The organism is Cereibacter sediminicola, assembly GCF_007668225.1.
Taxonomy (GTDB): Bacteria; Pseudomonadota; Alphaproteobacteria; order Rhodobacterales; family Rhodobacteraceae; genus Cereibacter_A; species Cereibacter_A azotoformans.
In genome coordinates this window covers 1-43,922 of sequence record NZ_VDEK01000031.1, presented here as the reverse complement: position 1 = coordinate 43,922, position 43,922 = coordinate 1, and the positions used below count along the sequence as shown (strand labels likewise).

General features: G+C 70.8%; 38 protein-coding genes, 1 pseudogene and 1 riboswitch. Of the genes and pseudogenes, 12 read left to right on the top strand and 27 right to left on the bottom strand.

The window, feature by feature from the left end:
* From FG154_RS16620 to FG154_RS16525, 20 genes and pseudogenes are all read right to left on the bottom strand, one after another.
* Positions 1-917 (bottom strand): annotated as a pseudogene (locus tag FG154_RS16620) (hypothetical protein); the annotation flags it as partial.
* Between the two features lie 41 nt (positions 918-958).
* On the bottom strand, positions 959-2,077 hold the full coding sequence (locus FG154_RS16615; RefSeq protein ID WP_145110319.1) for a hypothetical protein: 1,119 nt from the start codon (positions 2,075-2,077) through the stop codon (positions 959-961).
* Between the two features lie 4 nt (positions 2,078-2,081).
* Positions 2,082-4,685, bottom strand: a complete 2,604-nt coding sequence (locus tag FG154_RS21745; protein ID WP_145110316.1) for a collagen-like triple helix repeat-containing protein — start codon at positions 4,683-4,685, stop codon at positions 2,082-2,084.
* Positions 4,679-6,745, bottom strand: a complete 2,067-nt coding sequence (locus FG154_RS16605) for a phage tail protein (RefSeq protein ID WP_246100359.1) — start codon at positions 6,743-6,745, stop codon at positions 4,679-4,681. Before FG154_RS16605 ends, FG154_RS21745 begins: the two co-directional genes overlap by 7 nt.
* Positions 6,738-9,128, bottom strand: coding sequence for a putative baseplate assembly protein (locus tag FG154_RS16600; RefSeq protein WP_145110309.1), 2,391 nt, complete (start codon positions 9,126-9,128; stop codon positions 6,738-6,740). The genes FG154_RS16605 and FG154_RS16600 overlap by 8 nt, the downstream gene beginning before the upstream one ends.
* A gap of 4 nt (positions 9,129-9,132) precedes the next feature.
* Positions 9,133-9,531, bottom strand: a complete 399-nt coding sequence (locus FG154_RS16595) for a GPW/gp25 family protein (RefSeq protein WP_011911207.1) — start codon at positions 9,529-9,531, stop codon at positions 9,133-9,135.
* Between the two features lie 103 nt (positions 9,532-9,634).
* On the bottom strand, positions 9,635-10,030 hold the full coding sequence (locus FG154_RS16590) for a PAAR-like domain-containing protein (protein ID WP_011911206.1): 396 nt from the start codon (positions 10,028-10,030) through the stop codon (positions 9,635-9,637).
* 1 nt (position 10,031) lies between these two features.
* Positions 10,032-10,970 carry a hypothetical protein gene (locus FG154_RS16585; RefSeq protein WP_145110306.1) on the bottom strand — a complete coding sequence of 313 codons (939 nt, stop codon included), beginning with the start codon at positions 10,968-10,970 and terminating at the stop codon, positions 10,032-10,034.
* Positions 10,971-11,076: 106 nt separating this feature from the next.
* Entirely contained in the window at positions 11,077-11,550 is a 474-nt protein-coding gene (locus FG154_RS16580; protein ID WP_011911204.1) for a phage baseplate assembly protein V, read from the bottom strand.
* Entirely contained in the window at positions 11,543-12,724 is a 1,182-nt protein-coding gene (locus tag FG154_RS16575; protein ID WP_145110303.1) for a phage late control D family protein, read from the bottom strand. The genes FG154_RS16580 and FG154_RS16575 overlap by 8 nt, the downstream gene beginning before the upstream one ends.
* Positions 12,721-13,413 (bottom strand): CIS tube protein, encoded by a 693-nt coding sequence (locus tag FG154_RS16570; RefSeq protein ID WP_145110300.1) that lies wholly within the window; start codon positions 13,411-13,413, stop codon positions 12,721-12,723. The genes FG154_RS16575 and FG154_RS16570 overlap by 4 nt, the downstream gene beginning before the upstream one ends.
* A gap of 3 nt (positions 13,414-13,416) precedes the next feature.
* The gene (locus FG154_RS16565) at positions 13,417-13,596 is read right to left on the bottom strand and encodes a hypothetical protein (RefSeq protein WP_044249875.1); all 180 of its coding nucleotides are present in this window, start codon (positions 13,594-13,596) and stop codon (positions 13,417-13,419) included.
* Positions 13,597-13,605: 9 nt separating this feature from the next.
* Entirely contained in the window at positions 13,606-14,124 is a 519-nt protein-coding gene (locus FG154_RS16560) for a phage tail protein (RefSeq protein WP_011911201.1), read from the bottom strand.
* 64 nt (positions 14,125-14,188) lie between these two features.
* Positions 14,189-16,393 carry a phage tail sheath C-terminal domain-containing protein gene (locus FG154_RS16555; protein ID WP_145110298.1) on the bottom strand — a complete coding sequence of 735 codons (2,205 nt, stop codon included), beginning with the start codon at positions 16,391-16,393 and terminating at the stop codon, positions 14,189-14,191.
* Between the two features lie 68 nt (positions 16,394-16,461).
* A complete protein-coding gene (locus FG154_RS16550) occupies positions 16,462-16,887 on the bottom strand; it encodes a phage tail protein (RefSeq protein WP_011911199.1) in 426 nt (141 codons plus the stop codon).
* Between the two features lie 35 nt (positions 16,888-16,922).
* Positions 16,923-19,388, bottom strand: coding sequence for a phage tail sheath family protein (locus FG154_RS16545; protein WP_145110295.1), 2,466 nt, complete (start codon positions 19,386-19,388; stop codon positions 16,923-16,925).
* A gap of 14 nt (positions 19,389-19,402) precedes the next feature.
* Positions 19,403-20,068, bottom strand: coding sequence for a hypothetical protein (locus FG154_RS16540; RefSeq protein ID WP_145110292.1), 666 nt, complete (start codon positions 20,066-20,068; stop codon positions 19,403-19,405).
* Complete coding sequence (locus tag FG154_RS16535) at positions 20,065-20,670, bottom strand: Pvc16 family protein (protein WP_145110289.1); 606 nt, start codon at positions 20,668-20,670, stop codon at positions 20,065-20,067. Before FG154_RS16535 ends, FG154_RS16540 begins: the two co-directional genes overlap by 4 nt.
* A 149-nt stretch (positions 20,671-20,819) precedes the next feature.
* Positions 20,820-21,578, bottom strand: a complete 759-nt coding sequence (locus FG154_RS21740; protein WP_282097402.1) for an acyltransferase — start codon at positions 21,576-21,578, stop codon at positions 20,820-20,822.
* Positions 21,579-21,778: 200 nt separating this feature from the next.
* On the bottom strand, positions 21,779-23,497 hold the full coding sequence (locus tag FG154_RS16525; protein ID WP_108222115.1) for a cation:proton antiporter: 1,719 nt from the start codon (positions 23,495-23,497) through the stop codon (positions 21,779-21,781).
* A gap of 167 nt (positions 23,498-23,664) precedes the next feature.
* Here FG154_RS16525 and FG154_RS16520 point away from each other — a divergent pair, with 167 nt between their 5' ends.
* The 3 genes from FG154_RS16520 (at position 23,665) to FG154_RS16510 (ending at position 26,984) form a co-directional block, all read left to right on the top strand.
* Entirely contained in the window at positions 23,665-24,534 is an 870-nt protein-coding gene (locus tag FG154_RS16520) for a universal stress protein (RefSeq protein ID WP_145110286.1), read from the top strand.
* A 108-nt stretch (positions 24,535-24,642) separates the two neighbouring features.
* A riboswitch (cobalamin riboswitch) is annotated at positions 24,643-24,849 on the top strand.
* A 64-nt stretch (positions 24,850-24,913) separates the two neighbouring features.
* Positions 24,914-25,591, top strand: a complete 678-nt coding sequence (locus tag FG154_RS16515) for an energy-coupling factor ABC transporter permease (RefSeq protein ID WP_145110283.1) — start codon at positions 24,914-24,916, stop codon at positions 25,589-25,591.
* Between the two features lie 67 nt (positions 25,592-25,658).
* Positions 25,659-26,984: a cobyrinic acid a,c-diamide synthase CobB gene (locus FG154_RS16510; protein WP_145110280.1), complete on the top strand. Its 1,326-nt coding sequence runs from the start codon at positions 25,659-25,661 to the stop codon at positions 26,982-26,984.
* Positions 26,985-27,017: 33 nt separating this feature from the next.
* On the opposite strand, the gene FG154_RS16505 is transcribed toward FG154_RS16510, so the two are convergent.
* From FG154_RS16505 to FG154_RS16495, 3 genes are read right to left on the bottom strand one after another with little or no spacing between them, the layout of a single operon-like run.
* The gene (locus FG154_RS16505; RefSeq protein ID WP_145110277.1) at positions 27,018-27,794 is read right to left on the bottom strand and encodes a MetQ/NlpA family ABC transporter substrate-binding protein; all 777 of its coding nucleotides are present in this window, start codon (positions 27,792-27,794) and stop codon (positions 27,018-27,020) included.
* A 29-nt stretch (positions 27,795-27,823) separates the two neighbouring features.
* A complete protein-coding gene (locus FG154_RS16500) occupies positions 27,824-28,498 on the bottom strand; it encodes a methionine ABC transporter permease (RefSeq protein ID WP_011911188.1) in 675 nt (224 codons plus the stop codon).
* Positions 28,488-29,549 carry a methionine ABC transporter ATP-binding protein gene (locus tag FG154_RS16495; protein ID WP_145110275.1) on the bottom strand — a complete coding sequence of 354 codons (1,062 nt, stop codon included), beginning with the start codon at positions 29,547-29,549 and terminating at the stop codon, positions 28,488-28,490. The genes FG154_RS16500 and FG154_RS16495 overlap by 11 nt, the downstream gene beginning before the upstream one ends.
* Positions 29,550-29,847: 298 nt before the next feature.
* Between FG154_RS16495 and FG154_RS16490 the strand changes: the two genes are divergently transcribed.
* Both FG154_RS16490 and FG154_RS16485 read left to right on the top strand, forming a co-directional pair.
* Positions 29,848-30,987, top strand: a complete 1,140-nt coding sequence (locus FG154_RS16490) for a trans-sulfuration enzyme family protein (RefSeq protein ID WP_145110273.1) — start codon at positions 29,848-29,850, stop codon at positions 30,985-30,987.
* A gap of 257 nt (positions 30,988-31,244) precedes the next feature.
* Positions 31,245-31,451 carry a cold-shock protein gene (locus FG154_RS16485; protein ID WP_011911185.1) on the top strand — a complete coding sequence of 69 codons (207 nt, stop codon included), beginning with the start codon at positions 31,245-31,247 and terminating at the stop codon, positions 31,449-31,451.
* A gap of 200 nt (positions 31,452-31,651) precedes the next feature.
* On the opposite strand, the gene FG154_RS16480 is transcribed toward FG154_RS16485, so the two are convergent.
* Positions 31,652-32,470 (bottom strand): prevent-host-death protein, encoded by an 819-nt coding sequence (locus tag FG154_RS16480; protein ID WP_246100357.1) that lies wholly within the window; start codon positions 32,468-32,470, stop codon positions 31,652-31,654.
* Positions 32,471-32,580: 110 nt separating this feature from the next.
* On the opposite strand from FG154_RS16480, the gene FG154_RS16475 reads away from it, so the two are divergent.
* Genes FG154_RS16475 through FG154_RS16465 form a run of 3 tightly spaced genes read left to right on the top strand, consistent with a single transcriptional unit; the run spans position 32,581 to position 34,831 of the window.
* A complete protein-coding gene (locus FG154_RS16475) occupies positions 32,581-32,880 on the top strand; it encodes a Cys/Met metabolism pyridoxal-phosphate-dependent enzyme (RefSeq protein WP_117345295.1) in 300 nt (99 codons plus the stop codon).
* Positions 32,877-33,545: a response regulator transcription factor gene (locus FG154_RS16470; protein ID WP_011911182.1), complete on the top strand. Its 669-nt coding sequence runs from the start codon at positions 32,877-32,879 to the stop codon at positions 33,543-33,545. The genes FG154_RS16475 and FG154_RS16470 overlap by 4 nt, the downstream gene beginning before the upstream one ends.
* Complete coding sequence (locus FG154_RS16465) at positions 33,542-34,831, top strand: sensor histidine kinase (protein ID WP_044249873.1); 1,290 nt, start codon at positions 33,542-33,544, stop codon at positions 34,829-34,831. Before FG154_RS16470 ends, FG154_RS16465 begins: the two co-directional genes overlap by 4 nt.
* Before the next feature lie 40 nt (positions 34,832-34,871).
* Here FG154_RS16465 and FG154_RS16460 read toward each other — a convergent pair whose 3' ends face one another.
* Together FG154_RS16460 and FG154_RS16455 are read right to left on the bottom strand one after the other, a co-directional pair.
* Entirely contained in the window at positions 34,872-35,570 is a 699-nt protein-coding gene (locus FG154_RS16460; protein ID WP_246100355.1) for a uroporphyrinogen-III synthase, read from the bottom strand.
* A 322-nt stretch (positions 35,571-35,892) separates the two neighbouring features.
* Positions 35,893-36,603: a DnaA N-terminal domain-containing protein gene (locus tag FG154_RS16455; protein ID WP_101342011.1), complete on the bottom strand. Its 711-nt coding sequence runs from the start codon at positions 36,601-36,603 to the stop codon at positions 35,893-35,895.
* A gap of 361 nt (positions 36,604-36,964) precedes the next feature.
* Here FG154_RS16455 and FG154_RS16450 point away from each other — a divergent pair, with 361 nt between their 5' ends.
* Complete coding sequence (locus tag FG154_RS16450) at positions 36,965-38,272, top strand: AAA family ATPase (protein ID WP_011911178.1); 1,308 nt, start codon at positions 36,965-36,967, stop codon at positions 38,270-38,272.
* Complete coding sequence (locus tag FG154_RS16445; RefSeq protein ID WP_145110267.1) at positions 38,272-39,324, top strand: ParB N-terminal domain-containing protein; 1,053 nt, start codon at positions 38,272-38,274, stop codon at positions 39,322-39,324. The genes FG154_RS16450 and FG154_RS16445 overlap by 1 nt, the downstream gene beginning before the upstream one ends.
* A gap of 281 nt (positions 39,325-39,605) precedes the next feature.
* On the opposite strand, the gene FG154_RS16440 is transcribed toward FG154_RS16445, so the two are convergent.
* A complete protein-coding gene (locus FG154_RS16440; RefSeq protein WP_101342009.1) occupies positions 39,606-40,487 on the bottom strand; it encodes a recombinase family protein in 882 nt (293 codons plus the stop codon).
* Positions 40,488-41,486: 999 nt separating this feature from the next.
* On the opposite strand from FG154_RS16440, the gene FG154_RS16435 reads away from it, so the two are divergent.
* Together FG154_RS16435 and FG154_RS21895 are read left to right on the top strand one after the other, a co-directional pair.
* The gene (locus tag FG154_RS16435; protein WP_101342006.1) at positions 41,487-42,959 is read left to right on the top strand and encodes an ATP-binding protein; all 1,473 of its coding nucleotides are present in this window, start codon (positions 41,487-41,489) and stop codon (positions 42,957-42,959) included.
* Between the two features lie 437 nt (positions 42,960-43,396).
* Positions 43,397-43,846 (top strand): transposase family protein, encoded by a 450-nt coding sequence (locus FG154_RS21895; RefSeq protein WP_145110265.1) that lies wholly within the window; start codon positions 43,397-43,399, stop codon positions 43,844-43,846.
* Positions 43,847-43,922: the final 76 nt, after the last annotated feature.

The following is a 43,922-nucleotide window of genomic DNA, read 5'->3' as shown; positions in this document are numbered from 1 at the left end:
AGCAGGCGCCGCGTCGTCGGCCCGGCCGCCGCGCAGGCCACGGCCGCCGCCAGTGCCGCCGCCTCGGCGTCCGGGCCGGTGGGCGCCTCGGCCCGCGCCTCGCCCGCGGGGCGCGCGGCGCGCTCCTGCAAGGTCAGCACCGCCGCCACCGCCAGAAGCAGCGCCTGCGGGGCTGGTTCGCGCCCGCCCCGAGCCAGCAGGCGCAGGGTCACGCGCAGCGCCTCGGCCGCGATCAGGGCGGCGGAGCGGCGGGCGGGCGGCGGCAGGCCCGCCTCCTGCAAGAGCCGCAGGGCAGCCTCCAGCGGCGGGGCTTCGGCCGCCGCCTGCAGCAGAAGCGCGCGCGCAAGGGCGGCCTGCGCCTCCACCGGCCAGCGCGCCACGGGATCGGCGGGATCGCCGCGCGCGGCCGGGGCCACCGCCAACCGGGCCAGCACCTCGGGACGGGCGAGGATCAGCTCGGCCGCGGCGCGTTCGGCCGGAAGATGCTCCAGCGCCGCGAAATCGGGAAAGGCCCAGCCCTCGCCCCGCCCGAGGCCCGCGCGGAAGAGAATGTAGGCCGCCATGTGGCTGGCATGGTCCGGCCAGTGCCGCACCTCGCGCGCGCCGCCCGCCAGCGCCGCCTTCAGCGCACCCACGATCCGCTCGGCCAGCAGTCGGGCAAAGGCCGCCTCATCGAGCCCGTCGCCGAGATCGAGCCGGACGCGCAGGCGCCGCAGCCGCACCACGCCCTCCTGCGCCGAGATCACGGGCGCCGCCGCGCGCGCGAGCGCCGCCGGAAGATCCTCGCGCACGGCCCGATCGAGCCGCGCGCCCGTGGCCACGGCCACCGCCGGACCGGCGACGGCGGTGCAGCGGGTCGCGACGCGCCCGAGGACGAGGCGGTCCGCCCCCGTCATGGCCAGCCCCTTCGCCGCCATGCGCCGGGCCTGCGAGGGATGATGCGGCGCGGGCGCATGGCTCAGAACCCCGGACCGCGGGCGAAGACGGCCAGATCGGCCAACTCGGCCTTCATCTCGGTGATCTGCGTGACGGACCGGCCGAGCGTGGCGGCCAGCTGTGCCTCGTCGGCCTCGAGGAAGGCCGCGGGCGTGGCGATGCCTTCCGCCGCGAGCTTGTCGCGGATCGAGACATCGGTCACGAGGTCCGGGATGCGCAGCCGTTCGGGCGGCAGCACCTCGGCCAGACGGAAGCCGTTGGCCACCAGCACGCCGCGGAAGTCGTCGAACGGGCGGTCGAACACCGGCGGCCTGCGGTCGGGCGGCTCGACCACCACCTCGCCCGGCTCGGCGGGCGGCTCGGCGGGGCGCGGCCCTGTCAGCGGGCAGATGCAGGCCTGCAACCAGTCCTGAACCACCGACAGCGGCAGCACGGCGCGGCGGTCCTGCGGCTGGAAGCGGGAGCCCTCGGCCCCGGCGAGGATGCGCCCCAGCACCAGCAGGTTGTCCTCGGGCGGCGGTTCGGCCGGCATCGGCAGCATCTCGGGCGGAGCCGCGCAGAAGAAGGGCGCCAGCGCGTCGCAGGCCGCCGACGGCACCGCGAACGAGGGCGGAAGCGCGCACAGCAGCTCGATCGAGACCACGTCGCAGGCCCGGCTGGGCCGCAGCCGGTTCGCCGGATGGCCGCAGCCGTCCGCCACGCCGGGCCGCAGGCTGCCCTCCTCCTCGGCCGGGCGGGCCACCAGCCACGCGGTCACCGTCTCCAGATCGGCCGCGCCCGCCCGCCTGCGACGCTCGTCGGGATCGACCACCTCGCAGGACAGGGGCCCCGGCCCGCAGCAGCCCCAGACCCGGCCGGTGATGTCGGGCACCGTCAGCGCCTCGGTCAGGTAGATCTCGTCGCCCGTCCGGGTGATGCCATAGCCGGCGGACAGGGTCAGGCTGTCGTCCCGGCCGATCACCGGGATGAGGCCCGCCACCACGCCCCAGCCGTGCAGAAGCCGCCGCATCCGCGCCAGTTCCCGGTCGTGCGACCGGCGGTCCAGCGTCAGATCCTCGGCCCGTATCACCTGCCGGTCGAAGTAGAGCGGCGTCACGACCCCGTTCTTCGCCTCGGCCAGCGCCTGCGCCTTGCGCTCCACGGTGCTACCTCTCCTCCCTGACATGGAACCAGCTTCGGAACGTGCCTCCCCCGCCCGCGGCGCCGGTGGGCAGGCGCCCGCCGATGAAGGCGCCCGAGACGGCGATGCCGTCGGGGTCCGTCACGAAATCGGCGTGAAAGACGACGCGGAAGGGCAGCCGCTCATCAAGGCGCAGGTCGAAGTGCGTGTTGTCATCGGCCCGCAGGCAGAAGCCCTCGGCCTCCTCGGCCTCGTCGAGCACATCCCAGCCCTCGAGCAGGTCGCCCGCGATCTGCAGGTTCTCGATCGGATGGGCGATCATGCGCGGCCGCGCCCAGTGGATGAGGCCGTGATCGTCCTCCACCGGGATCTCGAGTTCCGCCACAACCGAGGGCCCGGCCTTCGTCTGGCCCGTGAAGGCGGGCCACAGCACCTTGCCCTTGAAGGCGATGGCGAGCCCCGGCCCCTTCACCTGCTCGCTCAGGCCGCCCAGCCCGCCGGGGAAGGGCTCGGCGTGCCTCCAGCTCAGCGCGACGATGGGAATGCCGGGCAGAAGCCCCGCCCCGTCCGCGCCGTCCCGGCCATCCTGGCCGCGGGGCCCCCGCTCGCCCCGGTCGCCCGTGTCGCCTTTGGGGCCGGCCTCTCCCCTTTCGCCCGGTTCGCCCCGGGGGCCCTTGCTGCCGGGCGCGCCGGGATCGCCGCGGGGCCCCGGCGGGCCTTCGGCGACACCCTGTTCCAGGATGCAGTCGATCACCTGCCGCAGCGTCGCCGCCGAGGGCACGAGCGGCCGGTGGGTCAGGTTGTCGAGGAACAGCTCGCCCTCACGCGCCTCGGCCCGGTCGTGGATCACCGGCAGGTCCGCGTCCGGCCCCGGCCAGCGGTAGCCCGCGACATGCCCCAGCACGACCCGGTGGGCGCCCTCGCCACAAAAGCGGCAGCCCTCCAGCGCCTGAAGGAAATGCGCCCCGCAATCCTCCTCGGCGATGTCGATCACGGCCACCACCCCGCGCTCGGGCAGGGTCTCGGGCTGGTCGGCGGCCGCGGCGTAGATGCGCGTGCCGTTCGCGTTCATCGCAAGGTTGAGGCCGATCCCCTCGATGCGGAACGCGTCGGGCGACAGGCCCAGCGTCGGCGGATCGCCCGCATCCTGCGACTTCACCGGATCGAGCGGAACGGTGGTGAGACGCGTCACGCCCTCGGCATCGGCCAAGAGCAGGTAGGCCCGCATCTCGGTCGGCGCGAGGGCCATGTCGAGGGCCCGGCCCGCCATCCGCACGCCGCGCCCGCTTTTCTGCACACTCGCCCCGGCGTCGATCAGCCGGTACCGCTCGAGCAGGAAGGTCTCCTCCTCCTCCTGCGAGGCGGTGTAGAGAAAGCCGTCGTCAAAGCTCCAGTTCAGCAGGACCAGCCGGGCGCCCGGCGCGGGGGCGTAGCCGCTGGCTTGCGCCGCCTCGGGCGTCAGCGCGCCCTGACGGAAAAGCGCGGTGTCGATCAGGTAAAGCTGACCGGCCGCACCGCCCTCGGGCGTGGCGATGGCGAGGAAGCGCCCGTCGCGCGTGATCTCGATCATCGAGGCGCCGCGGGCGGCCGCATCCTCCGGCCCGCCGAACCCATGCCCGAAGGCGAGGCTCGGCTGCCCGTCCAGAGGCCCCGTCTCGCCGGTCTCGAGATAGGCCTCGATCACCTCGCGGCTGTAGGAGACGAGGCGGCTGTCCGCGCCGTTCACGTCCAGCACATAGAGCGTCCCCGAGGTGGGCGACACCGCCAGCCGCGCCGCCGCCCCCGCGGTCGGGATCACGCGCACGGGCTCGACCGGCGTTCCCAGCGCCCCGGCCCGCCAGATCCCCACGCCGTTCGCGGCCCCGCCGTCAAAGCCGCCACCGGCGACGAACAAAAGCCGCGCCTCGCGCGCCGAGGCGGTGTCCGAGATGCTGGCCGAGCCGCCGATCAGCGCCTCGAGGTCGTGGGTGTTGCCGTCATGGGCCAGAAGCCGCGCCCCGAGCGCGTCCTGAACGCCCAGCTGCACCAGCGACTCGCCCTCGTTCACATGCACGGCCCGAGGCACCGCCCCGGCGAAGGAAAAGCTGTGAACCCAATCGAGCCGGGGCGCCTCGACCGGCTCGTGCCGGGCCAGATCCTCGGGGCGCCCGGCATAAAGGACGAAACGGTAGCCCTCGGCCACATGGGCGAAGGCGCCCTCGCCCTCGCAGCCGGGCAGGATGACCGGGGCCTTCTCCTCGCCGCAGTCCTGCCGCTCGATGGCGATGAAGAGATGCGCGCTGCCGTCGAGCTGCTCCTGCAGGGCAAGGTCCGCCCGCAGCAGATCCGCGATCCGCACCAGCCCCCGCTTCGGCACCACGATCTCCTGCCCGCAGCAGTCCAGCGCCAGCCCCGGCTCGACCACGACAAAGTCGCGCCGGCAGGTCTCGGACGGGTGCTGGACCAGCTTCAGCCCGCAGACCGTTCCGGCCCCGTGCAGCAGCGCGTTGTGCATCTGGCGATGGCCGCGGTGGTAGTCCTGCTCGGTGATGAAGTCGCGGGCGAAGAGCGGCTTGCCGTCGTAGTAGTTGGTGCGGATCGGTTGATGCAGGCCGCAGGGCAGGCAGGATTTCTTGCTGGCATCTAGCATGGGAGGGCTCCTTCGCCGGGGTCGGCGCTCAAGAGATGCGGAAGGTGCAGCGCGTCCGCGGGCCGCCGCGGCGCGGTGGTGAGGCTGGCCCCCAGCCGGCCGGCCCCCAGCGGCAACCCGGTCGGGCCAAGGATCATGTCCACCCCCAACGTGGACCGGCTGCCGATCGCAACTCCCGGCTCGAACAGCCGCAGCGCGAAACGCGCATGGGCGGGAACCGAGGCCGCCACGAGGCGCTCGATCGTCGCCAGATCCTCGGGCGTGGCCGCAAGATGGGCGGGCAGGACGATGGTGAAGCGGTGCGCGGGCGCGGCCGGATCAAGGGGCGCGCCGCCGATCGTCGGCCCGTCCGGCTGGCCGAGATGCTGGGCCACCGGCGGCAGGCGGAAATGCTCGATCACCTGCGGCAGGGGCTCGGCCAGCCCCGTGTGCCATTGCAGGATGCGCTTGAGGCCCGCGATCGTGCCGCGCTGGCGGAAATGCCCGATCGCCTGCGCGATCATCGCGCGCCGGGTCGCCTCGGGCCAGGAGGCCAGGAACTCCAGGTCGAACCAGGCGCCGAGCCAGGACAGGAAGCCCTCCGGCACCACCCGCGGGTCGAGGATCTCCTCCATGCTGCGATGACGGGCGGCGATCTCGGCGAAGACCGTGTCGAAATAGCCCAGGAACCGATCGAGGAACCGCGCGCTTTCGGGGTCTTCGTGGAAGGGCGCGGGCAGGTGGCGCAACGAGCTGCGCCGCGGCCCGTGGATGTCGATGACCCGGACAAGGGGCGAGGCGCGGCCGTCGCCCGACAGCTCGACCCTCAGCCACAGGAAGCGTCCGGGGCCGCTCTGGACCAGCCCCTCGGGCAGGGCGCCGCGCCCGAGGACCAGCGGGCGTGACCAGCGGTCCTCGGGCACCAGCGCCAGCCGATCGAAGGGGATCGCCGCATCCGCCGTCAGCGTCGCGAAGACGAGCCGCGTGTTCACCGGCAGATCGAGGTCGAAGGTGATGCGGTCCCAGGCAAAGCCGGTGCGCCCGCTGTCGAGCGCCAGCGTCGTGAAGCCGCCCGCGCGCGGCACCTCGATCCGCCGCGGCAGGGCGATCAGCGGCCGCCGGCTCGGCCCGTGCCGCCCCGTGGCGTCGGGCGCAAGGCCCCGGAACAGGATCGGCGCGTGCCCCGGCCACCCCGGATCGGCCCAGGCCAGACCCTCGGCCGTCCGCCGAAGCGGCGGCAGCGCCAGATCGAGCGCATCCTCGGCGACCGTCACGCCCCGTCCCCGCGCGTCGTACGAGACCATGCGGCCGCCGTCGATGGCGTGGATGACGGCGGGCGGCGGCGGGATCGCGGCGCAGCCGTCGCCCGCGCATCCGCCGCCTGAAGGCGCGCGCGCGGCCGCCAGCGCGGTGGGCTTGCGCAGCGGGATGCGCGGAAAGGTCGGATCCTCCCGCAGCGCGCCGTCATGGCGGCGCAGGTGTCCCGGATCCGTCAGCGCCACATAGAGCCGGCCGGCCGCGTCATAGGCGATGGCCTCGGGGCGGCCCCCCTCCAGCACGGCCGCATGGCGCAGCGCCGCAAGCGGCAGGGCCAGCACCAGAAGCCGCCGCGCGCCGCGGTCGAGGATCGCAAGGTCGCCCGACGGGGCAAGCGCCACGTCCACCGGCTCGACCAGCGCGAACGGATCACGCGGCGGGCCCTCCTCGGCCGGATCGCAGGGCGACGGCGCGGGCAGCGGCCGCGCGGGCCAGAGCGGCTCGAAGGGCCCGACCTCGGCCGGGTCGGCCCCGGCCTGCGCCGTCAGGATCACGCGGCGCACCGGATCGGCCAGATACATCCGCCCGTCGCTCGAGATCGCGAGGCCCTTCGGCAGCGTCCGCCCCCCGAAGGTGCCGAAAGGCTCGGCCAGCGGGATCGCGCTGCGTCCGGCGATGGCCAGCGCCAGCGGGCGGTCGGCGTGGGGAATGCCCGGCCGGCTCTCGGGCGGGCCGAGAGGCCAGCCCAGCCGCGCCGACAGCCGCAGGAACGGCGGCGCGGTGTCCTGGACGCGCGGCGACGCCGGGGGGCCAACATCAGTCATGGGCGGCCACCAGATCCACCGCATCGCGGCCGAGGGACGGCAGATGGCCCTCGGGGACGGGCACGACGTCGCCCGAAGGCGCGGGCTGCCCCTCAAGCGCGATCGCCAGATGCGAGGCGCGCCGCACGCCGGCCACCCCCAGCATCCGCGCATAGAGATCCCCCAGCGCAATGTCGGCCCCGAAGGTCCAGCCGGTGCCCGCCTCGCCCCCCGTAAAGGGGCTGAAGAACCCGACCAGCGCCGCCGCCACCGCCTCGGTCACCTGCGCCAGATCACGGTCGCGCGCGACCGTCAGCCGCGCCGACAGGCGCGCGACGCGCACATAGTCCGGGCCGGAGATGTGCAGCTCGGTCGTGATCAGCCGGCGCGGCTCCAGCCAGCGGCAGATGGCGCGCTTCTGGTCCTCGCTCGGCTGCGGCATCGCCTGCGCCAGCCGCGGCACGACAACCAGCGTCACCGCCCCGTCCTTCTCGACCAGACCCGCCGCGCCGACCGCCCGGCGCGGCAGGGCGTGGGCGCTGTGCAGCGCGACGCCGGGAGTGCGCATGGCCAGATCGGCAAAATCGGCCGCGCTCACCGCGCGGTCGCGCATCCGCAGATCATGGGGCGCGCGCAGCTTCACCTCGTCCAGCGGCTCGGCGTCCGATCCGTCGTGGGCCGCGCGCAGGTTCGTCACGCCCTTCACGTCGCGCAGCCCACCCTTGAGCTTCGTGACCAGCCCGGCGCCCGCATTGCCCGCGCGGCCCCCGCCCACCCGGTAGCGCACCGCCGTCACGGCCGCCCCCGCCACGGGGATGCGCCCGCGCCGCCCGTCGCCCAGCCGGATCGTCCCCGTCGCGGGATCGAGCAGATAGTGCGGCGACTCAGGCCCCGAGAGGTGGAAATCCTCCACCCGCTGCCACCCCGGCGCCTGCCCCTGCTCGGCGATCTCGAGGTCGAGGTCCGGCGCCCCGCTCGCCGGGTCGATCAGCACCGGCCCCTTCGGCAGGCGGAACTCCTGCGCGGGGCGGCCGTTCGAGCGGCCCAGCCGGTCGTCGAGCCGCGTCGCCGCCTGCGTCGCGGGCACCGTGTTCAGGTGAAAGCCGCGCAAGGCCACCGGGGGCGCGGCCTCGCCCGGCGGGCGCAGGAGCGCCCTCAGCCAGTAGAGCGGCAGGTAGCCCCGGTCGTTGCGCGGAAGGGCCGCGCGATAGCCTTCGTTCACCTTGATCCAGTCGGCCAGCGTCAGCCGCGAGGGATCGAGCGCGAAGCCACCCGGCCCGGCCTCCTCGATCAGGTCGGCCACCGCGCCCGGATCTTCGCCGCAGGCCGCCACCTCGTCCAGCTCGGCCTCGGTCGCGCCCATCTTCGTCCAGTGGTCGGCCAGCCCCTCGAGGATCTCGAGCGGCCCCTCGCGCAGCTGCTCGACCAGATCGCCCCGGTCGCGCGGCGGGCGGACGGCGCCGAAGCTGCTCCAGAACCCGGCCGAGAGCTTCATCGGATCGAGCGGCGTGACGGCGGCGGGCATCTCGAACACCAGATGCCCCGAGCCCGACAGCGCCGCGGTGCCATCCTCGGTCAGGGCCAGCCGGGTCCAGCCCGCGCTGGCCTCCGGGTCCGAGAACGGGTCCGGTTCGTCGCCCGTCCCGGTGAAGACGTGCCAGACCAGATGATCGAGAGGCACCCCGGCCGCGCCGGGCGGCGGGCAGGCGGTGCCGATCGGCCCCTCGACAATCCCCGCGCCGTCGCCCGCACCGGGATCGCCCACCCCCACCGCATCGACAAAAAGATCGAGCGGCCCCGCGGGAAAACGGTCCTCGGAATAGTCGTCGGACTTGTCCTCGCGCCCCGGCCGCAGCCGCAGCCCGAGATGGAGCGCGACCGGACCCTCCTGCCGCCCGAACGGATCGAAGCTGTAGGCCCAGCTCGTCACGCCCTTCTCGAACCGGGTCACCAGATCGCGGCTGTGCCCGCCCGAGGGCGCGGGCCGGGCCACCACCAGCGCCCCCACCGCGGCATCGAGCGCCGCCAGCGTGCGGTCGGTCTCGAACACCAGATCCGAGGGCACCTCGAGGTCTTCCACCCCCACCCGCGTCAGCCGCGGGATCGACACGCCCACCCGCACCGGGTCCTTGAGGGTAAAGGTCAGCTCGGTGCGGGCCGGCCGCGCGGGCTCGGGGCGGATGCCCAGCAGGTCGAGGAACCGGAGGTAGTTCAGCTCGGGCACCCGGTTCAGTTCGTAGAGGATCGTCTCGGTCATCCAGGCGTGCAGCTGCACCAGCGCCATGCCCGGATCGCTGTCGTTGAAGTTCGTCCATTCCGGCGTGTAGCGCGGCAGGCGCGCCCGCGCCTCGTCGAGCAGATCCTTGAAGGTGCGGCTGTCCAGCGGGGGCGAGGGAAGCGGCATCGGCTTACTCCATGCCTTCCAGAAGATAGAACGGATAGACGATGTTCTGCGCCGCGTTGTTGGCGCGCAGCCGGTAATCGACCGACAGCAGCAGCGTGTTGGCGGTGTCGGGCGGCGAGGCGGCCGAGACGGCGAGGACGTCGATCCGCGGCTCCCATCGGATCAGCGCCTGCCGCACCTCGTCCATGATCGCGGCGCGGGTCGCGGGATTGTTGGGCGCGAAGACATGGTCGTGGATGCCGCAGCCGAAGGTGGGGCGCATGATGCGCGACCGCCGCGGCGTGGAGAGGATGATCCAGATCGCCTCGCGGATCGACTCGGGGCCCGCCGACCAGTCGAGCCCGCCCTGCGCGGTGACGCGGATGGGAAACCGCCAGCCCTGTCCCAGAAAGGCATCGCTCATGGCCCGGCCTCCTTCGGCGGGGCCCCCGGCGCGCCGGGCGGGGCTGCGCTCCGGCGCCGCGGGGGGCCAAGGCTCGATCCGTTGCGGGGCACGGCGCGCATCGTCAGTCCCCCACCAGCACCGAGGGCAGGCCGGCCAGCACCACCCCCTGCGCGTTGTCGTTGTTCTGCGCCGTCCGGTCGAGCTGGCGGACGATGCCCTTGCCGTTGGCCTTCACGCTGCGCGAACAGCTCGTGAAGGTGCAGGCCTGGTTGAACGTCCCCGAGGTGGTGCCGCCGCCCGTCCCCGCCTCGCCCCCCGACGAGGTGGGGATGCGGCTGTCTTCCAGGATCACGGGCTTGCCGCCGGCCATGACATCGGCCGAGGCGCCCTGGGCATCGGCCAGCTGGGCGATGTTCGGATAGGGGATCGGCACGAGCGCGCCGCTCGGCGTCGGCGTGTTGAGGATGTCGGGGAAGGCCATGCAGGTGCCCTCGGTGCGCGCGACGGGTTTGCCCATGTCACTCCTCCTCCCGGATCTGGACGCTGCGATAGCGGTCCGGGGGCTCGGTCCCGGCGGCCCAGCGAAGCCGCCACAGGATCTCGGCGCGGTGGGCCGCGGGATCGACGATCAGCGTGTCCGCCCGCATCACCCCCAGCGGCACCTTGCGCCAGCGCGGCGGCCGGTCGGGGCCGTGGCCGCACCAGACCCGCAGCCGCACCCTCGGCACGAGGTCGGGCAGGCGCAGCGCGTAGGGCGTGCCGGTGGTGGCATTGTCCTGAAAGATCTCGACCCGCCCGCCCGCGGGAAGCGCCGCGCCGGTGCCACTGTCGTCGAACATCCCGCCGCCGCGACGGTGGAACGGGGCAAAGGCCGCGAGGTCCCCCGCCAGCGCGCGCCGCGCGTCGCTGCCGCGGGGCTCGAAGCCGAAGAGGTTCCGCGCGCTGTCGCCATCCGCGTCCGCGGGCGGGGTGGCGCGGCCGAGCCAGAGCGTCTCGTCCACCGTCACCGCGCCCCGCCGCGAGGCGCCGATGAACCCCAGCACCACGATGTCGGCCCGCGCCTTCTCCAGCGCCGTATCCGCCTCGCGGGCGACGCGGAACTCGAGCCGCTTGTCGGGGTCGGTGGCGATGTCCTCGGTCTCGAACGTCTGGCCCGCGACATCCAGCACCTGCACGGCCGGAGGGGTCTCGCCCGGCCGCGGATCCAGCCGCAGCGCCCCGGCCGGCACCTCGGCCTGATCGACGGGCGGCGCCAGATCGGTGGCGGTGAACAGCAGGGTGCCCTGATCCGCCATCAGGATCGCGCGCCGCGCGGGATCGGCCGAGGGCACCATCCGCCGCGCCCCGGCCCCGTCGGGCACGAGGTCGTAGGCCGCCTTCATCACCACCGCCAGTCCCGGCGCCCCCGCCAGCACCGCGGCCGAGAAGATCGCGGGATCAGGGGTTTCAACGATCATGGCGCGCCTCCCCACCGGGCGGGCGGGCCCGCGGACCCGTTGGCCGGGTGGGGCCCTGCCGGGGGGCGGGTGCCGCGGGCCTTGGCGCGGGGGACGGGCTGTCGCATCAGTTCAACTCCACCGTGGCGCCCTTGATGGCGGTCTTGCCCGAGGCCTCGAGCGTCAGGTCGCCCTTGCTGCGGATGGTGATCCCGTCCGAGGTCATCAGGATCTCGTTCTCGTGCCGGTCGCGGATGGTGATGCCGCTGCGGTCGCCGTCGATCAGCACGACCATGTTCCGGTCGCGCGAGACGAGGCTGCGCTCGGTCAGCTCCTGCGTGGCCGCCCCGCCCTCGCCCGCCGTCAGGAAGCCCAGGATGACCGGGCTTTTCGAGGCAAAGGCCAGCACGGCCAGATCGTCCACCTCGGGGGCGAAGAGCGCCCCCACCTCGGGCCCGGCCATCGGCGAGGCGACCTGGACCCAGTCGGTCACGATCCCCTCGGGCCGGTCGAGCCGCTGCACACGCGCGCAGAGCCCGCGCTCCGAGATTTCCACCTCTACGACCCGTCCCAGCACCAGCGCGGTCGGCAGATCAGCCATCGAGCACCTCCTTTCGGCACTGGAAGCTGGTGGTGTAGCCCGCGCCGCCGATGGCGTGCGTCGTCTGCGTCAGGCGGTAGATCCCGTCAAAGCGCGCGCCCATGCCCGACATGGCGACGGTCTTTCCGGCGCGCAGCGCGGGCAGGCCGATGGCGCTGCCCGCGCCGGTGATCATCTCGGCCGCCAGCTCCTGCAGCCGCGCCAGCGCCGCGCGCTCGGCGTCGGCCACGGTCTGCACGCCGGCGGGCTTGATGACCTCGCGGATGCCGCGCACCGCCGTCTCGAGATCGGCCACGCGCGCGGGCCCCAGCGCCTCGGGCGAGAGGCCGATGTCGGCCCAGGTCCGCACCACCTCGATGTTCTGCGCCGATCCCGAGGCGTGGGGATCGCCGCCCCGGCAGACCACGGCCGAGACCTGATTGGCCGCCGACAGGGCCGGGGTAAAGGAGATCAGCGTGCGCCCCCAGACGAACTCGGCCACCGGCCCGTCGTTCGACTGGCTGGGCCGCGCGAGATACAGCACCGGCTCCTCGCCCGGCGCGTCCGGCGGCACGACCGTCATGACCAGACCGTAGCCCTTGGCGCGCCTGGCGATCTCGTCATAGAGCGTGCCCTCGACCTCGACGTTCGTCTCCGCCTCGCCCTCGGCCTCGAGCGTGGCCCAGCGGACGCTCACGCCGTTCCCGGCGCAGATCGCATCCACCACATCCCTGGGCGTGCCGTTCTCGTTCTGCTCCACCCGGATCTTCTGAAGCCCGCGCAGGAAGGCGTTCAGCGCCCGCACCCGGCAGGTCGGCGTTCCCGAGGCGGGAAAGACCGGGGCGAGCGAGACCACCTCGCCCTCCATGATCAGGGGCAGCGCCCCGTCCTCGAGATAGCCGAGATAGAGCGCGACCCGCGCGCCCGGCTCGAAGTTCGGCACCTCGGGCCCGCCGTCGTGCAGGGTGAAGGGCTGGCCGTTGGCGTCCCACGGGCTTGAATAGCGCGGACGCAGCGCCACCGGATCCCAGTCGTGCAGCACGAACTCGAAGCTGGGGATGTTGGCCAGATCGTCGGTGAAGGACACCTCCAGAACGTCCGAGATCACCTCGGGGCCGGCGCTGCGCCCGTCAAGCTCGATGCGGAAGGCCGGGGTCAGGAAGGCCCGGCCCGAAAGGAAGGTCTCCGCCGTCATGGCGTCACCAGCGGCGGCAGTTCCAGCAGCGCGCCCGGCACCAGATCGCGCACGTCCGACAGGTTGTTGTGCCGGGCGATCACCCGCCAGAGCGCCGCGTCGGAATAGGCGTCGAAGGCGATCAGCGGCAGGGTCTCGCCCTCGGCCACCACATGCAGCCGGGTGTGGTCGGCGGACTGGTAGTTGATCGCGGCCACCTGCTCGGCCACCGTCGCGTAATGCTTCAGCGCCAGCGTCACCGTCGCGCGCAGCGGCTTGCCGTCCGGGCTGAACAGGGTGAAGCGGCGGGCGACCGACAGGACCACGGCCTTGAAGCTCTCGCCCGCCGTCTCGGTCGCGCCCATCGAGCTGCCCGGAAAGTCGTCGCCCCACGACAGCTTGACCAGCGGCGGCGCGTGCAGGTCGCCCTGGATCTGCACCAGCTTGTGAAAGGCCTCGACCTTGCGGGTCACGGCGGTGGCCGCGGGCCCCGTCCCGTCCTGCGTGGAATCGAAGAACAGCTCCAGGTTCAGCGTCTCGGCGTCGCCCCGCACGAACTGCAGGATCGGCTGTTCCAGCCCCGGTATCGCCACCTCGGCGAATTGCGCGGCCTTGGAAAAGGACAGCTCGGCCGGCGCATAATCCAGCAGCATCGGCTCGCCGATGGCATTGCCCTGAAGGTCGATCTTCTGGAACATCAGTTGCCGCATGGCTCAGCGCCCCGGCGGCGGGGTGGGGCTGCGGTCGCGCTCGCGCCGGCCCTTCTCGAGATCGTCGCGCGCCAGCTCCTCCTTCACCAGCCGCACGATGCGCGCGATGAAGCGCGGATCGTCCAGCAGTTTCGGGTCGGTCGCCGTCACCTGAGTCTCGACACTGCCGATGTGAACATCCATGGCCGCCTCCTAGATGCCGATGGCCCCGGCGAGCGCGCCGAGCGCCTTGCCGGGGCTGAGGGTGAGGGTCAGTTTCTCGTGCGCGATCTCGAGCTTTTCGACCGCCGTGGCCGAGCTTGCGGCGTTGAGCGCCGGCCCCGACCATTTGACGGGGATGCCGTTCTCGAAGGTCCAGGCCTTGATCGGCACGCGCCGTTCGTTGGCGAGAAAGATCAGCCCGTTGCGCCGCTTGCCCTCGCCCTTGAGGAACCCCTCGTGCCAGAGGTAGAGATCCTCGGAGAAGCCCACGCCCCGCGACAGGGTGATGTTGGGATAGGCCGCGCGGCCGGGAAAGCGGAACACCCGGTCGTTGATGCCCCCGGCCGCGTACTCCTGGATCTGGATCTCGCTCTCGAGGCCCGAGGCCTCGGAAAAGCCGCCCAGCACGAAGGCCTGCCCCACCGCCGCCGCCGTCTTCAGCGGATTGTCCGCATCCTCGATCAGCGCGATGTAGAAGTTGAAGCTGGGCAGGGGATCAAGCCGGATCATCGCGGGCGCTCCTTCGGGGCCGGGGATCGGGAGGGGACGGCCGCAGGGCCGAGGCAGGGGCGGCTCATCGCGTGGCCTCCGTGACCTTCAGCGCGTCCAGCGCGTTGCCGAGGCGGAAGAGGATGAACTCCAGCGGCGCCGTCGGCGCGACGGCCACATCGACCACAAGCTGCCCGGTGGCCCGGCCCTCCTCGGGGTTGTTCTCGATGTCGCATTTCACCCCGTAGGCTTCGGCCGGGGCCGAGCCGGCCAGAACCCCCTCGCGCCACAGCCGGTCGAGCAGCGCCACCGCCGACTGCGCCACCGCGTGCCGCGTCATCAGGTCGTTGGGCTCGAACACCATCCAGTGCAGCCCGCGCTCGAGCGTCTTCTCGATCGCATCCACCACCCGGCGCGCGGTCAGGTAGCGCCATTCGGGATCGGCCGAGAGGGTGCGGGTCCCGTAAAGCCGGATGCCCCGGCCCGCAAAGCTGCGGATCGCGTTGATGCCTTCGGGATTGATCAGCCCGTGCGCCGCCTCGTCGATCTCAAGGGTCGGCGCCTCGACATGGCGCAGCGGCAGGTTCGCCCCGGTGCGGTGGATGCCGACCGAGAGTTCCGCGCGCGCAAAGGCGCCGCAGACATGCCCCGAGGGCGGGCACACCGGCAGCCCGCCCGGCCCCGGCCCCGCCCCGTCCGGCGGCAGACGCAGCCAGGGCGCGACAAAGGCCATCCGGTTCGACTCGCCCAGCCGCGCGCGCCAGGCCCGCAGATCGTCGAGCGTGGCGTCCGGGCGCGGCGGATCGACCACCGCCACCTTGTAGGGCCCCACGAGAGCGGGATCGGTCATCGCCGCGACCACGCGCAGCACCTCGTCGGCGACCAGCGCGCGGGGCAGCGTCAGCGGCGCCATCGACAGCGTGACCGGCGCGGCCGGCACATGGCCCTCGGCCTGCACCACCACTTCGGCCGGGATGTAGCCGTCCTTCGACAGCCGCAGCGTGGCCAGACCCACCGGGATGCCGGTGGCGAGAAAGATCCCCTCCGCATCCGTCCGCGTCCGGCCGCCCGGCCCCAGCACATCCACCTCGACCCCCGCCAGCGGCGGCGCAGCGCCGTCCGCGCGCTCTTCCACCACCCGCGCCAGGATCATCCCCGGCGCGCGGGGGCTCAGGTCGCAGCAATCGGCCGGCTCGGGCGGCAGGGGCTCGGCCGGATCGGGCATCAACGGCTGCAGCACCAGATCGGGGGCCGCGATCAGCGCCGCCTCGTCCAGCCGGGCCACCTGTGCCAGCCCCGCAAGCCAGTCGCCGGCCGAGACCGCATCCAGCCCGTCGCTGCCGCCCGTCAGGCGAAAGCTGCCCTCGGCGGGCCAGTGGGCCGGAACGGCCCAGTCGTCCCCACCCACCTCCTCGGGCAGCAGCGCGACCGAGCGCGCGGCCGACCCCATCACCGCCGCGATGCTTGCGGAATGGCGCGGATCGGGCGCCAGCGCGCGGAACGCCTGCTCCAGCTGGCCCGCGGCCCGGATCTCGATGTCGAATTCGACCGATGTCACCTGAACCGGCTGGTCCGGGGCGAACTCCACCGGCCGGCCGTGCGCGTCGCGCAGCCCGGTCAGGCGCTGCGGCAGCAGAAGGCGCTGGCGCGCCGGGTCCGTGCCCGCGACCGAGACCGTCACCTCGCGGCTGGCGCCCTGCCGCGTCTGGCCCAGCACCACCACCGAATGCGCCTCGAGCCCCGCAAGCGACCGCAGCCAGAGCGCGCGCGGATCGTCGAGCGCGGCCGGGATGCTCTCGGTCCGGGCGCGGGCGGTGCGCACGATCCGCACGTCGCAGGCGTTGCCCCAGGCGCCGGGCGCGGGGCTGCGCGGGCCCGTGGTGCGGAACACCTCTTCCACCAGCTGCACCCAGGTCGCCTCGTCGGGGCGCGCCTCGCGCCGCCTCTCGCGCGGGTCCACCAGGCTCCAGCCAAAGCTGGCCCGCGCCACCCAGCCGCCCACCCGTGCCGAGGCCGTGCCCGCCGACGGCGGCACCAGGCGGATCACATAGGCGGTGCGGCCGCCGTTCTCGAAAAAGCCCTTGAGGCTGGCCTGCAGGTGCCCCCCTTCAAGCGGCGGCCCGAAGATCTCCTGCGCCAGCGTCAGGCTGCCCAGCCGCACCGGCCGCCCCGCCGGGCCGCGCCGGGCATAGCCCAGAAACACTGCCACGTCGCCCCGGCTGAGCCGCCCCGAGGCGCGCAGCGGGGCTACGGGCTCGAACCAGAGGCCGGGGGCGGTCAGGCCGCGCACGGGTCCGCTCCGCAGGAGGCGGGCGGGGCGCGGCGGTCCGGCCGGGGGGTGCGCGGCTCATCCATCGCTCACTCCGCCAGCTCGACCCGTTCGCACACAAGCTCCACCGTCTCGATCGCCGCCTCGTTGGCCGAGGATTTCATCGCCGGCCATTCCAGCTTCTTCACGAAGGCCTCGTAGATGTTCCAGCGCACGGCCGGCTGGCGCGCCTCGTCCAGCAGCGTGATCGAGCAGTTCTTGCGCTGCGTCGCGCCGTCGAGGGTCGTCTTGCGCCATTCCCACAGGTCGCGGTTGACGGTCTGGCCGCGCTTGAGGGTGATGTTGCCGTATTTCACCAGGCCGGGCAGCTTGCGCATCGTCGCCAGCTCGTTGCCCTCGCGGTATTCGATGATGTCGCTTTCGGTGTTCATCCCGCCCACCTCGGTGAAGCCGGCCGAATCCAGCCCATCGATCTGGAGGATGAAGTTGAACTGCGAGAGGGGATCGTTGCGCATGGGGCCTTCTCCTTCAGGTCATGCCGGGGGGCCGCTCAGCCCTGGGCTTCGCGGGTCTTCTGGCTGATCTTGACGATGACGAACTCGGCGGGCTTCACCGGCGCGACCCCGATCTCGACGATCATCCGGCCGTTGTCGATGTCGTCCTGGGTCATGGTCACGTTGTAGCCGATGTTGACGAAGAAGGCCTCCTCGGCCTTCTGCCCCTCCAGCGCGCCCGACCGCCAGACGGTGGTGAGGAACCCCGTCACCGACTGTTTCACCGTATCCCAGAGCGGCTTGTCGTTCGGCTCGAACACGGCCCATTGCAGCCCGGTGTCGAGCGACTGCTCGATCATCAGAAGCAGTCGGCGGACGTTGACATACTTGAACTCGGGGTCCGAGGTGGCGACCCGCGCGCCGTAAAGGCGCAGGCCCCGGTTTTCCGAACGGAAGTCGCGGAAGCAGTTCAGGTTGATCGGGTTGAGGATGTCCTGCGCGCCCTTGTCGAGCTTCACGTCAAAGGCCAGCGCGCCCCGCACCACCTCGTTGGCCGGCGCCTTGTGGACCCCGCGCGCCGTGTCGGTGCGCGCATAGATCCCCAGCACATGCCCCGAGGGCGCGACGATCCGCCGGTCCCCCGGCGCCCCGAAACTGTCGGCGCGCTCCAGCGAGGGGTAATAGACCGCGCAGCGCGTGCTGTCGAAGTTCTGCCGATGCTCGCGCGCGCCCTGAAGCGAGGCGCCGATCGGCGTGTCGAGCACGGCAAAGCGGTAGCGCATGTGCTCGCAGTGATCGACCAGCGCCTTCTGCACCGTCACCGAGGTCTGCCCCGGCACGGCGACGATCGAGACCGCCGGCTCGTTCTCCATCGCGAAGATGCCGCGGCGTCGCGCCGGATCCTCGGCGGCCTGCCCGACATAGGTCGCTTCGGTGACGCCCGCGACATCGTCGGTTCCGCCCGCCATCCGGCGCGAAACCCCCATGACCAGCGGCAGGCCGCGGGTTTCGGCGTCCGACAGATCCTCGATGCGGATGAGGTTGGACCCGCCCGAGACCGAGGGCGTACCCGTGAGCGCGTCCCAGCTTCCCACCAGCTTCAGCACATGGCGCGGATGGGTCGGCGCCATCGCCAGCCGCTCGAAGGTCTCGCTTTCGACGGCCTTGCCCTTCTCGATCCGCTCGACGACGAGGGTGAACTCCTGGCTCGTCACCAGAAGCCCCGCCGCCAGCGCCTGCCCGTGCGCCTCGGTAAAGGTCACGCGGCCCGACGCGGTATCGACGGCGCCCACCTCGCGGGAAAGCAGCGCCGTTTCAGGCGCGCCCGGGTCCGCCAGCGTGACGAACGACCCCGGAAAGAGGCCGAAGGCGCTGCCGAGCGTCACCGCCGCCTCGCCCGCGCCGGCCGGCGCCCGCGTCACGGTCGAGACGATGTTCGCCGGCAGCAGGGTCGCGCGCAGTTCGTTGCCCCAGAGGCCGGGGTAGCGCGCATGAAGCCGCAACACCGGCCGCGCCGCCACCAGACGCACGCCCGCCGGATGGCTGTTGGCCAGCGGCTCGGCCAGCGTCACCGCCTGCGCGATCCCGCGGACCATCGCATGTTCCTCGCCCTCGCCGCCCGCGATCCTCACCACGACGCCCGCCGAAAAGCCCGTGACATCCATCGCCAGCAGCGCGCCCGATCCGCCGGCCGCCACATCCGCCGACAGCGCGGAGTGGGTGGCCGCATCCTCCAGCACGAAGACCGCCTCGCCCCGCGCGCGGGCCCGCGCAGCCGGGCGCGCCAGCGTGATCCTCGGCCCGTCCTCGTCGAGCGCCCCCACCTCGACCAGCTCCGCCGTCGCCCCCTCGCCGAGCCGGATCGTGTCGCCCGCCTCGATCCCGTCGGTCGAGGTCAGCGTGATCTCGCCCGCCCCGGCGGCCATGTCTTCATCCAGCGTGCCGTCCGCCGCCGTCGCCGTCTGAAGGGTCACGCTGTCGCCGCTCGCAAAGGGCTGGCGCAGCCCGCTTGCCAGCAGAAGCTGCGGCACGAACTCGGCGTCCGACAGGCTCACCACCTCGCTGGCCTCTCCGTCCAGGATCAGCAGGCGCGCCTCGGGCGCCACCGCGCCGGGATCGGCCAGCACCAGCCGCGTGACCTCGGCCCCGCCCGCCACCACCGCCGCCTCGGCCAGCACCGGCGCGCCCTCGACCGCCGTATCGCGCGCCTCGAGATCCAGCACCGCCTCGCGCGCATCCTCCCCCACGATCCGCACCACAAAGAGCCGCGCGCCGCCGTTGACGAAAAAGCCCTCGGCCGCATAGGGCAGCGCGTCGCGCCCCGCGCCGAAGACCAGCGGATCCAGCAGCCCCCCGAACACGCGCGAGAAGGCCCCGAGGCTCGTCACCAGCGTGGGCGTGTTGACCGGCCCGCGCGCGGTCATGCCGATCATCCCCGCCGTCGAGGTGCCGGCCGCCTCGATCGGCTTGAGGCCCGAGGGGATCTCCTCGACATAGACGCCGGGTGCGAGATATGCGGGCATGTCGGTCTCCTGTGTCAGGCGCTCGGGATCGAGAAGGTTGCGGAAAGGACGCGCCGGCCCCAGTCGGGGCGCAGGACATGCGTCGTGGTGGCGGCGGTGTCGTCGAAATCCAGCGTCACGCTTTCGGCCAGCGGCAGCGCGGCGATGCGGAACCGGCCCTCGGCATCCGTCACGGCGGCGTCGGCGCCGTTTGCCCGGACGGCCACGCCGGCGGCGGGCTCGGCCGGGTCGTGGTCGCGCAGCACCAACCCTTCGAGGAGCAGCGGCGGCGGATCGACCGTCACGGAAAAGGCAAAGGGCGCCCCCGCCACCCGCTCGGCCGTCAGCGCCTGCCCCGCCACAAGGAGCGGCACCTCGACCAGCGCCAGATCGGCGCCGGTGACGTTCAGGCTCCGCTCGACCGGGGCGAGGCCGCGGGCCCTCAGGGTCAGCGTCAGCGTCACCGCCCCCGGCGCCGCAAGGTCGGGCATGTCGCGCGCCGGATCGAGATGCAGCGCGAACCAGCCGCCCGGCCGGAGGGTGAGGCCGGTTCGGAACACCGCGCCGCCGCCCGCATGGCTGCCGCGCAGCTGCGCCTCATGGACGGGCAGGCCGCGTTCGGTGAACCTCTCCCACGCGCGCCCGGTGACCAGCGCCTGCCGCAGGCCCACGCGCCGCGAGGGGAAGGCGAGCCCGGTCATGGCACCACCTTGCCCAGCCCGCCGGCCAGTTCCTCGACGCGGCGCAGCCGTTCGGGCGGCACGGCGCTGTCCACCGCCACCACCTCGACCAAGAGGCCCAGCGACACCCGGTAGGGCGCGGAAAAGGCGTTCCACATCTGCGCAAGCTGCTCGAGGCTCAGCAGGTCCGGCTTGACCCGCAGCTCGGGGCTGGCCCCGCCGAAGGCGTCCCCGATCGGCCGACCCGAGACATCGGCAAAGCTGGGGAAATCGTGAAAATGCTGCAGCACCCGGCCCAGGAGCAACTGGTTCACCGTCTCGTCGTCGCCGACCGGCGTGAAGAGGTAGCGCAGCTGCATCGGCAGCGGGGGCCTGCGGAACCGGTCGGGCAGCGCGCGGTCGGGCAGCGGCTGCCGGTTTCGGCAATGCTGGTTGATGTCGAGATGATAGAGATAGAGGCTCGCCACCGCCGCCGCGTCGAGATCCTCGCCCGGTGATTGCAGGGTGATCCGGTCCACGATGCCGGCCAGTCCGAAATCCGTGTCGGGTGTCGCCTGAAGCGCGGCAAAGATCTGGCGCCGAAGCTCCACCGTCACATGGCTGAGGATGCCGAAATCGGCCATTGCACGCGCCTTCGCAGCAAGGAACGGGCGTCGGCAGCGGCCCGCCGGCGCAGAATGAGATCCTGGGAAATCGAAGGAAGAAGTGCCGGAACTGTCAGATCCGATCCGGCGCTCGGGACGGCGGCAGGAACATGTGCCTCACAGTAATTTTATCCGAAATCCGCGTGATTCTCAACCTTGGAGGAAGCGCACTCGTCCGGCGCGGGTGCGCCCCCCGCTCCGGGCCCCTGCGCCGCCCGGCTCAGGGCGGTCGGTTCGAGACGACGCTCCTCGGCCGGGCGGAGCGAGCGGAGCACGCGCGCGGGATTGCCGGCCACCAGCGTGAAGGGCGCAACATCGCGCGTCACCACGCTGCCGGCGGCCACGATCGCGCCCTCGCCCACCGTCACGCCCTTCAGGATGGTCGCCCCCGCCCCGATCCAGCCGTGATCGCCGATGCGGACCGGCATGGAGCGGATGTTGCCCTGCTCGCGGAACAGGCCCCTCTGCATGTCCCGCCAGCTCGCCTCCCGCTCGCGGTGATCGACCTCGTGCGAATCCGTGTCCATGATCGAGACATTGTGCGAGATCAGGCAGAAGTTGCCGATCTCGACGCCCGACATGGACCAGACGCGCGAGTTCCGGCCCAGAAAGCAGGCCTCGCCGAAGCGGATCCGGCCGCCGGTCGGAAAGATGATCAGTTCGCCCAGGATGACGGACTCGCGCCCGATGCGGATGCGCGCGGGCTCGCCCCTCCAGTTGAGCACCACGGCCTCGGCGCCGAACACCACACCCTGGGCCTGGGCGTTCTCGTGGCAGCTCCGGGTGCGGCGGTCCTGCAGGTAGCGCTCGCATTCCGCAAGGAACCCGGCCCGCCCCAGGGCCGAGACCGCAGCCGAACGGGCCTTGCGGGCAAACCGGCGGATCATGCCGCCCCCCGATGTCCGAGCGCGGCGCACGGTGCGTCGTGAAGGTCAAGCTCGGTCAGGGCGACCATCGCACGTCTCCTGCTTCCCCGTCGGACACGACGTCCCCTGCCCTCTCCGCAGGTGCGGCCCGGTCACGATGAGGATCCCGCCGTTTCTGCGCGCGCACATTGACGCCAGTCACCGCCCGCAGGGCAGAAGGCTCAGGCCGCCGGCTGCCCCTCCGAGGCGATCTGGGGGATCTCGGTGCGTTCGGCCGCGGCCGCCCCGCCGAGGATCTCGACCGCGCGGTCGGCCGCGTCCTGGAACGGCTCGAGCACGATGTCGGCGCCCGCGCCGAACAGCGCCTCGGTCTCGCCCGCCCCGTGCGAGGCCACCGCAAGGCGCCCGCCAAAGCCCGCGGCGCGGGTCAGCTGGATCAGCGTCGTCCGCGTATCCTCGTGGCTGAGGCCGGTGGGGTGGCGCGGCACGGTCAGGACGATCCACTCCGCCCCCCGCAGCGGCAGTTCGGCCACAAACTCCGGGTCCGTCGCGTCGCCGAACTCGGCCTCGAGGCCCAGCTCGCGCCAGCGCCGCACGGCGAGCGGGTTGAAATCCACCCCCAGCACCCGCAGCCCGCGCTTCTTCAGCCGAAGCCCGATGGCCGTGCCGAACCGGCCCAGCCCGAACAGGATGACCGGAAACGACCGGCCGCCGTGCGCCCCCGCCTCGTGCGGCTCGCGCGGGGTGCCGCGCCGCTCGAACACGCCCAGCACCGGCTCGCACAGCGCATAAAGCCGGTGCGACCAGGTGATCATGTAGGTCGAGGCCGCGATGGTCACGAGGCCGACCAGCGTCACCAGCCCCAGCGCATCCTCGGTCACATGGCCGAGCGCCACGCCCATCGCCACGAAGATCAGCGAGAACTCGCTGATCTGCGCCACGGTCAGCCCGGCGAGGAAACCCGTGCGCTTGCGGTAGCCCATCGCCCCCATGATCGCCATGACGATCAGCGGATTGCCGATCAGCACGAAGAGCGAGAAGATCAGCGCCGCCTCGACCTGCGCGCCCAGCAGCGACAGATCAAGCGTCGCGCCAAGCGCGATGAAGAAGAAGAGCAGCAGGAAGTCGCGCAGGGGCGCAAGCCGCGCCGCGATGGTCTCGCGGTAGGGGGTCGAGGCCAGCGCGACGCCGGCCAGCAGGCCGCCCACCTCCTTGCCCAGCCCCACCGCATCGCCGATCGCGGCGAACATCGCCGCCAGCGACAGGGCAAAGATCACCAGCAACTCGGGCGCCCGCGCCAGCCGCTCGGTCAGCGCATCGGCGGCGTAGCGCACGAAGAGCGCCACCGCCGCCACCAGCGCCACGCCCGAGGCCAGCACGCTCAGCACCGCGCCCCCGCCATGCCCCTCGCCCGCCGGGGCGCCGATGCCGATGGCCGACAGCACGATCATCGCGAGCACGACCACCAGATCCTGCACGATGAGGAAGCCAAGCGCCACCTGCCCGTGCAGCGCGTCGATCTCGCGCTTGTCCGACAGGAGCTTCACGATGATGATGGTCGAGGAAAAGGTCAGCGCGATGGCGACATAGAGGCTCTCGATCGCCCCCAGCCCGAGGGCCAGCCCGATCAGCCAGCCAAAGCCCGCGGTAAAGGCCACCTGCCCGAGGCCCGTCGTCACCGACACCGCGCCCAGCGACCGGATCAGCTTCACGTCGAGCTTGATCCCCACGAGGAACAAGAGCACCGCGATGCCCAGCTCGGACAGCAGGTCGATCTGCGCGTCCGAATGCACCACGTCCAGCGCCGACGGCCCGGCGATCAGCCCCACGGCGATGAAGCTCACGATCAGCGGCTGGCGCAGCAGCGTGCCCACAAGCCCGAGGCCCGCCGCCATCACCAGCAGCAGCGCCACCTCGGCAAAGGAGGTCATCCCTGTCATCGGCCGTCTCCCTGCCCGTTTCACCCCTCCCGTCTCTGGCCGTGCCGTCCCGGTCGGCGGGGTTTGGCCAAGTATGGCGATGTCCGCCGCGCATCAACCTGAGATGGATCAAGTCCGGCCGGTCCCGTTCATGCTGGAATGACCGGCGGAAACGGAGGGCGCCGCCATTGCGCACGATCATGATTGCCACGGACTTTTCCGAGCGTTCGGACCGCGCCCTGCGCCGCGCGGCGCTTCTGGCCCGCGCCACCGGCGCGCAGGTGCACCTTGTTCATGTCGTGGACGACGACCGCCCCCGCCGCATCGTCGAGCATGAAACGGGCGACGCGCGACGGCTGCTGCACGATCTGGGCCATTCGCTGCGCAGCCATGACGGGATCGGGTGCAGAACCTCGGTCGTGCTGGCCGACCCGTTCGCCGGCATCACCCGTGCCGCGTCCGAGGCCGGGGCCGACCTTCTGGTGATCGGCCCGCACCGCCGGAACCTGCTGCGCGACGCCTTCGCCGGCACGACGGCCGAGCGCGTGATCCGCACCGCGTCCTGTCCCGTCCTGATGGCGAACGGCCCGCCCGTCGGGCCGTGGCGACACCTCCTGCTGACCACCGATCTCTCCGAGGCCTCGCACGCGGCGCTGCGGCGCTTTGCGGATCTGAAGATCGGCGCGGGCGCGGCCCGGACGGTGCTGCATGTCTTCGACGCGCCGGCCCTGCGGCTTGCGATGGCCGAAACGCTGCCCGAGGATGCGCGCGGCGCCTATCTCGCCGATCAGCGCGCCGAGGCGATGGGACGGCTGACGGGGTTTCTGGCCTCGGCCGGGCTGTCGGACGCCGATCCGGTCGTGCGGCGCAGCGGCTCGCCCCCGGCGCACGAGATCCTCGCCGCGGCCGGGGAGGTCGGGGCGGATCTGCTCGTCCTATCGAGCGTCGGCAAGGGCAGGCTGGCGCGCGCGATCCTGGGCAGCGTGGCGGCGCAGGTCCTGGCCTCGGCCTCGGTCGATGTGCTGGTGGTGCCTCCGCCGGATCGGGACGGGTCCTGAGCGCGCCCCCCCAGCGCCGGGGATCGCCGCATTGGCCTTCCGCACCCACGCGATAGCGGGGCGCAAGCCCGGCCGCAGCCGCCGCATTGACGCGGGGGCCCCGATCTGTCACGCCATGCCATGACGGTTCCCGAGGGTCGCACGGCCCGAGGGATGAAAAGGGAACACGGTGAGGGGGAAACCCCGAGTCCGCGACTGCCCCCGCAACTGTGAGCGGCGAGCCGCCCCGACGGACACCACTGGCCGATGGCCGGGAAGGTTCGGGGACGGCCACGACCCGCGAGTCAGGAGACCTGCCGTCGGGCGCATCCGCGCCGCCACTGCCGGTACACCGGCCCAACCCCAAACGCCGTCGGGGATGACGGTCAGGAGGACGACAATGCATATCGAACCCGGTCTTGTGACCGGAGCCAAGGCCCTCGTGGGCTTTGCCACCGCCGCCGCCGCGGCCGGCGTGACGCTGAAATTCGCGTGGGACAGCCTGCGCGAAAAGGGCCTCGCCTCGCTCGCGGTGCGCAGCCTGATCGCGACCGCCGCGGTCTTTGCCTTCTTCGAGATCCTTCCGCACTATCCGGTCGGCGTCTCCGAGGTTCACCTGATCCTCGGCTCGACCCTGTTCCTGATCCTGGGCGCCGCGCCCGCGGCCATCGGGCTGGCGCTGGGTCTCCTGATCCAGGGGCTGCTGTTCGCGCCCTTCGACCTGCCGCAATACGGCATGAACGTCACCACGCTTCTGGTGCCGCTCTTTGCCGTGCAGGCGCTGGCCCGGCGGATCATCGCGCCGCACACGCCCTATGTCGATCTCGACTACCGGCAGGCGCTGGCCCTCTCGACCGCCTATCAGGGCGGCGTGGTGGCCTGGGTGGCGTTCTGGGCCTTCCTCGGCCAGGGGTTCGGGGCCGAGAACATGACCTCGATCCTCGCCTTCGGCAGCGCCTACATGCTGGTGGTGCTGATCGAGCCGCTGGCCGATCTGGCGGTGCTCGCCGGCGCCAAGTCTCTGCGTGGCCTCGCAGGCTCCGGCCTCTTCACCCACCGGCTGCATCACGCGGCCTGAGGCCGCCTCCGCCGCGCCCGGATCGCGGGCGCGGCGGTCGCCGCTGCGATCTCAAGGGACAATCCCCATGCGGGACGAGACTGCCCCCTCCTCGTCGGCCCTGCCGCCCGGCCTGATGATCGCCGCCCCCGGTTCGGGCGCGGGCAAGACCACGGTCACGCTGGGTCTGTTGCGCGCCTTCCGCGACGAGGGGCTTTCGGTTCAGCCTTACAAGAACGGCCCCGACTACATCGACCCGGCCTTTCACCGCGTCGCCGCGGGCCGGCTGTCCTGCAATCTCGACGGCTGGTCGATGGGCCCCCCCCTGATCGCCGCGCTGATCCGTCAGGCCGCGGGCGCGGATCTGGCGCTGGCCGAGGCGTCGATGGGCCTTTTCGACGGCACCTCGGCCGCGGGCGCCGCGGGCAACGGCTCGGGGGCCGGGATGGCCCGGCGTCTCGGCTGGCCGGTGGTGCTGGTCCTCGACGTGCGCGCCCAGGCGCAATCGGCCGCCGCCACGGCGCTCGGCTTTGCCCACCATCCCGACGCGCCGCCGCTGGCCGGCGTGATCCTGAACCACATCGCAAGCCCCCGCCACGCGACGCTGATCCGGCGCGAGATGGCGCGGCTCGGCCTGACCGTCCTCGGCGCGCTGCCCCGGCGCCCCGACCTCGCCCTGCCCGAGCGGCACCTCGGGCTGGTGCAGGCGGGCGAGCATCCCGACCTCGACGGCGCCATCGCGGGCTTTGCCGCGCTCCTGCGCGAGAACGCCGATCTGGGCGCGATCCGCGCCGCGGCCCGCCCCACGCTCGCGGCCGATCCGGGCCCCCTGCCCCGCCCGCCCGCGCAGCGGATCGCGCTGGCGCAGGACATGGCCTTCGCCTTCACCTATCCGCACCTGATCGCGGGCTGGCGCGCGGCCGGGGCCGAGATCCTGCCCTTCTCGCCGCTGGCCGACGAGCCCCCCCCCGACGCCGATCTGGTCTGGCTGCCCGGCGGCTACCCCGAGCTTCACGCCGGCCGCCTCGCCGCCGCCACGACCTTCCGCGCGGGCCTTTGCCGTCATGCCGAGACGCGCCCGGTGCATGGCGAATGCGGTGGCTACATGGTGCTGGGCGAGGCTCTGGTGGATGCGCAGGGCCACCGCCACGCGATGACGGGCCTTCTGGGCCTCGTCACCAGCTTCGAGCGGCGGCGGCTGCATCTGGGCTACCGCCGGGCCGAGCTGCTGGCGCCGATGCCGGGGCATGAGGCCGGCGCGGCGCTGCGCGGCCACGAGTTCCACTATTCCACGATCCTCGAACAGCCCGACGCGCCGCTCGCGCGCGTCACCGACGCCGAGGGCAATCCGGTGCCCGAGACCGGCTCGCGCCGCGGCCTCGTCACCGGCTCGTTCTTCCACCTCGTCGCCTGATCGGGCGGGGCCCCGAAGGCCCCGCCGGCCGCTTCACCAGGAGGTGATGACCGAGCCCTGATACTTCTCGTCGATGAAGGCCTTCAGCTCGGGCGAGTGATAGGCCTCGACCAGCGCCTTCACCCAGGGCTGTTCCTGATCGCCGTTCCGCACCACGATGATGTTGACGTAGGGGTTGTCGGCCTTCTCGCTCGCGATCGCGTCGGTCTTGGGGTTCAGCCCCGAGGCGAGCGCGTAGTTCGTGTTGATCAGCGCCGCATCCAGATCGGCGAGCGACCGCGGCAGCTGCGCCGCGTCCAGCTCCCGGAACTTGATCCCCTTGGGGTTCTCGCTCACATCGAGAACCGTGGGGGTAAGGCCCGTGTCCTCGGCCAGGGTGATCTGCCCCAGATCCTGCAGGACCAGCAGCGCCCGGCCGCCGTTCGTCGGATCGTTCGGGATGCCCACGAGCGCCCCCTCGGGCAGCGCGTCGAGGCTGTCGATCTTCGAGGAATAGACCCCCATCGGCGTGGTGATCGTGGTGGCCACCGGCACCAGATCAAAGCCGCGGTCCTTCACCTGGTTGTCGAGATAGGGCTTGTGCTGGAACGAGTTGGCCTGGATGTCGCCATCGGCGAGCGCCTGGTTCGGCACCACATAGTCCGAAAACTCGATCACGTCGATCTCGAGCCCCCTGGGGGCGGCGATCTTTGCAACCTCCTCCATGATCTCGGCGTGTTCGCCCGGCGAGACGCCGACCTTGATCTGATCGGCCAAGGCGCCGCCCGCGATCAGGGCCAGGGCAGAGGCAAGCGTGGTCATGCGCAGCATGAGAAGTTCCTTCTTTGGGAGTCCGAAATTCAGCGGCCGCGGTTGCGCGGCGCGCGCCGGTCAACCGCGCGGGCGATGCCTTCGCCCACCGATTGCACAAGCTGGACGAGAACGACAAGGATCACCACGACGGCGGCCATCACCTCGGGCATGAACCGCTGATAGCCATAGCGGATGCCGAGATCACCCAGGCCCTCGCCGCCCACCGCGCCCACCATCGCCGAATAGCCGATCAGGCTGACCAGCGCGAGCGTCAGCCCCAGCGTGATGCCGGGCAGCGCCTCGGGGATCAGCACCTTGCGGATGATCTGGAAGGGCGTGGCGCCCATGGCGCGGGCGGCCTCGATCAACCCGCTGTCCACCTCGCGGATCGCGTTCTCGACCAGCCGGGCGATGAAGGGAATGGCCGCCACCGTCAGCGGCACGATCGCCGCCGTGGTGCCGATCGAGGTGCCGGCGAGCGCGCGGGTGAAGGGGATGATCGCCACCACGAGGATGATGAACGGCACCGAGCGCGTGGCGTTCACCACCAGCCCCAGCACCTTGTTCACCAGCGGCGAAGACAGCAGCTCGCCCCGCTGCGATGTGGCCAGGAACACCCCCAGCGGCAGGCCGAAGACCGTGCCCAGCACGCCCGAGACCGCCACCATGTAAAGCGTCTGCAGCGTCGCCTCGAGAAGCAGGGGGATCAGGTTAGCCCACATAGCCCAGCACCTCCGTCAGCAGCTGGTGGCGTTCCAGATAGGCCCGCGCCTCGGCCCCGCGCGCCGTCTCGACCGAGACGAGCAGGTTGCCGAACGGATGCGGCCCGATCTCCTCGATGGCGCCGGCGAGGATGTTGACCGCGATCCCCAGCTCGCCCGTCAGGCGCGCGAGCATCGGATCGGTCGCGTGGCGGCCGGCAAAGGTGATGCGGATCACCTCCTGCGACGGCCCTTCGGGCGGGGCGGGCCGCAGGCGGTTCGCCACAAAGGCCGGCAGCGTCACCCCCGTCACCCCCGACAGGAACGACCGCGTGGTGGGATGCGCGGGCCGCACGAAGATGTCGTAGGTCGGCCCCGCCTCGACGATGCGCCCGCCGTCGATCACCGCCATATGGGTGGCGATGTCGCGCAGCACGCCCATCTCATGCGTGATGAGCAGGATCGTCAGCCCGAGGTCGCGGTTGATATCGGCCAGAAGGCGCAGCACCGTCCGCGTCGTCTCGGGATCGAGCGCCGAGGTGGCCTCGTCCGACAGCAGCACCTTGGGCCCGGTGGCCAGCGCCCGCGCGATCCCCACGCGCTGCTTCTGCCCACCCGACAGCTCGGCCGGATAGCGGTCGGCCAGCGCCTCGAGGCCCACGCGCGCGATCAGATCCTCGACCCGCGGCCGGATCTCGGCCTTGGGCCTGCCCGCGATCTCCAGAGGCAGCGCGACATTGCCAAATACGGTGCGCGAGGCGAGCAGGTTGAAATGCTGAAAGATCATGCCGACCTCGCGGCGGATCTCGCGCAGCTCGGCGCCCGTCGCCGCGCCCACGTCGCGCCCGCCGACCAGCACCCGGCCCCCCGTGGGCCGTTCCAGCCCGTTGACCATGCGCAGCAGGGTGGATTTCCCCGCTCCCGAGCGGCCGATGATGCCGGTGATCGTGCCGGGCTCGACCGTCAGCGAGCAATCGGCCAGCGCCATGACCGGCGCGCCACCCTTCTGGGCGAAGGACTTCTCGACCCTGTCGAAGGTGATCGCCGCACCCTGTGCCTGTTCAACGCGCATCCGGGCTCCTTGCTGCCCAACGTCTGGCCTCCCGCGAGTCGCGATAGACCGGATCGGCGCGCGGGGCGCAAGCCCCGCCATACCTCTGCGCCGACGCCCGCACGGAAGCTTGGCCCGGCCCCCGCCCCTTCCGCCCGGACCCGCGTTCCGCCATAGCCGCCCTCCGGCGCACCGCCGGTCCGGCCCGCGCGCCCGGCGCGGGAGAGCGTTCTTTTTATGCCCCCCTGCCCCCGCTTGCCGGTCCCGCTCCGGGGCGCTACCACCGGCCAGCGGGCCGACCCCGCCCGGAGGAGCCGAGATGACCGAACGCCGCCTGTCCCCCGAAACGCTCGCCGCGCAGGCGCTCGGGCAGGTCGATGGCGCGACCGGGGCGCTGATCCCCTCGATCCATCCCTCGACCACCTACGAGCGCGACGCCGACACCGGCTATTCCCGCGGCCGCGTCTATGCCCGCGCCGACAATCCCACCTTCGACACGCCCGCCGATCTGCTGACGCGGCTCGAGGGCGGGGCCGAGACCCTGCTCTTCTCCTCGGGCATGGCGGCGGCGACGGCGGTCTTCCTCGCGCTGGCGCCCGGCGATCATGTGCTGGCGCCGCGGGTGATGTATTGGGCCCTGCGCGGATGGCTGCTCGATTTCGCCACCCGCTGGGGGATCGAGGTCGAGCTGGTGGACACGTCCGACCTCGACGCGCTGGCCGCGGCGGTGCGGCCGGGCCGGACGCGGCTGATCTGGCTCGAGACGCCCGCCAACCCGACATGGGAGGTGGCCGACATCGCCGCCGTGGCCGACATCGCCCGCGCCGCCGGGGCGCGTCTGGCGGTGGATTCCACCGTGGCCACCCCCGTCCTGACCCGCCCGCTCGAGCTGGGCGCCGATCTCGTCATGCATTCGGCCACCAAATATCTCAACGGCCACACCGACGTGGTGGCGGGCACCCTGACCTGCGCGCAGCGGGATGACTCCTGGGCCCGGATCGCCGCGGTCCAGCGCCAGAACGGCGCGATCCTCGGCCCGTTCGAGGCGTGGTTGCTGCAGCGCGGGATGCGCACGCTCTATCCCCGGCTGCGCTGGCAATGCGCCTCGGCGGCGGCGCTGGCCGAGCGGCTGGCCGCCCATCCGCGCGTGGCCGAGGTGCTCTATCCCGGTCTCGCCTCGCATCCGGGCCACGCCATCGCGCGGCGCCAGATGCAGGGCGGCTTCGGCGGGATGCTCTCGATCCGCGTCGCGGGAGGGCGCGAGGCCGCCATCGCCACCGCCGCACGGGTCAGGCTCTGGACCCGCGCGACCTCGCTCGGCGGGGTGGAAAGCCTGATCGAGCACCGCGCCAGCATCGAGGGCCCGACCTCGCCGGTCCCCGACGACCTGCTGCGCCTGTCGGTCGGGCTGGAGTCGGCCGAGGATCTCTGGGACGACCTCGCCACCGCCCTGGGCTGAGGCACCCGCTGCGCTGCCGGATCACCGCCTCGACCTGGCGTCCCTCGACGCACCCCCGGCCCTGCGCACCGCGATGAAACAGTGCGTTCGCGGGGGTGGCTCCACCATTGCTTGCTTTGGAACGTGATTCGTGCCATGAAGGGCGGGCAAAGCTTCCTCTTTCGACCTTCTGTTTCCCTTCGGCTTCAGTTGCGACTCTGACAGGACTGAGCCAAGCCATCGCATCCTGCGGATGGCACAAGACAGGAGACGTCACGATGGCCACTGGCACCGTGAAATGGTTCAACACCACCAAAGGTTTCGGCTTCATCGCTCCGGCGGGTGGCTCCAAGGATGTGTTCGTTCACATCAGCGCGCTTGAGCGCGCCGGCATCCGCCAGCTGGACGACGGCCAGGCCGTCACCTTCGATCTCGAGCGCGACCGCAACGGCCGCGAGTCGGCGACGAACCTCGCCCTCGCCTGAGCGATCCGATCAGCGAGACAAGAACGGGCGGCGCTGCCGCCCGTTTTTCTTTGCGCTGGTCCTGCCGGGCCCGAAGCCTCCAACGCCGCTCCTGTGCTCCCACTCTTTGCGGCTCCTGCGGCCATCCGGGCGCCGGAAAGGCGGGTCCGTGTGGCGGCGACGAGGGAGGGGCGAGATGCGTCGCTCATCCGCGGCCCCCGTCAGTTCTGCCACAGACGCTCGCGTTCCACGCGACCTTGATCGTCCAGCCGCACCTCGACCGTGTCGCCGTAGGGGTTGGTGGCGAGCGCGGTGACATGCCGCCCGCCCCGCTCCATGAAGCCGATGTCGGTGTAGCCGAGCGCGACCAGCCTGTCCCGCGCCGCGGCCTCGGACAGCGAGCGGCGGTCGTCGCGCTCGCGCTCGAAATCCTTCAGGGTCCCGTCGCGCGAAAATTCGATCTCGATCCGCATTCCGTCGGTGGCAAAGCCCTCGACCGAGATTTCGCCGTCGTCGTCCAGATCGATCTCGGTCAGGCGGGCGATCTCGGCAAGGCGCGGCTCGGCCCGGACGGAGGCGGGCAGCAGGGTCTCGATCAGCGGCTGCGGCAGACCCGCGCCATCGGTCTGAACTTCCAGCAGCCGGTCACCCCGCGCCTCGGCCCGGAGCCAGCCGGTGCCGCCGCGGGCATAGATGTAGATCTTGCCGTCCTTGCGGGAGCGGGTGCGGATGTCGGTCAGGTCAAGGCCGCGCAGAGCAGAGGGCAGCACCGCCTCGGCCGGAGCGGCGGCGGGCCCTTCGGTCACGGTGGTGGCGGCGAAGGTCTCGCCCGTGCGCGTGCCGGTCAGGTCCAGCCGCGTGCCGGGCGCGGGAGCGGTGGTGCCTTGCGGAAGGGTCACGAGGACGCGGCCCTCGGGCGTGCTCAGCACGATCCGGGTGCCGAAGACCTCGGCCACCGTGCCGGAAAGCGGGACTTCCTGCGCGGCAACGGGAGTGGCGAGGGCCGTCGTCAGGATCAGGGCGGCAAGAACGCGTTTCATCGGTTTCTCCTTGGAGTTCATCATGGCGCTGTTCTGCGCGATTCGCGCCAAACGCCACCGCAACCGCGCGGTTTGGTTTCCGTTGAGCCTTGGGCTACTATCCGCAAACCATGCGTCCTGCGTTCGCACTCCTGATTCTTGCCTTTCTTGCCGCGCCGGCGATGGCCGACCCGCCCGAGGATGCCGCCGCCATCGACGCTGCTTCGGCCTTGGCCTGCGTCTCCGCCCGCTATCGGGGCGAGGCTCTGCGGATCGAGGCGGAGGATGACGGGCTGGTGCAGGAAATCCGCTGGCTTACCCCCGCCGGAAATGTGCTGGACATCGAGATCACCGGCCCCGGATGCCGGTTCCTCGAGGTGGACGGCGTCGGCCAGTCCGAGGCGCGCATCCTGCCGGAGGGCGCCCCGTGAAGGTTCTGGTGGTCGAGGATGACCGCGACCTTGCCGGCCAGATCGCGGCCGCGCTGGCGCAGGCGGGATATACGGTGGAACTGGCGCATGACGGCGAGGAGGGCGAATTCCTCGGCGCGACCGAGACGGTCGGCGCCGCCGTGCTGGACCTCGGCCTGCCGGGGATCGACGGGATCGAGGTGCTGCGGCGCTGGCGCGGCGCGGGACTGTCCTTTCCCGTGCTGATCCTGACCGCGCGGGACGCATGGTCGGACAAGGTGGCGGGGTTCCGGGCCGGGGCTGACGACTACGTGCTGAAGCCCTTCCGCATGGAGGAGGTGACGCTGCGCCTCTCCAGCCTCATCCGCCGCGCGGCGGGGCACGCGACGGCGGAACTGGCGGCGGGCGGCCTCGTGCTGGACACGGCGACCGGGCTTGCCACGCTGGAGGGCATGCCGCTGCGGCTGACAGCCTTCGAGGCCCGGCTGTTGCGCTACCTGATGCTGAACAAGGGCCGTGTCGTCAGTCGGACGGAACTGTCCGAACATATGTATGACCGCGACGCCGACCGCGATTTCCGCTCGCTGGAGGTGGTGATCGGCAGGCTGCGGAAGAAGATCGGCGAGGCGCGGGTGGAAACCAGGCGGGGCGAGGGCTATCGGCTGCTGCCCGGCGATCCGGCATGAGGTTGCGATCCATCCGCGCGCGGATGCTTGCCTGGTCGACGGGGCTGACGATGGCGGCGCTGGTCGTTGCCTGGGTGGCGCTGTCGGCCGTGCTGGCGGATTTCGTGAGCCGCAGGCTTGATGCGGAACTGACGGCGGCGGCACGAGGCGTGATGGCGGCGGCGCGTTGGGATGCGACGGGGGGCGTCGCGGTGGTTCCGTCCCCTGCCGATGCGCGTTTCGAGCGTCCGCTGTCCGGCTGGTACTGGCAGGTCAGCGACGGGGCGGCGGTGCTGGCGCGCTCGCCTTCGTTGGTGACGGGCACGCTGGGCGTGGATGGCGCGGGTCGGACCGGGCCGGATGGCGCGGCGCTGGTCTCGCACGTCGCCGGGTTCACGGCGCCGGGCGACGGGCGGCGGCTGACGGTGACGGTGACCTTGCCTGCGGCCGAGGCCGAAGGAGCGCTGGCCGTCATTCGCCGCCCCCTGACCCTGGCGCTGGCGGTGCTGGGGGCGGCCTTGATGGCCGCGCAGGTGCTGGCGGTACGGGCAGGGTTGGTGGACCTGACGCACTTCGCCCGGGCCGTGGCGGCCGTGCGCGACGGGCGGGCGAAGGCGCTGCCCAGGGCACGGGCCGCCGAACTGGAGCCCCTGTCGGATGAGCTGAACCGCCTCATCACCGCCAATGCCGCCCAGCTGGAGCGCGCGCGCGCCCATGCGGGCGATCTGGCGCATGCGCTGAAGACCCCGCTGGCGGTGCTGGCCAACCGCGCAGGCCCCGAGGACGCTGCCCTGATCGACCGGATGGACCGCATCATCCGCTGGCACCTGAAGCGCGCCCGTGCAGCGGCGGCCGGGCTGGATCCGTCCGCCCATGTCGCGCTGGCTCCGGTCCTGGAGGATGTGGCGCTGGTCCTGACGCCCGAGGCGCGGCGTCGCGGAGTTGCGCTGCAGGTCGCAGCGACCGGCGCCCCGGATTTTCGGGGCGATGCCGAGGATCTGGCCGAAATTCTGGGCGCCCTGGCCGAGAATGCGGTGAAATGGGCGCGGACATCCGTGCGGCTGGCGGCGGAACCCTGTCCTGACGGCGTAGAGGTCACCATCATCGACGACGGCCCCGGCATCCCCGAGGCCGACCGCGCCCGCATCCTTGCCCGCGGGGCGCGACTGGATGAAACGATGCCCGGCCATGGCCTCGGCCTTTCCATCGCGGCCGACCGGATCGCGGCCTACGGCGGGAGGCTGATCCTTGCCGAGGCCGAAGGTGGCGGGCTGGCAATCACCGTGACATTGCCCGCGCGGGCATGACCGGGCACGGTCGCGTCGGTTCGTCAATCGCTGCGTCGGATCAGACTCCATTCCCGCGGGCGCCCTGCCCCGCGAGGGCCGTGAGCACATCGACCATGGCCTCCCGCGACGGGTTCGCCGCAATGCCTGTCTCTCGCCAGTCTGTCCGGCAGAGCCCGCGGGCCACCTTTTCCGACATCGCCGCCGCGCTGATGGTCCGCAGGCACGGCGACAGCCCTGCCTTGTCGCACAGCAGGGTGAAGAAGTGCGCGGTGCGATAGGACATGAAGAGGATGCAGTCGATGTCGCCCCGGCGGAGCATGTCCTGTGTCGCGGGCGACAGGGACTTGGCCGGCGTGGCCCGGTAGGCCACGAGGCGCTGCGCATCATGGCCATGACGCTTCAGCGCCGCGGCCATGTCCTCGGTGATGTCCCACCCGCTCAGATAGGTGATCCGGCCCTCGGACGCGGACCGCTTCTTCAGGATGAGATCCAGCAGGCTTGGCGCGTCTCCGGCCGCTTCGTGAACGCAGGAGAAGCCGGCCCGATGCAGGGGCGCGGCCGTGCCGGCGCCCACGGCGTAGATCGGAACCGTCCTGTCTATCGAAGGCAGTTCGGCGATCCGCAGCGAGGCATGGACCGACGTGACGACAATGGTCCGGGAGTCCCTCAGGGCTTCATGGCTGAAATCGACAGGCGACACGTCCAGAACCGGCTCGACAGAGACCCGGTGGCCCTTTTCTTCAAGGGACGGCCTCATGGCCTCAGCCTGCAGGGTGGGACGCGTGAGAAGAACGTGCATCGTGGGCGGGTCCTTGCGTTTCTCCGGGGTTGGCGCCTGTTTCCGACCTGCCCTGTCCTGACAGGTCCCCATGGATCGTCCGCGCCCCTGCCCCTGTCGGACCGCTTTCCGCGTCGCTTGTCAACGGCGCAAACCGAACGTGTTTCCTGCGCCGAGGGTGGGGCCTGACAGGCCCGACCCTCTGCGCGCCACGGACCTCGAGGGCGCGAACGCGCGCCGGTGGCCGGCCCCGAAGATCCCGACGGTGGTGGCGGTCAGCCGCGCCCAGAGCTGGAGCTGTTCAGCTCGCTGCCACTATTTCGCAGCGCGTATCTGGGCCAAAGCAGACTCGAAGCGGATGCTCGAGCTCGCGCCTCAGATGCGTCTCAAGATATTGCGCCGCGAACCGCGACGGCGCGCATACGGTCACCACGCCCCGTTCGGCTCGTACCAGCGACAGGCGTGCATACCACGATGCGAAATGGGCTGGGTTCGCGTCCTCCAGCATCCGCATCATCCGCGCCCACGGGCTTGATGCGCCGCGCGAGCCGCCCGAGAAATCCACATGGACCACATGTGCATCCGGGGATTGCGGTGGAACCTGCCGCTGCGGCGTGGGCTCGTGGCGGCCCGCCATGCGGAGGGCGAAGTCGGATCCGACCTTGCCCCACTCTTCCTGGGTTGCGGCATAGATCGCGGGAAGATCAAGGGCATAGACAGCCACCCTGCCCTTTACGCCCCGGACCTTCAGCACGAGGAAGCCTGTATCGATCAGGCGACGGGTCTCCCGCTTCGCGGTGCGCTCGTCCACGGACCAAAGCGCGGCCATTTCGCGTTGACCTATGGCCATCTCCCCGCGCGCCCAGTTGTAGCGGGCCGTCACAAGTGCCACCAGGCGAAGGATCGAAGTCTGCAGAGTGCCACTCGATGACAGCCCCTTGACTGCCAGAGCGGTGAGAATGTCGTATTTCTCGGCACCCGCTCCGGGGCCTGCAAGTCGCGCATTCTGCATTCTAAGCCTCTACTGCCCGATCAGCTTGACCCGCCGATTCCTGTGAGAAGCAGTGTGGCAGCCTCCCGTTATTTGTCAAACGGTTTCGGATGACGGGATTTGCCCATCTTCCACGGAAAAATGGTGATTTCTGGTTTAACAGGTATTGGGGGACATCTTGGGTGCCACTGAATGAGGGGCGCCTTGTCACCATTTGGCCCCGAGACTGTGTCTTCGTGTCACCGAAACGCCGGGGAGACGTGGCGAAGCGAGGTATATTTCAGCCCCACACTTTCAGAAACGCGATTTTGGCAGATTAGCATTTGGCAGCTTTCTGTTTTCGCGCTATTGAACGTCACGAGTTAAATTACGCGAGAAACACATGCGTGACTTCAGCTACCTTCAGGACATGAACGAGCGGAGCCTGGCGCAGCAGGCCGCTGTGCGCAAGGCGACCTTCTCGCCGTCCGAGACCAAGCAGCTGCGACCCTTCTCCATCTGGGAAATCTCGAGCTTCATGTTCGACGTGCCCGCAGACACGCTGCGCAAGAAGCTGGCGGAGGATCCTTCGTTGCCGCAGGGCGTGGTTGAGGAGGAAGGCCGCCAGAGATGGTTCACTCTGGCCGAGATCAACGAGCTTCGCCGACGGGTCCGGTTTCGCGGGAAGAAGCTGTTGCCGGAGCGTCCGAAGGGGCGCGCGCTGCGCGTGGCCGTCTCCAACTTCAAGGGCGGCGTGGGCAAGACGGTGGTGGCGCAGCATCTTGCCAACGCGGCCGCGCTCGACGGCTACCGCGTGCTGGTGGTCGATTTCGACCCGCAGGCGACGCTGACGCACTCGATGGGGCTGGTCGAGGTCAAGGAGTGGGACACGGTCTGGGGCATCATGTGCCGCGATCTCTGCAAGGAGGCCGACCGGATCATGGAGGCCTATGACGACCCGGCAGACTGCCCCTACCCGGCCGCCGACGAATTGCCCAAGGATGTCCAGGAAATCGGCACCATGCGCGTGCAGGACTTCATCCAGCGCACGGCCTGGTCGACGATCGACATCATTCCGTCCTGCGCCAACGCGGCCTTCGTCGAGTTCGCCTCCGCGCAATACCGCTCGCTGCACAAGGCCTGGTCCTTCTTCGGCTGCGTCGCGCGTTATCTCGACGAGCTGCCCGAGGACCAGTACGACCTCGTGATCTTCGACTGCCCGCCGGCCATCGGCTATCAGTCGCTGAACGCAGCCTTTGCGGCGGACGTGCTCTACATCCCCTCCGGGCCCGGCTACTGGGAGTATGACTCGACGACCTCGTTCCTCGGGCAGCTTGGCGACGCGCTGCAGGAGATCTCGGTCGGCTTCGAACGGATCGCGGCGGATGCCGGGATCCAGCTCCCCAAGCGGTTCGTCGATATCCGTGTGCTGATGACCCGGTTCGAGGCTGCAAACCCGCTGCATGTGGCGATGCTCCAGGCGTTTCGAAATGTGTTCGGGGCCGACGTGTGCCAGCACCCGATCGAGATGACCCGCGCAGTGGAGCAGTCCGGCCGGTTCCAGATGTCGGTCTATGAGCAGGACTACCGCGAGATGACGCGCGAGACCTGGAAGCGGGCGCGGCAGTCTTTCGACAACGCCTATGCCGAGTTCAAGGAGACGATCCTGAAGGCATGGAAAGAACGCAACGAGATGCGGGAGGTGGCGTGATGGTCAAGGGCAACAGGTTCGGGATCGGTCCTGTCGAGGCGCCGACGACCGGGACCCGGCGCAGCCGCGATCCGGGTCCGATGGGCGTGGCCGTGCGAGAGAGCGCCGCGAGTGCGCAGGAGGCGAGCGATGCGCTGGTCGAGCAGCGGAGGCAGAATGCCGCCGATGCGCGGGAGTTCCGCGCCGCGCGCGACGAGGGCAGGGTGCTCGTCCGGCTGCCGGTGGGCGAGATCGAGGTGGACCAGCTTCCTCGCGATCGGCTCGACCTCAAGGGCATTGCCGAAAGCGACGAGATGGAGGAGCTCAAGGCCTCGATCCGCGAGCGCGGACAACGCGAACCCATCGAGGTCTATCTCTCGAGCTCGGGGCGCTATCAGCTCAAGAAAGGATGGCGTCGTCTCACCGCGCTGCGCCAGCTTCATGCGGAAAGTCAGGAGGAGCGGTTCGCCTGCGCCATTGCGCGCGTCACGACGCCGGATGCCGACCGCGCCGATCTCTACGTCGATATGGTGGAAGAGAACGTCATCCGCCAGGACCTGAGCTTCGCCGAGATGGCGCAGATCGCCCTGGCGCTGGCGGCCGATCCGCAGGCGGGGGTGGGCGATGCCGATGCCGCCGTGGCGAGGCTCTACCGCTCGCTCCACAAGGTGAAGCGCTCCTACATCCGGTCCTTCGTGGCCTTGATGGCGGCCGTGGGCGAGGATCTCCCGTTTCCCAGGGCCGTTCCGCGGGACCTCGGGGTGGATGTCGCGCGGAAGCTCGGCGACGGGCTGGAGATTCCGCGGAGCCGTCTCGCGGCCTGTGCCTCCGCGGAGGAGCAGAACGATCTGCTGCGGGGGCTCGTCAAGGGGGCCGCACGCCCGGCGGATGTCGGGGCTGCGGCTGCGCCGACGGCGCGCCAGAAGTACGAGTTCCGGGTGGGCGACACGAAGGTGACCGCCCGCAATGGTGAGTTCCGAATCCGCGCCGCCTGCGACTATTCCGGCATCGAGCGCAGGGTGCTCGAGAGGGCGGTCCGTGCTTTCCAGGATGCGCTGTCCCGCAAGGAGTGAGACGCCGCAGTTACCGGTCGGGCTGGTTACCGGCCGGTAACGGTTTCATGCTGTCAGGGCGGGAGTCCGGGCCGGCGAAACTCCGATGTGCGCCGTGCCATCAGGGGCGGCCGATGTGACCGCTGACGTGCGGCGACCTTGTTGCTTGTATCGCCCAGTGCATGGTCGGCGACCGGAACGCCGAGGACTTCCGGCGAGCGCGCCGCGCTTCAACGGCCTGACCTCCGCGGTGTCAGGTCATAAGCCCAGAGGAACCTCTGGCCGTCGCGCGGCTCCGTCGATCACAGTAACCCGGCTTTTTCTGCCCTGTTGAGCAGCATTTTCACCGAAGAGGGGTTCCACCTGGTTCGACCTCGTGGGGTGCGTTCGCGCATGGCCTCCAGCCGGTCGCAGATCGCCTGAAGGGTGATGTCGGGGTCTGCGCCCTTGATGGCGGCGACGATGACGGACAGGCGGTCGTCGCCGCGCCGCCGTCCGGCGCGTCCCAGCACGGTCTCGGGGAGGAAGCCGTCGCGAACATAGGCGTTCACGGCGCGCAGCAGGCGGGCCTGCGTCCAGTGGCGATCGTAGGGCAGGGGAGCGTTCACGATGCGCAGCAAGTCCTCCCAGGCCATGTCGGGCCGCAGTCGGCGGACGTGGGGCACCCAGTCCTGCGCGGTCTCGCCCAGGCGTTCCATGTAGCCGTCGGCCCGTGCCAGCCGAACCTTGCGCAGCGCCGCCGGATCGCGGGCCCGCAGGCCCGGATTGCCGCCCACGCGGCCTTCGGTCCGTGCGTGGGCGAGCCCTGCCTTGGTCCGCTCGCGGATGAGGGCGCGCTCGAACTCGGCCGCGGCGCCAAGAACCTGAAGCGTGAACTTGCCCTGTGGCGAGGCGGTGTCGATCGGATCCTGCAGTGACCGGAAGAAGGCGCCCTTGGCTTCGAGGCGCTCGATCACCTCGAGAAGATGCGAGAGCGAGCGCGCGAGGCGATCAATGCGGACGACCACCAGCGTGTCGCCCTTGCCGATGCGCTCGAGGAGGCGCGTCAGCACGGGTCGGGCTCGATTGCCGCCCGATGCCTGCTCCTCGTGGATCTCGGCGCATCCTGCCGATCTCAGGGCCTGCGCTTGGGGCAGGGGGGTCTGATCCTCGGTCGAGACGCGGGCATAGCCGATCAAGGGCATCGAGACGGGCCGTTTGCAGTTTCATCTGCTGCAAATAAACGACCGTTTGTAAACGCAAGCAAGGGGTGGGTGCCCCTGTTGCCGACGGTCAGAAACCGCTTGGTTTTCACGGTGAATGTGCCGCTGGAACCGTGAGGGCGCGCGCCCGTCGCCCATGCTCTGAGCGGTGCGCTGCGTCAGCCGGAGTACCATCCGAAAAGGTCCCTCGGTAGCGCGCATAATGGCAGCAGTCTGCGCGCTAAATCCTCCAACCATTGGTCACAAAAAGGTACTTACCGTGCTACAGATGGTGGTCTCGGGGCCGCCCTGGCGGCGCATCCGCTTCCGCGGGATCCGCCTGCGGATTTCCGCCGCAAATGCCATCGCCCAGCCACGGTGCGAATTCCACGGCATCCGGCCATCCGTTCCATGAGCATCCGGCCGGCCGTTTCATGAACATCCGGCCACCCTCGTGAGGGGCCTGCGTGGTCGTGGCGCACGTCCCGCTCGCTCTCCTTCAGCGCACTCTCGGCCGCCAGCAGCACCCGGTCACATCACTCCGACAGCCGATGCGCCGGCACGTTCAGTTCGCGCGACAGGGCCTCCAGGCTCTCGCCCCGCATCAGCCGCTGCACCACGTCCAGCTTCCTCTTCGCCGAGAAGCGCGTGCCCGGGCCAGCCTCGGCCCCGGCTCCGCCAGCGTGTGGGGCGCGCGTCGCCGGGGCCGAGGCCTCCGCTGCGCCAGGTTTCTGCTCGTTGTCTATCCCCGTTCCCTGGGAAAGTAGCGCTCGGCGATGTCTCAAGAAACCGTGCCCCGGCCGGCCCAACGCGCCGGGCGCTGGCGCGGCCAGCCTTACGCGCCGCCGGAAGGGGGACGGCCGCGGGAGGAACCGGAGCACCCGCCTCTTGATCTCGCGCGCCAATAGACCGACTGTGCGCCCGCCTTCCGCATCGACCGCATGCGTCCTACGCGCAGGGCTGCGCCCGAACGAAGATGAGCAACGAGCCACCAGGCCGCGAATGACCCTTTCCCCTAACCAGACACTCGAGCGAAACCGAAGACTGATAGACGATCTGCGTGCCCGACCAGCAGAGACGCCTTGGCTGGAGTTCAAGGAGAACAACGCAGATGCCTCGCTGATTGGCAAGCTGGTCTCCGCGCTGTCGAATGCTGCCCGTCTGGCGGACCAGCATTTTGGGTATCTTGTATGGGGTGTCCGTGATGGCAACCACGAGGCTGTCGGCACCAGCTTCGACTTCGCAACGAAGCGCGAACAAGGCCAGCCATTCGAGCTCTGGCTGGCCAACCGACTTCAGCCCGGCCTCGATTTCCGGTTCGAGGAGGTCGACTATCGGGGCGTACGGCTCGTCCTGCTGACGATACCGGCCGCGGGCACGGCACCGATCGAGTTTGACCGTATCAGCTACGTGCGGATCGGCAGCGCCACACCGAGGCTCTCAGATCATCCGGAGCGGCTTCGTGCGCTCTGGGCCAGGCTTCAACCCTACGCGTGGGAAGCCGGACTCACTGCGCAGTTCGTGACCGGCGACGACGTCCTCGCGCGGCTCGACTATGCGAACTATTTCGACCTGACTGGTCAGCGATTGCCGGACAATCGGCACGGCATCTTTGACAGGCTTCAAGCGGATCGGCTGATTCAGCAGGACGTTGGAGGGCACTGGAACATCACCAACCTTGGCGCGATCCTCTTTGCCAAGCGCCTCGCAGACTTCGGCCCCTCGCTCGAACGAAAAGGCGTCAGGTTCGTCGCCTATGGTGGTCCCGGCCGCGCCTACGCCGTAACGCACCGCCAGGATGGACAGCGTGGATATGCCGCGGGATTTCAGGGACTTATCGATTTCATCGACGGACTGCTTCCGCGCAACGAGCACATCGGCTCGGCCTTCCGGGAAGAACGTCCACTCTATCCTGCCATTGCCATTCGAGAGCTGGTTGCGAATGCGCTGATCCATCAGGACATGACGATCACGGGTGCCGGGCCCCTGATCGAGCTTTTCAGCGACCGCATGGAGATCACGAACCCCGGTGCGCCGCTAGTCAGCCCCGACCGGTTCCTTGACGCACCGCCGCGGTCCCGCAACGAGGCGTTGGCATCGCTGATGCGGCGGATGCGTCTCTGTGAGGAACAAGGCACCGGCATCGACAAGGTTCTGACCGCGGTCGAACTCCATCAGCTTCCGCCGCCCGATTTCCGCACGGAGGGAGAGGCGGTCAGGGTAGTGTTCTTCGCGCCCCGCCGCTTCGCCGACATGACGCCCGAGGAGCGCGTTCGCGCATGCTACCAGCACGCCGCCCTGAAATACGAGAGTGGCCAGCGGATGACCAACGCAACCTTGAGGGACCGTCTGGGGATAGATCCTCGCAACGCCTCGCAGGCCTCTGTCATCATCCGGCTTGCGGTGGGATCCGATCTCATCCGGCCAGCAGATCCGGAGCATCCTCGCGCAGGTTATGTCCCCTTCTGGGCTTGAGCCGACATGTTTTGATCGGGTTTTGATCCAGGAGTTGTGCCCCAGCGACGGATCTGCACGAAGCTATGTAATGTCAGATAGTTACGCACCGCACCCGCTCCATCTGGACTTGATCGGGTTTTGATCCGGGCCTGCTCCCTCGCAGGCCGCCGCCTGTTCTGGAGCCTGGGGCCACAGTCGGTTCTCCGCGCGAAGGCGCCATAGTGGTGCGCACACCGGGGTCATCGGGTCACGGATTCCGATAACATCCGGTCAGCCATTCCGATTTGATCCGGTCGTGGATTCCGGGGTGCCCGATCGCTCCGAGATCCTGCCGTAAGACACGCTGCTGGGCGATCGCTGTCAATCGGCTTCCAAAACTGGCTCTGACGCAATCTCTGTGCAAGTTTGGTGTGACGCCCTAGCTCTGGCACATGATGTAGCTGGAGGATTTGGCGATGGGCGGGATTGCGAGCTATGGCGGGGTACTGCCGCCGGGTCTTCGACTTCACGACGTGAGGCTGGAGGGGGACGAGGTGCTGATCCGCGCGCGTGTCGCAAACGATAGGGCCCGTTGTCCGTCGTGCGGCACGGTTTCAACCCGGCTCCACAGCCGATACGCGCGCCGTCTGTCGGATCTTCCCGCTCACAGGCGTCGCGTCCGGATCGTGCTGACCGTGCGGCGCTTTCGGTGCCCGAGCCGGACGTGCCGAACCCGGATCTTCGGCGAGCGTCTCGACGAAGGGATCGGCCAGCGCCATGGTCGCCGAACCGCGCGGCTGCAAGGGCTCGTCCACTGTCTTGGACTGGCCTTGGGCGGCCGGCCCGGGCAGGCGCTGGCCCATCGACTGCTGCTGCGCGTGAGCAAGGACACCTTGCTTCGCGCCGTGAAGAATGGCCTGGTGTAGAGCGTCAACCTTCTTGGCCGTCGCATTGCCTCGCCTGAAATGTTGCCGAAGATGTTGCCGTTGCCTCAGTAGAAAT

What these genes read in the sequence shown, in the direction of transcription:
- FG154_RS21745 (WP_145110316.1), bottom strand. Translation starts at nt 4,685, where the DNA reads ATGCTAGATGCCAGCAAGAAATCCTGCCTGCCCTGCGGCCTGCATCAA.
- FG154_RS16605 (WP_246100359.1), bottom strand. Translation starts at nt 6,745, where the DNA reads ATGACTGATGTTGGCCCCCCGGCGTCGCCGCGCGTCCAGGACACCGCG.
- FG154_RS16600 (WP_145110309.1), bottom strand. Translation starts at nt 9,128, where the DNA reads ATGCCGCTTCCCTCGCCCCCGCTGGACAGCCGCACCTTCAAGGATCTG.
- FG154_RS16595 (WP_011911207.1), bottom strand. Translation starts at nt 9,531, where the DNA reads ATGAGCGATGCCTTTCTGGGACAGGGCTGGCGGTTTCCCATCCGCGTC.
- FG154_RS16590 (WP_011911206.1), bottom strand. Translation starts at nt 10,030, where the DNA reads ATGGGCAAACCCGTCGCGCGCACCGAGGGCACCTGCATGGCCTTCCCC.
- FG154_RS16585 (WP_145110306.1), bottom strand. Translation starts at nt 10,970, where the DNA reads ATGATCGTTGAAACCCCTGATCCCGCGATCTTCTCGGCCGCGGTGCTG.
- FG154_RS16580 (WP_011911204.1), bottom strand. Translation starts at nt 11,550, where the DNA reads ATGGCTGATCTGCCGACCGCGCTGGTGCTGGGACGGGTCGTAGAGGTG.
- FG154_RS16575 (WP_145110303.1), bottom strand. Translation starts at nt 12,724, where the DNA reads ATGACGGCGGAGACCTTCCTTTCGGGCCGGGCCTTCCTGACCCCGGCC.
- FG154_RS16570 (WP_145110300.1), bottom strand. Translation starts at nt 13,413, where the DNA reads ATGCGGCAACTGATGTTCCAGAAGATCGACCTTCAGGGCAATGCCATC.
- FG154_RS16565 (WP_044249875.1), bottom strand. Translation starts at nt 13,596, where the DNA reads ATGGATGTTCACATCGGCAGTGTCGAGACTCAGGTGACGGCGACCGAC.
- FG154_RS16560 (WP_011911201.1), bottom strand. Translation starts at nt 14,124, where the DNA reads ATGATCCGGCTTGATCCCCTGCCCAGCTTCAACTTCTACATCGCGCTG.
- FG154_RS16550 (WP_011911199.1), bottom strand. Translation starts at nt 16,887, where the DNA reads ATGCGCAACGATCCCCTCTCGCAGTTCAACTTCATCCTCCAGATCGAT.
- FG154_RS16545 (WP_145110295.1), bottom strand. Translation starts at nt 19,388, where the DNA reads ATGCCCGCATATCTCGCACCCGGCGTCTATGTCGAGGAGATCCCCTCG.
- FG154_RS16540 (WP_145110292.1), bottom strand. Translation starts at nt 20,068, where the DNA reads ATGACCGGGCTCGCCTTCCCCTCGCGGCGCGTGGGCCTGCGGCAGGCG.
- FG154_RS16535 (WP_145110289.1), bottom strand. Translation starts at nt 20,670, where the DNA reads ATGGCCGATTTCGGCATCCTCAGCCATGTGACGGTGGAGCTTCGGCGC.
- FG154_RS21740 (WP_282097402.1), bottom strand. Translation starts at nt 21,578, where the DNA reads ATGATCCGCCGGTTTGCCCGCAAGGCCCGTTCGGCTGCGGTCTCGGCC.
- FG154_RS16525 (WP_108222115.1), bottom strand. Translation starts at nt 23,497, where the DNA reads ATGACAGGGATGACCTCCTTTGCCGAGGTGGCGCTGCTGCTGGTGATG.
- FG154_RS16515 (WP_145110283.1), top strand. Translation starts at nt 24,914, where the DNA reads ATGCATATCGAACCCGGTCTTGTGACCGGAGCCAAGGCCCTCGTGGGC.
- FG154_RS16510 (WP_145110280.1), top strand. Translation starts at nt 25,659, where the DNA reads ATGCGGGACGAGACTGCCCCCTCCTCGTCGGCCCTGCCGCCCGGCCTG.
- FG154_RS16505 (WP_145110277.1), bottom strand. Translation starts at nt 27,794, where the DNA reads ATGCTGCGCATGACCACGCTTGCCTCTGCCCTGGCCCTGATCGCGGGC.
- FG154_RS16500 (WP_011911188.1), bottom strand. Translation starts at nt 28,498, where the DNA reads ATGTGGGCTAACCTGATCCCCCTGCTTCTCGAGGCGACGCTGCAGACG.
- FG154_RS16495 (WP_145110275.1), bottom strand. Translation starts at nt 29,549, where the DNA reads ATGCGCGTTGAACAGGCACAGGGTGCGGCGATCACCTTCGACAGGGTC.
- FG154_RS16490 (WP_145110273.1), top strand. Translation starts at nt 29,848, where the DNA reads ATGACCGAACGCCGCCTGTCCCCCGAAACGCTCGCCGCGCAGGCGCTC.
- FG154_RS16485 (WP_011911185.1), top strand. Translation starts at nt 31,245, where the DNA reads ATGGCCACTGGCACCGTGAAATGGTTCAACACCACCAAAGGTTTCGGC.
- FG154_RS16480 (WP_246100357.1), bottom strand. Translation starts at nt 32,470, where the DNA reads ATGAAACGCGTTCTTGCCGCCCTGATCCTGACGACGGCCCTCGCCACT.
- FG154_RS16475 (WP_117345295.1), top strand. Translation starts at nt 32,581, where the DNA reads ATGCGTCCTGCGTTCGCACTCCTGATTCTTGCCTTTCTTGCCGCGCCG.
- FG154_RS16465 (WP_044249873.1), top strand. Translation starts at nt 33,542, where the DNA reads ATGAGGTTGCGATCCATCCGCGCGCGGATGCTTGCCTGGTCGACGGGG.
- FG154_RS16460 (WP_246100355.1), bottom strand. Translation starts at nt 35,570, where the DNA reads ATGAGGCCGTCCCTTGAAGAAAAGGGCCACCGGGTCTCTGTCGAGCCG.
- FG154_RS16455 (WP_101342011.1), bottom strand. Translation starts at nt 36,603, where the DNA reads ATGCAGAATGCGCGACTTGCAGGCCCCGGAGCGGGTGCCGAGAAATAC.
- FG154_RS16450 (WP_011911178.1), top strand. Translation starts at nt 36,965, where the DNA reads ATGCGTGACTTCAGCTACCTTCAGGACATGAACGAGCGGAGCCTGGCG.
- FG154_RS16445 (WP_145110267.1), top strand. Translation starts at nt 38,272, where the DNA reads ATGGTCAAGGGCAACAGGTTCGGGATCGGTCCTGTCGAGGCGCCGACG.
- FG154_RS16440 (WP_101342009.1), bottom strand. Translation starts at nt 40,487, where the DNA reads ATGCCCTTGATCGGCTATGCCCGCGTCTCGACCGAGGATCAGACCCCC.
- FG154_RS16435 (WP_101342006.1), top strand. Translation starts at nt 41,487, where the DNA reads ATGACCCTTTCCCCTAACCAGACACTCGAGCGAAACCGAAGACTGATA.
- FG154_RS21895 (WP_145110265.1), top strand. Translation starts at nt 43,397, where the DNA reads ATGGGCGGGATTGCGAGCTATGGCGGGGTACTGCCGCCGGGTCTTCGA.